Genomic DNA, 53,842 nt, shown 5'->3' on the forward strand with positions numbered 1-53,842 from the left:
GGCCAACAACATCGCGGCATTCCCCCACCCGGCGCATTGTTCGCTGCGCTCTCAATGCGCCACCCTCCCCACAAGGGGGAGGGATAAGAAAACAATCACGCCGCCTGATTGATTTCCGCTGACACCTGCCGGATTGCGCGGGCGAGCTGGTCCGCCGGCTGCGCGCCGGAGACGGCGTACTTGCCGGCAAAGACGAATGTCGGGACGCCGGAGATTCCCTTCTCGGACGCCTCCTGGGCATGACCTGAAATCAGCTCCACGTCCTCGTCGGTCGCAAGGCGCTTGCGCACGCTGTCCGCATCCATGCCGATGTCGGCTGCGGCCTGCACCAGAACGTCCGTGCTGGTGAGATCGCCGCCGTCGCGGAAATACAATTCCATCAGCCGCTGCTTCATCTGCGCGGCCTTACCGTCAGCCTCGGCCCAATGGATCAGGCGATGGCAGTCGATGGTGTTGGGCTGACGCTTCACGCGATCGGAATTGTACTCGAGCCCCTCTTCCGCCGCCGCCTGCACGACACGACCCGCGATGCCCTTGTAGGCTTCGGGCGAGCCGAACTTCGCTGTCAGATACTCGTCGCGCGAAATGCCCTCGCGCGGCACCCACGGATTGAGGAAGAACGGCCGCCAGTTCACATGCACAGGCACATCGCTTGCCAGCGCCAGCGCATCCTCGATGCGTTTCTTGCCGATGTAGCACCACGGGCACACAACGTCGGAGACGATATCGATCTGCAGCGGCTTCAGGGTGCCCATGGTGGGATGTCCTCGCGAGAATGAACCCGAAAGATAAGCCCACGGAGGCACAAGGCAAGCCGCTCAGCCGAGCGATTTCGCCATCCCGTGCAGGAACGCAGTGGTCTTGTCGTCCGCCGGAAAGAACGTCTCCAGCGCCAGTTCCGACAGCGTGACATCGAGCGGCGTGCCGAACACCATGGTGGTCGAAATGAAGCTCAGCACATCGTCGCCCATCCGCATCTGGAACGGGACCGCAAGGCTGCTCTCCGTACTGACGGGATGCGGCGTCTTCCGTGCCGGGATCGGATAGGTTTTCAGTTCCTCGTACAGCGCAATCAGAACAGGATCGGCGGTCGCTTCACACTGGCGATGCAGGCGCTCCAGCAGATGCCCGCACCATTCGGCAAGATTGACGGTGAGCGGCGCGATCCCCTGCGGGTGAAAACTCAGGCGCATCACGTTGAGCGGCGGCGCCAGCAGTGACGGCGCAACGCCCGCGAGGAACGGCGCGATCATCGCGTTGGCCGAGACCAGATTCCAGTGCCGGTCCACGGCCAGCGCCGGATAGGGCTCGTGTGCCTTCAACACGGTCTCAACCGCCTGACGCGCCGCCGCCAGCGCGGGATCGTCGAGCGAGCGATTGGGGAAAGCAGGGGCAAACCCTGCCGCCACCAGCAATACGTTGCGCTCGCGGAGCGGCACGTCGAGCCGCTCCGCAAGGCGCAGCACCATGTCGCGCGACGGCGCGGCCCGGCCGGTTTCAACGAAGCTCAGATGCCGCGCGGAAATCTCGGCGTCGCCCGCAAGATCGAGCTGGCTGAGATGGCGGCGCTGCCGCCATTCGCGCAGGTGTTCGCCGAAGGCATTGGGTCTCGATTTGGCGGCGGATTTCACGGCGCGGCGCGCCGAAGACTGTGCGTTCATCATGGCTCAAAACCTACCACGCGAAAAACACGCGTTCCATTACCTGCCAGGTAATCGATTTGGTTCGCACGACTTAAAATTACTGTTGATTGCGATCTACGTACCAAACGCCATTCGCCCAGCGCAGCGAAGGCTTTGTCGCACGTCGCCCATTCCAGCCCTTTGACATGCAGTTATTCGGACCGGCATCCGTCGTTCCCTTGCCCGCCAGAACAGCATCAAGCCAGCTTTCAAAATCCGCCTCAGCATTGGTCGTAAGGCGCAATTTATTGTCGCGGACAAATGCACCCTCGCCCAGCTTTATGAGCGTAACAACAAGCGCTGTCTTGTTATCATCGTTAAATGAGGAGTTCTCACTTTCACGCAGCATTCGCCCTTTCATCTCGGTCATCACGGCGGGGCTTGCGCTTCCAATTCTGCAAATCGCGAGTGTGGGAAATACCTGCCTGTAGCCACGGGCGGCAAAAAAATCCGCCTCATAAAAGTCAGGCGTCTGCGGACCGGATGCACTCCGTATGCGGGAAGTAAGATCAGAGAATTGCTGATTGGACACCCCATCGACAAAGTAGGCAAACAGCGGCGGCGCAGCCTTCTTAAAGGCATCATCGGGTAGCGCCATGAGCGCCCTCGCAAGCCCCTCATAGCGATAGCTGTATTCCTGCCCGTCATCTCGCCTTGGCAGGATGTTGCTCAACTCGATGAAGCGGCTGGCCATTGCCTCGGCGAGCGGCGCCAATCGCGCGGGATATTTCGCGACAGCGAACCCGATCTGCATCGGTACTTTCGGATAACCGCCCTGAACAAGCTCTTCCAGCAAGGCAAACATCCGATCGTCAACCCGTCTGGGTTCATCCGCAAGCCAGTCAAGAAACCTTTCGTTTTCGGGATAACCGCGAAAATTTTTGAAGTCGTTGACGGTATACTTTGGAAGCCCCAGCATGACGCTCTCGGGGCCATCGAAGCGGTCGCGGTCTATATCGCTGGGTACTGTATCGAGGACCTCATGTGACCGACCAAATCCAGCACCGCATTTCCACGCTGCTGGACTACTTATCAAACCGCATCCTGCAGAAAGAAGAGGGATCGGCCACAGTCGCCAAACGGATGCGGTCTTGAAAGTGCCAACGATTTTTCCGTCAACCATCAAGTGGCTGGTCTGCAAACCAATTCCCAGCTTGCGATTCCAGACTTCCTCGTCACCGATTTTCTCCACAGAGACCACTTTACTTCGTGGCACCTCCGGAACACTCAACACACACGCCTGATCGTGCGAGTGAGATCCGAAATCTACACCCGACAATTGAATTCTATGAAGACTGTCTTTGGCAATATTGCATTGATCACGACGGATTAGCCGGAAGGAGAGATATTGTTCTGGCTGGAAATTTTGATTTTCCTCATAGGCCACTGAAATTTTGTGGGTGCGCACAAGGGCATTCGCTGACGGCGATACAAGCGAGTATTTATCTCCATCGAAATCGATAACTTTGCCGGAATTGGAGCTGCGCAGGGCAGCGGCTACTCTTGCAATATCAATCGCCTGATAAATATAGAGACCGTAGTAAGCACCGCATGCGATCAGCGGGATTGCTAAAAATCCCCGCGGAATGCGCTTCGTAAGAGCCTCGATGGCAACTGCCACCAAAAAGATGTTCAGCAGCAATCCGGTCAGGAACGGAGCGCCGAGCATCATGAAGAAGATGCCCGGATACGGGAAAGCCTGCAGCAGCAACAGGCCGGAAATGATGATGAATAAAATTCCGGAAACAGATTTTACCATCGGCGACTTCGCTGAGAAAATTCTCAGAGTCGTTTAGAAGTCTTGGATTAAATAGCGGCTAACAGCCGACACCGTATTTCCAACAAGCAATCTTGGTACCGTTAACCATCCGCGCCGCCGCATATGGGCTGCACACAGGAGACCGTGCATTCGTCATGCGGGAACTCACTACGCGCGCGGCGTCTCATTACCTGCCAGGTAATCGATTTGGTCCCTGCGCTGGATCATCTTCCCCATCACAGGAGATGACCGATGACCCCGCATGACCGATCTGCTCGCCGCACGGCCGCCGCCCGCCGACGCCTTCAACTGGGCGCTCCGGCTCGCAACACGGATGACGGCGCGCTCACTCAACATGCCCGAGCCGGTGCTGAACGACACCGGCGTGTTCGTGTTCGCGCATGTCGCTGCCGCCGAGCGGCGCGCGGTGAAAACCCTTTGCCCGCACCCTGCTGCGTCAGGCCCTCGCCCGCCGCCGCCAATCCTGACCGTCCAACCGCTCACCAACCAAAGGAGAACCATCATGATCGATCCGTCCCTCTTCCTTCGCCGCGCTCTTCAGATCGACGCCGTCTTCAGCGGGGCTGCCGCGCTGATGCTGGTGTTCGGCGCCGGTTTCTTTGCGTCGCTGCTGAACCTGCCCGAAACCTTCCTGCGCAACGCCGGCCTTGTCCTCGTGGCATTCACGCTGGGTGTCGGTTACCTCGCCTCGCGTGACATGATGTCAAAGGCGGCCGTGTGGGCCGTGATCGTCATCAATGCGATCTGGACCATCGACAGCATCGTGCTGCTCGCCAGCGGCTGGGTCTCGCCCAATCTGCTCGGACAGGCTTTCATCGTGATGCAGGCGATCGCCGTCGGCGTGTTCGCTGAGCTGGAGTTCATCGGGCTGCGCAAGAGCGCGAGCACCGTTACGGCCGGCTAACAGTTAAAATCCCTGAACAAATGCCGGGCTGGAGGTCATCCGCCCGGCATTTTCCAATTCGATAAAGTTTTATCGATCTCCGTTCCGGCCATTTAATTCAAATCGGCTAGCTTCCTGGTGTCGCCATGGGAGCCGAACATGTCGGTAATTGAAGCGGAATTTGGAATGACCAGCGAAGACACGTTCACCGATCATCGTTTGCCGCTTGTTCTGCTGCGTGAGCGGCGACGCGAACTGGTGATGCAGATGGGCCGGGGGGCGCCTTCGATTTCCAAGGCCCTGATTCAGGAAATCGCGGCCGTTCAGCAGACCATCAAGGCTGTCGAAGCCGTTATCGCTGAATAACCACCGATCCGGCGCCGCCTTCATCCACAGCCTCGAGCTGCCCCGCCCTTGCCGGGAGCGCTGCGGGCAGGCTTCAGTCCCCTCACCGCAATCGTGCGGTGCAATCAGTCCGGGGACTTGTCATGAATCTCAGCGCGCCATCCTTTCCGATTTTCCTTGTCTCAATCATCCTCGCGATCCTGGCGGCGCTGACCGTTTACGCGCGCGTCAAAATCCCGTTCATCAGCGGTCACGGATTCGCCACGCTGGGGATCAGCTATCTGCTGCTGCTGGCCGGAAACATGTTCAAGCGTCTCTGAGCGCGGCCAACAGAATACCGAGGCAAAAAATGCTCAACGTCGCCTTGCCCATCGCCCTCGCCTTCGCGGCGGGCATCAGCATCGTCATCCAGCAGGCCCTCAATGCCAACCTGCGGACTGCGCTCGACTCGGCCGCATGGTCCGGTTTCGTGAGCTACGTCGTCGGCGTGCTCTGCATGGCATTGCTGGCAATTGCGTTGCGCGACCCGGCTCCCTCGGCCGCCGTCGCCGGACGCATTCCATGGTGGGCATGGAGCGGCGGCCTGTTCGGCGCGATCTTCATCGGCCTCGCGATCTATCTGGTCCCGCTCCTTGGTGCAGCCACATTCATTTCAGTTCTGATCGCGGGTCAGATGATCACATCGATCACCTTCGACCACTTCGGCTGGCTTGGCCTTGCGCAGCGCTCAATAGACTTGCCGCGCCTTCTCGGCGCCGCGCTGCTGATTGCGGGCGTGGTTCTTATCCGGCGCTGACCGAAAGGCCTGCCGCTATAAACCGGGATGTGGAGTTTATGACGCGCGTTTCGCGCGAGACGCGCCCTTCGGCTGCACGCGCCCGAGCGGCTTGGTCCGTGCCGCCTTGGTCTTGGTCGGCTTGCCCGTACCGCGCGCATGGGCGTTGGCCTTGACGCCGCTGAGCGTGTTCCGCTTTGCGGCCTTCGATGCCGCAACCTTGGAAACCGGCTTCTTTGTTTTGCGAGCGTCCTTGGCCGCCTGCTTCTCCGCCTTCTTGGCGGCCTTCTTCTCGGCCTTCAGCTTCAGCCGCAACTTTTCGGCTCTAGCCTCGGCGCGCTTCTTCGCCCGCTTCTTCTCGCAGTGATCGCACTTGCAGCCGATCGGCTTCAGGAAAATCTTGAAGTAGTCGGTGCCGTAGTCGTAATTGATTTCCTCGCCGGGCTCGATGGTCTTGATGGCGCGGATCACGACCTTGCGCTTGCGCGAACTGACGTCGGACTCGGCGTTCGGGCGGCAAGCATGGTTGATGTAGCGGGCGATATTCTTGCGCACCGAGCCGTCGATGGTCCAGCGATTGTTGATTTCGAACAGGTACTTGTTGTCGATGTCGTCGTGCTTCTTGTTCTTCGAATCAAGCATCGGCCCGAAATAGCGGATGATCTTGTCGCCCTTCTTGATCTTCTTGGTGGCGAAGAGACCGAGCCCGGTCTTGGACCGGCCGATGCGATAGGGCTTGCTGGACGAGATTTCGGGCATGGCTCACTGCAAAACTGACGAGGAACGACTGAACGAGGACACGTAAAGCGCGCTGACAGTGCTTCTAATGCGATTCCGCGCATGATGACATGTTTTTTGTACGCACGGCATGAACGATCCACACGCCTGATGCGACGAAGTAGACCATCCGTGTGACAACAACAGCTAGCAAAACGGGTTCCAGATCATGCCGGGCAGATACCGAAGCATTGCGATCACATCTCTTCTGCTGGCCGGCCTGCACGCAGGCCTCACAGGCACTGTGTCCGGGCAGATCGCTCAAAATATCAGCAGCTACAGCTCAACCGCCGACAAGGATTGCCGGAAACTCAGCGGCGGCAGCGCCGACGACGACGGCGGAACGCGGGTCTGTCCCGGCCCTGCGGGGCTCGTCGTACTGGTGAGCGAAGGCGATCTGCGTGAAACGGTCTCTGCCGGGCGGAACGCGAAGGAAGCTTCCAGCGAGCCGGCAGCAAAGGCCTGGTTCGGGCCGTTCAGTTCAACAACGCCGACCATCGAATGGCGCCGGGTGGCCAGGGACAAGCCGCCCTTCGCGATGATCCAGCGCTGGCACATCGCCGACATCGACGACGAGGGCAAGGACAGCCGCCCGATCGCGAAGCAGTTGCTCGTGGTGACGCGGCTGCAGCCTGGCAGCGCGTGTCACGTCGCGTACATCGACGTGAAGGCCAATGCCAATCCGAACGATCTCGCCCGCGAAGCCGCGGATACCATCGCCCGTGACTTCAAATGCGGAATCGACAAGGTGAAGGTGGTCGGGACCAGCGGACGGGCGGTGGAACTGGCGCTGCCGCGTTAGAACTCGCCTACGTCGGCCGATGGTCAGGCATCAGCATCGCAGCAAGCAACGCTTCCACGCTCGTGCCCGGCGGCAGACCTTCCATGATCGGCGACAGCCGGCCGTCCAGATAGAGCATGGCGAAGCCGTGCACCATCGACCAGATCCGGGCGATATCGGCTGCCTGGCCCAACGTCAGGTGATCGGGTGCGACGTCTTCGTGACGGCGGGCAGCAACGATGCTGGCGAGCTTGTGGAAAGCGGTTTCCGACGCCTCGCGCAGCGCGGGCCGTTCATGATCGAGGCGCTCGCCGCGGAACATCAACTGGAACATGCAGGGATTATCGCGCGCGAACGCGACGTAGGCGCTGGCCTTGCGGGCCGCCACTGCTTCGGGCGCGGTTTCGCTGCACGTCGCCGCGCCAAGCTGCTCGGAGAATTTCTTGAAACCGATCGCCGCCAGTTCGCTGAGCAGGCCGGTGACATCGCCGAAATGATGGGACGGCGCGGCATGGGAGACGCCCGCCTCGCGCGCCACCGCGCGCAGCGTCAGCCCGTTGATTCCCTCACGTTCTGCGACCCGCTTGGCCGCCTTGAGCAGGGCCTCATGCAAATCGCCGTGATGATAGGGCTGGTCGCGTTCAGCCTTGTGTGCGGACTTGGCCGCCGATGGAGAGATTTTTTTCACGGGCACGGGTTTGGACAGCGGCTTTTTGCCAACTGCTGCGGCCTTGGGGGATTTCTCCCGCTTCGCTGCGTTCTGAACACCCATGACCGCAATTTAGGTATGCATTTTGACGCTGTCAAGATTTTCCTTGACGGCACCCCGGCGGGGGCCTAAATGCATCTTTACAACGTCAAGATATTTCCAGGCAGGCAGCCATGGCGCTCTTTTTGATCCTTGCCCCGTTCGCGACCTTCGCCACCCTGATGATGTTGACCACGGTCAAGATCAGCCTCGCGGCCAGCGCGGTTGTCGCCTTCGGCCTGGTTGCCCGAGATATGGTCGCCGGCCGTTCGATCAAGATGCTGACCACCGGCGCTCTCGTTCTTTTCGCATCTCTGGCCGGATACCACCTGATGGCGGCAACCGAGATGAGCCCAACCTCGGTCCGCCTCGCCGTCGATGGCAGCGTGCTGGCCATCGCACTCGGTTCGATCGCGATCCGCCTGCCCTTTACGCTCCAGCATGCGCGCGAAATGGTCGATGCCGAAACCGCCAGGCTGCCGCACTTTCTGCGGACCAACTACATCCTCACCTGGGTCTGGAGCGCAGCCTTCGTTCTGATGCTCCTCGCCGACATGGTGGCGATCTATCTGCCCAGCACGCCGCTGTGGGTTTGCGCCGCCATCGCGTTCGCCGCCCGCAACGTCGCCACCTACTTCACGCAATGGTACCCGAAGCACGTTCGCGCCGGGATCGCGGCCAGCGCCAATACGGCTGCTGCCTGATCCCGACCACAGCGCAACAAGTTACAAACCCAAGGAGCCTTCAATGGCCCGCACTGCTCTCAGGATTCTTCTCGGCTTTCTTTCGACCGCTGTCTTCCTTGCGGCTTTTATCCTCGTCGGTGACGTTCTGCTGGCGGCGATCGCCGCCACCGCCGTCGTCGTCGTGCAATTCGTGTTCGGACGAACCACCAGCGCAAAGCCAAGCGTCGCGATATGGGCGAGCCTCGCGATTGTCCTCACCCTCACCGGTGTTTCGCTGATGGGCGACGATGCAAACGCTTCGCTGATGTCACGGACGGACATCACCGGCTCGGTGTCCAACTGCGCCTGCAAGCCCGCGACCAAGGTGCACGGCCTGCCGGTCCCGTTCCTTTCCACGCCAAAGACTATTGCTCCCGCGCCCGGACCCGTGTGACATTTGCGGCATGGCCGCAGTCTTTCGTCAGCTCTTCGTCGATTTCTTTTCCACGATCGTCTTCCTTGCGGTCTATGCCGCGACGGGAAACATTTTGATCGCGACCGGCGTCGCCATCATAGGCGCGATTGCACAGTTCATCCGCGCTCGGGTCAAGCGCGAAAAGCTCGACATTATGACGTGGGCGAGCCTCGGGCTTGTCATCATTCTGGGCGGTGCGACGCTGCTCACAAAGGACCCGCGTTTCGTCCTGATCAAACCCAGCATCGCGCATTTCGCCATCGGCGCGATCATGCTGCGCAAGGACTGGATGCTGCGCTATTCCCCGCCAATTGTTCGCGACAACATCCCTCACCTTGCCACCCTGGCGGGTTACGCCTGGGCCGTCCTGATGTTCGCGCTTGGAGCGGGCGTCATCGCCGTTGCCATGACGGGCGATATCAAGCTGTGGGCGTTCTACGTCGCGGTGATCGCCGTCGGCGCCAAGGTGCTGGCCTTCGCAGTCCAGTATGTGATCTTCCGCATCGCCATCACGCGAAAGCTGCGCGCTGCAGCCGCGACGACCCAACCAGCAAGCTGAACGTCCACGGAGCGTATGACGAGATCATGACGCGCCGCGCCGTTATCTTTACCGACCCTACCGATACCAAGGTGTCCACCGGCGACATCCCGCGGACTGCCCGCCCCTGCTCTGCCCTCCAACCAGGTGACAAATTGCAGCTGATAAAATTCGCGTCGCCGCGGGGAAATGCGCTATATCGGCCAGCGCGGACCGCTCCAGAACCATTCTGGCTGCGCGGCACGCGGAGAGAGGGAAACACATGGCAGTCGACGGAAACTGGAATATCACCCTGAGCACGCCGCTGGGCGATCGCGATGCGACGTTGACGCTGGCGAGCGCGGGCAACACACTCACCGGCAAGCAGGCGGCGGACGGCAACGAAGCCGACATCGTTGACGGCACCGTCAACGGCAATGACGTTGCCTGGAAGGCCTCGATCACCAATCCGATGCCGCTGACGCTGGCCTTCAGCGGCAAGGTCGACGGCGATGCCATTTCCGGCGATGTCAGCATCGGCCCGATGGGCAGCTTCCCGTTCAAGGGAACGCGGGCGTAAAGGTCTGCGGGTAGCGCACGATCGCGCAACATTCTCGATTGTCATACGCGGGCTTGACCCGCGTATCCATCCTGCTTCGAGAAGATGCATCTTTCAAAAAAGGATGGATGGCCGGGTCAAGCCCGGCCATGACGACTGAGGATGTTGAAGCGCCTCACCTCACTTCCGCAGTGAGGCGCGGAGCAAACTAGACCCCCGGCATCCAGTTGCCGTGAAAGCCTTGCGGCACCCGGGCTGGAAGGCCGATCCGTGCGATGGGCTTGGACTCGATCCGCTGCGCATCAAGGATGACAAGGTCGCTGGCGTTGCGGGTGCGGTCGTAGACAAACCCCATCAGCCAGCCGTCGTCCTCGCCGCTGCTGCCTTCGGGCGTGATGTGCACAAACTCGCTCGGCAGGCCGGTGTTGAAGTCATGCACCGTGCTGTTGCCCGACTTCAGATCGTATTTGCGCAGGCTGGTGTATCGCTGGGACGCCAGATCCGTTCCGGTATCGACCGAATAGACGATGCTGTGATGCGAACCAGCCATGTTCTCATTGACGCGCGGGAATTCAATCGCCCGATCGTCGAGCTGCTGCTCCTGCGCCTTGGTCGCACCGGGTGGAATCCGCCAGCGTTTCAGGACTGCCTTGTCGAAAGTCGTCGCCGACGGCCCGCCGCGCCACAGTTCGTTGTACCAGGCCACATCGATCACGATGGTGCCGTCCGCTTCCTCGAACGCGTTGGCGACGTGGAAGACATAACACGGCTCGACCTCCACCCAGCGCAACGACTCGATGCCCGCGCCGCGCTTGAGAATTCCAAGCCGCGCGCCGTAGCTGTCGTTCCACGCAAACGGCATGGTGCCGCGCTGGGCGGCCGGCATGTCGAACACCACCGGCAGGTCCATGAAGATGACGTGCTCCGACGTCATTGCGAAATCGTGCATCATGGTCGGCGCTTTGGTCGGGATCGGAATGCTGCGCATCAACGTACCGCTCGCATCCACCGCATGATAGGTCTGGAACGGCGGCGCGAAACCATACCCGAAGAAGTGCATCTCTCCGGTGACCGGGCAGATCTTCGGATGTGCCGTGAACGACGTGTCGAGCTTGCCGCCGTAATCATTGAGACCGACCGTATCGAGTTCACGGTTCATCATCACGGGTAGCGCGTTCTCGACCAGCGCCATGATTTTTCCGGCGTGCGCGATAACATTGGTGTTGGCGGTGCCGGAGCGGATGTCGGACATACCGGGTTTCCGTGGCTCGCCGTTGAAGCGCCCCGTACGAACCCAGCGATTGCGATACCATTCCGCGCGGCCGTCCTTCAGCGAGACGCCGTGCAGCATGCCGTCGCCCATGAACCAGTGGCCCGAATGGCCTTCGCGCGGATTGGCGCCGTTGCGCGCATAGAGCCCGTTCAGTTCGGGCGGAATTGCGCCCTCCACCGGCAGATCGAACGCGGTCACTTCTTCATGGACCGGCGCGAGATTGCCCCGCTCCCAGAACGGCGTGTCGGCCTTTGCCGCGACCTGGCTCATTGCTTGTCCTCCCTTGATGCTTCCGTTTCTAAGTAAACAGTGCATACTTTACGGCGCGTCCACCGCAATGTAAACACCGGTTACATGAAGCCCACGAAAAAAGATGCCTATCACCACGGCGACCTGCGCAGCGCGCTGGTGGCCCTCGCCATGGATCATGTCAGGCGGGACGGCGCGGAGAGCTTCAGCCTGCGCGAAGCCGCACGCGATGCCGGCGTCACGTCGGGCGCGGCCTATAAGCACTTCGCCGACAAGGATCAGTTGCTGGCGGCTGTGGCAGCAGAAGCGTTGAAGCTGCTCGCCCATCGCACACAGAAGGCGACAGAGGGACTGAAGGGCAAGGAGCGGCTGCGCGCGGCGGCGATGGCCTATATCGATTTTGCCTCCGCCGAGCCGCGGCTGTTTCGCTTGGCGTTCAGCCGTTTCGGCTCGGACAGCCGCGCCGAACTCGATGGAATTCCCGATACATTCGAGCAACTGCGTATCGCGGTGGCCGGCGTTCAGGCCGATCCCGGCAAGCCCGTCGATACCGACACGCTGTCGCTGGCGTGGTGCGTCGCGCACGGCGCTGCGTCGCTGATCAGCGACGGCATGTGGAAGAAGAACGACCCTCGCGTCGAGGCGGCGCTGCGGCTGTCGTTCAAGGGGATTGCGCCGCAGAAGTAGCGCGCATCACTTCTTGCAAATCGCATCAACCCGCTTGTTGTATTCCGCGATGCCGGTATCGATCGCGCTGACATTCTGCGCGCGGTTGGAGCCGGTGTCGCAGCGTTCGATCACGCCGCGCTGCGCGGTCAGTGCCGCGATGTGACGGCGATAGGCTGCGCACTTTGCCGCATCGGTGCCGTCCGCCAGTTTCTCGATGCCCGCCCGCGTCCGGCGTATGTTCTGGTCCGCCGCATCGTGATCCTCGCGGCAATCCGCCATGGCGGCGCTGACGCCGCCACACACCTGCATCACAAAGATTCCCGCAAACAGGATCGAGCGCTGCATGCTGCCCCCTTCGGAAGCTACCCCAGATTCAACTCCTTGAAGAAGTCGTTGCCCTTGTCATCCATGATGATGAAGGCCGGGAAGTTCTCGACCTCGATGCGCCAGATCGCTTCCATGCCGAGTTCGGGATACTCGATCACCTCGACCTTCTTGATGCAATGCTCGGCGAGGTTCGCCGCCGAGCCACCGATCGAGCCGAGATAGAACCCGCCGTACTTCTTGCACGCATCGCGCACCTGCGCCGAGCGGTTGCCCTTCGCCAGCATCACCATCGAGCCGCCCGCCGCCTGGAACTGATCGACGAACGAATCCATGCGCCCTGCCGTGGTCGGGCCGAACGAACCCGACGCGTAGCCTTCCGGCGTCTTGGCGGGACCGGCGTAGTAGACCGGATGGTTCTTGAAATAATCCGGCAGCGGCTCGCCCTTCTCAAGACGCTCGCGCAATTTCGCATGCGCGGAGTCGCGCGCCACGATCATGGTGCCGGTGAGCGACAGCCGCGTCTTGGTCGGATACTGCGACAGCGTCGCGAGGATGTCCTTCATCGGCTTGTTGAGATCGATCTGCACCACCTCGCCGCCGAGCGTCGCTTCCACCGCAGGCAGATACTGCGCGGGGTTATGCTCCAGCTCTTCCAGATACACGCCGTCCCTGGTGATCTTGCCCAGCACCTGACGGTCCGCGGAACACGACACGCCGAGACCGATGGGAAGAGACGCGCCGTGACGCGGCAGGCGGATCACGCGGACGTCATGGCAGAAATACTTTCCACCGAACTGCGCGCCGACACCGAGCGACTGCGTCATCTTCAGGATTTCCTGCTCCATCTCCAGATCGCGGAATGCGTTGCCGTCTGCCGAGCCCTGCGTCGGCAACTCATCGAGATAGCGCGCGGAGGCGAGCTTCACCGTCTTCATGCACAGTTCAGCGGAGGTGCCGCCGATGACGATGGCGAGGTGATACGGCGGGCATGCAGCGGTGCCGAGCGTCAGCACCTTCTCTTTCAGGAAGGCATGAAGCCTGTCCTTGGTCAGCAGCGACGGCGTGCCCTGAAACAGAAAACTCTTGTTGGCGGAGCCGCCGCCCTTGGCCATGAACATGAACTTGTAGGCATCATCGCCCTCGGCATAGATCTCGCACTGCGCCGGCATGTTGTTGGCGGTGTTCTTCTCCTCGAACATCGAGAGCGGCGCGACCTGCGAATAACGAAGGTTGCGCCGCAGATACGCGTCGCGCGCGCCTTCGCTCAAAGCGGCCTCGTCGTCACCCTCGGTGATAACGCGCGCGCCCTTCTTGCCCATGATGATCGCGGTGCCGGTGTCCTGGCACATCGGCAGAATGCCGCCGGCGGCGATGTTGGCGTTCTTGAGAAAATCGAACGCGACGAACTTGTCGTTGTCGCTGGCCTCGGGATCGTCGAGGATCTTGCGGAGCTGCGCCAGATGCCCCGGCCGCAGGTAGTGGTTGATGTCGCCGAAGGCCGCTTCGGAGAGCGCGCGCAGCGCCTCGCGGGTCACCACCAGCATCTCCTTGCCCATAACGCTCTCGACGCGGACGCCATCGCTGGTAATCTTGCGATACGGCGTCTTGTCCGCCCCCAGCGGAAACAGCGGGGTGTGCTTGTAGGGCGGGACGGCTTTGGGCGTTGGCACAGGGATCGGGGCGTTCATTTAGTCATCTCGCGGGTTGAGGAGCGAAAAACGCCGGAATTTCAATGGTCCGGCCGTCGCATAGTGTCTGGCATAGCGTCTGGTTTGAACCGTTCTAATCGCTTTTCCGACAAAGGGAAGATGGCCAAAAGCCTCGCAGAGCCGCTGTGCGCCAGCGAAGGACAGGCCGAGGATGGAGACCATGAATTCCGTCACGCCGATTGATGAAGGGGCCGCCGCTCCTGCGCCTGCCGCGCGCATGCTCGGCCTGCGCGCCGTTCTCATCGCTCTCGCCCTCATCGAGGCCTGGTTCGGCTTTTCCGACGCCCCGACCCTGTTCGGCGACATGTCGCATATCGGGTCCGGTATCGGCGGCGGCCTGATCAAGGCCCACCTCGCCGCTCATCCGGTGCTGGCCGTCGCAGCGCTGCTGCTCGCCGCGTTCGGTTACGTGCGCCATGCCATTATCGCGCTCGGCACGATCATCATCATGACGTGGCTCAACGACATGCCATCAGTGGTGGCGCAGGGCTTTGAGCTCAAAAGCGTTTTCAGCGCCGTGGAAACCGTCGCCAGAATCATCGCCTTTCCGCTGATCGCCGCCTGCGCCATCGCCTATGCCGCGCACAACGAGCACCTCGGCCGCGCGACGCTTCTCGTCGCCATCCCAACGCTGTTCAGCGTGGTCTTGCTCGTCGGATTTGCGATCAGCGTGATCCGGCACGGGTTTTGATACTTTCGCTGCTTCCGGTGACAGCAGGGGGAAGATGAACGCGCGCCATTCTCTGTGTCGTCCCCGCGAAGGCGGGGACCCATAACCACCGGCGGGTCTGTTCAGGGCGATGTCAAAGTCCGCGTCGCAAAAGGCGGGTTCAGGGAGTATGGATCCCCGCATTCGCGGGGACGACGCGTGGGGATATTTGCGCCCCTTGCGCCGATCCCGCCAGCACGCTTCAATGTCCTTGGGGGAAAACCATGACAAAACGACTCTCATTTTTCGGATGTACGGCCGCGGCGCTGGTTCTGGCGGCCACCATGCTCGGCAGCACCCCTGCCCGCGCCGACCGCTGCGACGATCTTGCCAAGGATCTCGTCAAGCAGATCCCGGATCTCAAGATCGGCAAGACGGTGGCCGGCGTGATCTATCTCGAACACCCCACCGTGACGCAGGCCTCGCTCGGGTGCTCGAGCCGCAACCGCACCAACGAGGTGTTCGCCGCCACCGACAAGAAGAAGCCTGCAGAGGCCTATTACGATTTCCTCGGCACGGCGTCGGCGCTGGTGTTTACGATCCCGAAGCCCGACGCGGTCAAGGGCACCAAGCGCTGCGTCAGCCGCACCAACATCGTGCGCGGCTACAACATCGAGTCACGCTACCGCAAGCTCGATATCCACTGCACCGTCGCCAAGACCGGCGTGCGGATCACGGTGTCGCGCGAAAAGGGTGTGTGAGAATTTATCATGGAAATTAACCCTCGCGTTGGGCCGAGGCGCGAACACTGTTCGCGAAACGTGTAGCCCGGATGGAGCGAAGCGCAATCCGGGACCGCTAGACCGGCTCGCCGAAATCTCCCTCAATCGCAGCGCCGTTGCCTCCCCAATCCGGCGGCAACGTGCCCTCCCGGATGTAGCGGTGAAGAGACGATAGCTTCCAATTCGCGGGAGATGTCGCCCATCCATGCTTGACCGGATTGTAGTGGATGTAATCCATACACCTTCGAAGATCGTCAATGTCTCGAACGGTGTGTTCCCAGAACCGGCGCTGCCATAGGTCGTATTCGCCGCGAGGATCGCGCTCGAGCGTCAACCCCGCTTCACCGACGCTTCGCGTAAATGCGCCTTTGATCTTCCGCCAGCGAGCGGAAAAATCGGCATCCGAGGGCGGCAACGTCCAGATCGTGTGCAGGTGTTCCGGAAGAACGACGATTGCATGAACGTCGAATGGCAGCGCCCCTCTTGTTCTTCGAAAGGCATTGCGCAGCAAATCGACATGGTCCACGAGGACGGACGATCGCCGGTCCCGTAGTGTCACGGTGAAGAAAAATGTCCCGCCCGGGACAAAGTTGCGTCGATACCGAACCATGGCGAAACCTAACCCGGATTTCGCTGCGCTTCATCCGGGCTACGGCTACTAAGACTGAAGCGGAGTCGTACCCGCATGCTTTCATCCAATTCAAAAACGATGTTGCTATCTCGGATGATCCATATTTTGGGATAGTTTGAAAGCATCGGTTCCCAGTTATGCTTGACAATCCTCGCTATGTGACTATATTCCTATTTATCCCGCCCCGTCATGAGGGGCGTTTCGCGATCGTCACGATACGCGGGGCGGGATGCGGTGGCCGCTTGCGGCGCTCGGTTCGTGGCTGTGAAAAGCACCGCGAACGACGACGGCGCAGCAGCGGACGGCTGAAGTCGCGTGGTCCCGGCGTCGCGGTGCTGACGTCGAAAGGAGCGGGAGGGTCCGTCGCCCCTGTGGCGGTGGAAGTCACTCACGATCCAGAACGGTGGCGAAAGAGCCGTCCACCGGGGAGAGCGCGGAATAAGCCGTTCCAACCATTGCGTGCGGAACGCCGGATGTTTCGGCGCAACCGTGGTGACGACACTCGTGTGCTTTCCACCTTTGCACACGGGGCTGCGGATGCGCTCGCGCATCCGGCGTTCCGCGCGCCCTCATTTCGAGGGCGGAGGAAACGAGGACTTCGGGCGCCCCCGCGCCGTCATAACAACAGGGGCGATGGCGCTTGCTTGTCCCTGAGATGTGGCTGTTTGAAATTTGAATCCGGATCGCGCACCGCCCGCGATGTCGTCCCCGCGCAGGCGGGGACCCATACTCCCATGGCACGCGAGAAATGCGCCGCGCGGATGAGCGACCGGACGCCGGCGCGTCTATCCCGCTAATCCTGGCCTCGCCGCCAGGCTGTTTTGAATTTTCCGCAAGACGCGCCCTGACCCACGTCATCTGAAAACTGAATCGAAAGTTGTGCCGGGATCGGCCTGCGCGCGAACGGCGGCACGGTCTCCTTCGCGTTTCACGAAAAGGTGACGGCGCTTCAACATAACAACGCCACTGCGACAGCATTACATTTTCATCACCGCGCATCACCCGGTTGATCGATCAACAACAGGAGTGGCCGCAATGTGTGACTACAGTCTGCACGCCGTCGCAAGCCGCCCGGCCAAGATCGGCGAGACGCTGGTCTCCACGAAATTCCCCATGACCGTAACCCGCGGCTTTACCGGCGAAGGTGAGCCGAATGTTGCCGTCTGCGTTCTTCCGGGCACCGAACTCGCGTTCGAGCGCGCGGTGGAATTCGAGGGGACGTTTTTCAGGAAGAAGGTTCATCACACCGTGGCACGGTTCCGGACCGTCGATCTCGACAATCCGAACCGGCACCATGATGCGCTGGAATTTCCTGACGGACAGCTCGTGCTGCTGACCCAGCTCGATCCCGGTCAGCGGGCCATGGTTCTGCAATTGCCTGTGGTGCCGGCGCGCGAGGCACGACCGGGAACAGAGGAAATCACGGCTACACGCGTTGAAAGTCCGCTGGTCCGCCAGATCTGACGGCCACGGGGCTCAGGCCGCGACGCAGCTCTTGACGTAAACACGGCGGGCCGGGCCGCGCAGCTTCTGGTCGATTGCCTGCTTGAGACATTCGACGCGCGCCTGCGCCACGCAGAGCTGCATGTGGTCGCGGGCCTGATGTCGGCTGAGGTGCTTCGCCGTCACCGCTTGGCGGCAGACTTCGCGTCGGCCGACACGCATCACCGGTGGCGACTTGCTGTCCGTCGGCACGGCATAGGCGAGCTTGGTGCCTTCAGGCGAAGCGGACGCCACTGCATTCGGCAGCGGATTCTGGGAAACGGCGATGTAGATCGCGCCTCCGAGCAGGGCAGCATAAATCGCGGGGGTGATGATGCGCATCGATCCTCCTGCTTCGCGTGTGAATGAAGCCGGAACAGACAGGGCGAATGCGACAGCATTGCGGCGGTGCGCGTGATTCGGGAACCCTCGTCGGTCTGCGCCGCTGGCGTGCGGCCAACACGGAACCCCGCGATGCCATCCAAACTGCTGCATACTTCGACTGGGAGAACAGCGAGCAGGTCGAAGTCGCCTCCCTGCTCGGCGATGTCGCGGAGGCGGACGGCAAACCGGCGATTCATCTCCACATCGTGGTCGGCTGGCGCGGAGGCAGCGTGCTGGCGGGCCACCTCGGCGAGGCGCATGTGCGCCCCACCCTCGAGGTCATTCTCACCGAAAATCCCGCGCACCTGCGCAAGCGGCACGATCCCGAATCCGGGCTGGCGCTGATCCGTATTGACGGTTGAAGGGAGTCAGGCGGCGATCACGGTTTTACCGTGTATTGCGACCTCAACCGCTGGCGGTTGCTGCGGAGCGGGAACGTCAATCATCTCGGCCTTGAGGACTGCAACGGTGACGAACTGATAGTTACACGCCCGGCACGACCATAAAAACGAAACCCGGTTGCGTTCGTGCTCGGACCAGAGCGGCGCCGCAATCGGCTTGCCGCATTGAGCGCAGGGATGTTTGTTGAGAAGAAACCCAGACTGATAAGGCATGATACGCACCTCCGGTCCGCGCAAACTAAAGTCGTATGCATACCGGTCGTCAAGCGCATTCGTCGCCGCATCGCGCAAGGCAATGCGTCAGCGATTCAGACATGTTTCGCGATGAAACTATTCACGCGCAATCACGCATGATCGCATCACGCTACGGTCATTTTCACCGGCTGCTCGGCGTACTGCGCGTCGGTCACATGCTCGAGCCAGGTCGCGAAGCTGCCGTTTTCGGATTCCTGCATCGCGAGGTGAGTCATCAAGCTTGTCGGCGCGGCGCCATGCCAGTGCTTCTCGCCCGGCGGTATCCAGACCACGTCGCCGGGACGAATCTCGCGCACCGGCTCGCCTTCGGTCTGCACGCGGCCGCAGCCCGCCAGCACATAGAGCGTCTGGCCGACCGGATGGGTGTGCCAGGCGGTGCGCGCACCGGGCTCGAAGGTCACGCGTGTCGCGTTGAGCCGCGCCGGCGCGGGCGTTTCGATCACAGGATCCTGCCACACGGTGCCGGTGAAATAGGACGCGGGCGCGCGCTTGGTCGGCACCGAGCCGGATGGCGTGATCTTCATGGAAAACTCCGCAGTGGTGGATTGCCGGTACCGGCGTCGCAACAGACGCTCAGTTTACGTTGCAACCCGGCACGCGGGGAGTTTTATTTCAGCGATGCGATGACGGATCGTCATCCGTCCGTTGCGGGTAGCGTATACCCCGCAGTTGCAGCTCGCGCCGGATGCGGCGCGTCTTGGAAGCGGCCAGCGCCTCGACCATGCGATGCAGGACAAAATCGACGAGATTCACCGCGCGCCGCGTATGGACGCGCAGCCGCTTCCAGTGGATCGTGGCGGAGTGGTGAACGATCGGCGGCGGATTACGGCTGATCAGATACGCGCGGTAATCGTCCTCGGCGTGGAAGTTGCGATTGTCGTCGCCGGAAAACAAGGCGGCCATAGCCATCTCCTGAACGGAGTCGCGCAGCAAGCAGCCGCGTGACAACCGGAAGATGATCGCAAGCCCATAGGAATTCGAGACGGGAGGGCCAGACGAGATATAAAGACGATATAAGCGCGACGGTACGGGCTAACCGTCTAACGCCGGATAGCGGCGGAAGATGCCGTCCTCATTGAACGGAATGCGCCGGTCGCTTGCAAGATAAGCCTTGATATTTGGCCGCGTCGCAACCCGGTTACGCAGATCGGTCAGGCGGGGCACCCTGCGCTCAAAGCGCTTCATGTTGTTCGGAAACGCATAGCGCAAGCCTTCGACAATCTGGAACAGCGAGAGATCCGCGTAGCAAAGCCGCCTGCCGTTGAGGTATGGCCCGCCGCTCTCATCGATCAGCTGTTCGAAATAGCCGAGAAACTTCGGCACCCGCTCGCTCCAGAACTCGCTTGAACGCCGCTTTGCGGCTGGGCGCTGATCTTCGTAATAGAGCGACGTTCCGAGCGGATGATGGGTGTCGTGAACTTCGGCCACAAAATCCGCGATGGTCAGTTGCAATTGATGCACCCACAGGCGCTGCGCTTCAGCCTTCGGTGCGAGGCCGTGACGCGATCCGAGATAAAGCAGGATGTTCGCGGTCTGCCCGATCACGAGCTTGCCGGCTTTCAGAAACGGCGGCGCGAATGGCGGCGTTGCTCCGCGCGCCTTCATCATCGTTATCATTCTGCTTTCGCCGCGTCCGCGCCGCGCAGCATCGACATAATCCGCGCCGGCATCTTCCAGCGCGAGCCGGACATACTCGCCGCGTCCCTGGATCGTCGGCCAGTAGTAGAGTTCATACCGCATGGAGACCTCACAAACAGCTTCGGCGCGGAAATGCTCTGCGCCGAATGGTCAATGTTCTCTAGGCATGATCCCGAAAAGTGGAAACCGGTTTTCGGATAAGATCATGCCAAAATAAGTGCTCAGTTCGACGCGAAGCAGTACAGAAGGCCGTCGCCGCCGGTGCTTTTGAGATCGTTCTGCGAGCAACCACCGTCCGGCCCGCGCGAGCCGTGCGACGAGTTCCAGGATTTCGATGCGTCGTCGTCGCGCAACCCGATGCGGTCGGAGTGACCGACCACGGCCGAGCCCTGCGTGCTGCTCGTCCAGTTCTTGCAGGTCTTGTCGTCACCAGCCGCAAAGGCCGTTCCGTCGGGCTGCGAACCGGTGAGAACGTCATGGCGGTTCGGCGTGTCGCCGCGGCCATTGGTAACTTCAGCCTTCTCGTTCAGGGCGGACTGCTTGGTCAGCGCGTTGGGGCCGTGAAGATCGGCGACATCCTTGGCGACTACCCCGCCCTTGGCGTTGGTCCATGGACCCTTGCCGATCCGGTCGCGTGCGTTGATCGCGGGATTGCCGCCGTCCGCCTGCGTCGAAAGATAAGCGCGCCAGGTCTTCGCACCGGCGCCTGCGGCCTGTGCCAGCGTCTGGCACTGGTTATCTGCGCCGGCGAGACCGCCGAGGTTTCCACCATTGCCGATCGGTGTGCTTGTGATGAAAAAAGTCATGTTCGCCTGCTGCGCCTGCACAGGAGCGGCAGCGAGCAGAAAAAGCGGAGCCGCGATCATGTAAAATTTGACCATTCGTCTCTCTCCCTGAAAGTCCTTTTGAACTATCGCGCGGTGATGCACCCGGTGCGCAAGTTCAACACAAAAGGGGGCGATTTATTCCGAAGCGGAACAACAGCCGACAAACGAAAAGGCGCCGCGCAAGCGCGACGCCTTTCCTGTTCTGTGATCCCAACGGACGGGATCAGGTCATCTGAATGGCCGACAGTTCCCACTGGCTGCCGGGACGACGTACGAACGTCCAGACGTCGGTGACCTCCTGCGGGGCATCGCTGCCTTCGACGATCTTGCCGCTGGCGCGTTCGATGGTCTTGTCGATCAGGCCGTAGCGCAGCGCCACGGTTGCGTAATCGGTGGTGCCTTCACGCCAGGATTCCGCAAGGTCACCCTGCAGCAGCTTGACGTCGGACACCTTGTTGATCACGCCGCGTTCCTTGTTCGCGTTGAGATCCTCGGTGAAGTACGACACCATTTCCGGCGTCGCCAGCGTGTGGAGCTTGCCGATGTCCTCGTTCGACCATGCGGTCTGGACTTCGCCGAGCAGCCGCTCGAACGCATCGTAGTCGTCCGGCTTGATCTCAAGCGGGGCGTCGTTCGAACCGCCGCCCAGACCGAAGCCGAAGCCCGATCGTGCGTTGGCCATCGGTCCCTGATCCTGCGCTGGCGCGGGGCCGGGCGCCGCCGATGCATGGGCGTAGGCCGGCGCGTTGCGGCGCTTCCACCACGACATCGCGAGACGGACCACGAGGTAGATCAGGCCGATCTGAAGTACCAGACCGATGATCGACGACAGGCCGCCGAGACCGCTGAAGAGGCCACCGCCGAACAGCATGCCGAGCAGGCCTGCGCCGAGGAAGCCCGCAGCGAGACCGCCGAGCATGCCCATGCCGGGACGGTTGGCCGCCGGAGCGGCCGCTGGCGCCTTGGCGCCGGGCTGGGTCATCGTGCGGTTAAGCGGCTGCGCCGCATTGGGCGCTGTCGGCGTGGCGGCCGGCGCGTTAAATGTGCGCGAGCCGCGGCTGCCGCCGCTGCTGGGGCGGGCGTCGACCGCCGATGAAATGGCAAGTGCCAGCGGCATGGCGATGGCCATGGCGATAGCGAGCGTTTTGATGACTGAGCGCAAGCGCTGCGACGAAATCATGTCTGTTCCCTCTCGGCCCTCAAGGGGCATTGATCCCCGGCTTAGGGGACAGCCCATACATGGGCAGCAGCGAGAGAAAGGGAAGCGGATAGGTACGATGGGGCCTGCGGCCCTCAGTCGCGGGGAAGCTTAATCCGGTTAAACCCGCCGGGATCAACCCTTTGTTTTGGCGTGATCTATTCCGAAAACCGGTAACCACTTTTCGGGATTACGCCGAATTATGACGGAGCCGTCATGGTTTCCTTCACCGACGCCACAAGCTGGCTCAGCGTGAAGGGCTTCGGCAGGAAGTTGAATTGCTGGCCTTCCGGCAGGCTCTTTTCGAAGGCGTCCTCTGCGTAGCCCGATACGAAAATGATTCGCAGTTCGGGGTTCCGCTTGCGCATCTCGGTCAACATGGTCGGGCCGTCCATTTCCGGCATCACCACGTCGGACACGACGAGATCGACCGCGCCTTCCTCGCGCTCCAGTGCTTCCAGCGCATCCAGGCCGTTCTCCGCCTCGATGACGGTGTAACCGCGCGAGCGCAGACCCCGCGCATTGAGCGAGCGCAGTCCATCCTCGTCCTCGACCAGCAGGATGGTGCCCTGCCCGGTCAGGTCCGGAGCACGCGGCTTGACCGTCGTGTCGGCGGCCACTTCGCTGACAGCAGCGGCGACCTCCTGAACCTTTTCCACTTCCGGGAAATGCCGCGGCAGGAAAATCCTGAACACCGTGCCGCGTCCCTGAACCGAGTCGACGTAGATGAAGCCGCCGGTCTGCTTAACAATGCCATAAACCGTGGAGAGACCGAGGCCGGTTCCCTTGCCGACTTCCTTGGTCGAGAAGAACGGCTCGAAAATCTTGTCGACGATATCGGCAGGGATTCCACTGCCGGTGTCCGTCACCTCGATCAGGACATAGTCCGCCGCCGGCATGCCCTTGAACTCACCGCGCTCGGCGTCCTTCGCGGACATGTTGGCGGTGCGGATCGTCAGCTTGCCACCATCGGGCATCGCGTCGCGCGCATTCACCGCAAGATTGACAATCACCTGCTCGAATTGCGACAGGTCGGCTTTCACCGGCCACAGGTCACGACCGTAGACGAATTCGGGCTTCACCTTCTCGCCCAGCAGGCGCTTGAGCAGGACGTTGATGTCCGACAGCACGTCGCCGATGTCGAGCACCTGTGGACGCAGCGTCTGCTTGCGCGAGAACGCCAGCAGCTGCCGCACCAGCGCCGCGGCGCGGTTGGCATTCTGCTTGATCTGCATGATGTCCTGGAACGACGGATCGGTCGGCTTGTGCGCGTTCAGCAGGAAGTCGTTCGCCATCATGATGGCGGACAGCACGTTGTTGAAATCGTGGGCGATGCCGCCGGCAAGCTGGCCCACCGCCTGCATCTTCTGCGATTGCGCGAAGCTGTTCTCGAGCGTGCGCTTTTCGGTGGTGTCGAGCAGGTAGACGATCGCCGCTTCGGCATCGCGCGCGTCGTGTTCGACGGAGGTGACGAAGAACTGGCCCCAGCGCTCCTTGGTGCTGTCCAGCGTCGCCTCGACCGGCGCAATATCGCCCTGCCCGTCAGCGGCCTTGTTGATCGCCGCGACAAGTTCGCCGCGATCACGCTCGTGAACCACCGCAAAGATCGATTTGCTCGACGTCCCGGCCGGCGAAAGGCTCTGGGTGAGTTTCGCGAAGCGCGCATTGGCGCGCACGATGTTGCCCGCCTTGTCGACGGTCGCAATCGCCATCGGCGTGTGATCGAAGAAGCGCATGAAACGCACTTCCGCAGCACGCTGCGGATCGGAATGATCGTCGCGCGCGCGGTTGATCACGAGTGTCCGCGATGCGCCCGGTGCACCGTTCGCGCCGAACGCCAGCTTGTGATAGAGCCGCACCGGCATGGTCTTGCCGTTGCGCATCCGCAAATCGAGGTCGAATACCTCGGTCTTCACCTCACCAGGCTCCGGCACGATCGAGGTCAGGAGTGACGCGCCATCGCCGGACATGATGTCGGCGACCTTCAGGCCGCCGGAACCGATCTCCGCGAGGTCGTAGTCCAGCCAGTTGGCGAGCGTCGCGTTGACGTAGACGAGTTCGCCGCCTGCATTGACCGAAAAGAAGCCGCACGGCGCATGGTCGAGATACTCGATGGCGTGCTGCAGTTCCTGGAAGACGTCTTCCTGCCGCTCGCGGTCGCGGGTGATGTCGGCAACCGACCAGACCGCGAACTTCGCCTGCCGCTTGTCGGCGCCAAGCGGCCGCACGCGCATGCGCAGCCATCGGCCATGCCCGGCATCGGCACCAGCGACGCGGACCTCTTCCTGCTGGCGCTTGCCTTCGCGGGCCGCCTTGAGCAGGCGGAACACCGCCTCCGAGACATCGGGGTTGCCGATGAAAACCCGTTCGACCGGCCTCACATCGTTGGGACCGGTCGCGCCGGTGAGCGCCAGATAGGCCGTGTTGGCGTAGACGATGTGGCCGCGCGGATCGGTCACCGCCAGCCCGTCCACTGCATGATCGGCGATCGGCCGCGCGATCGGGTCTTCCGCAAGACGGTCGGCGAAACGGACGATACCCGCAGCGAAGGCGAACAGCGTAAACAGCCCGACCATGGCGAGCAGGGCCAGCAACGCCAGAATATAAGGCTGCGCCTGGCTGCGCCCGAGGGTCATGAAGGCGACTGCCGCGGCGATGATCGCGCCCGCCACCAGCAGCACAAGCAGGATACTGCCGCTGCGCCGCGCCGGTTCATGGACGGCGGCGAAGGATGAACGCAGTTCGTTGTCCGTGTCGGTTGTCATCGCACCCTGTTCGCGCATGTTCCACAAGGGATGCGCAGGTCATTTTTGCAATCTACCGGCCCCTGAGTGCCTGAATCGGGCCTCCCCGCGCAAGGCACATTACGACCGTGCCCATGCCCGCGCCAGACCTTGTCAACCGGAGATCACGCCTCAGCCGACGCCCGTGATGCCGCGCCGGAGGCGCATCACGTAACCGATCACCTCGGCGACGGCATGATAGTGCTCGACCGGAATCTCGTCGTCGATCTCGACGCTCGCATGCAGCGCGCGGGCCAGCGGCACGTTTTCAACAATCGGAATGTTGTTGGCCGTCGCGATTTCCCTGATCTTGAGGGCGAGCACGTCGATACCCTTGGCGACGCAGACCGGCGCGGGCATGCCGCGATCGTATTTCAGCGCCACCGCGTAGTGCGTCGGGTTGGTGATGATCACCGAAGCGGTCGGAACCGCAGCCATCATGCGCTTCTTCATGCGCGCATGGCGAATCTGCCGGATGCGCCCCTTGATGTGCGGATCGCCTTCGGACTGCTTGTATTCTTCCTTGATCTCTTCCAGCGACATCTTCTGCCGCTCGAACCACTGCCGGTACTGGAAGAAATAATCGAGCGCGGCCACCACCGCGAGCATCGCCACCACCGTTCCCATCAGTTGAACGGAGATGGTTTTGGTAACTGTCAGGATCGCCATCGGATCGAACCGGACCATGGCGTCGAGGCGGTGCCGCTCCGGCCACAAAATCAGAACCATCACCACGCTGAGCGCAACAACCTTGAACACACCCTTGAGGAAGTTCGCGCCCGCCTGCTTGCCGAACAGGCGTGCGAAGCCGGCCGCCGGCGAAATCTTGCTGAATTTCGGGCTCAACGGCTCCGTCGAGAACACCAGCCGATGCTGGATCAGATTGCTGCCGATGCCCGCTATCAGCAACAGCAGGAACGGGACGCCGAGAACGCCGATCAGCATCAGCTCGATCTGGCTGAGCAGCGACAGCAGGCCCGGACCGTCGACGCGAATCTGATGCATGTTCATCAACAGGTTGCGCATCGGCACCTCGATGCCCTTGCTGATCGATCCCGAGAACGACGTCAGCAGCAGCGTCGACGCCGCGATCACGAACCAGGTGTTGACCTCCTGGCTCTTGGCGACGTCGCCCTTCTCCAACGCATCATCGAGACGTTTTTGCGTCGGGTCCTGTGTCTTGGATTCCTTGTCATCGTCGGCCATGCCCTGCCCTCAGTCAGCGTGGAGCAAGTTCGTGGAGGACGCCGCCGAAGTACTCGAGGTAGGTGCCCATCATGGTGCCGAGGATCGCCGCCAGGATCAGGAAACCCGCCAGAATCGAAAGCGGCACGCCGACGAAATAGACCTGCATCTGCGGCATCAGCCGGGCCAGCACGCCGAGGCCGAGGTTGAACACCAAGCCAAACACAATGAACGGTGCGGACAACTGGATACCGATCTTGAATGCCGTCGCAAAAGCGCGGGTGGCCAGCGCCGCCACGTCGCCGCTCGACATCAGTTCGCCCGGTGCGAACACCTTGTAGCTCTCGCTCAATGCCGCGATCATGAGATGATGCATATCGGTGGCGAACAGCAGCGTCAGTCCGAGCAGGGTCAGGAAATTGGACAGCAGCGCGCCCTGCTGGCCCTGCGTCGGATCGACAGTGGTCACGAAACCGAGGCCGAGTTGCTGGGCGATGACCGAGCCCGCGACCGACAGCGCCGACAGTGTCACGCGCGCGGTGGCGCCGAGCACCACGCCGATGATGATTTCATGGACCATCAGCACCAACAGCGGCGCCATCGACGTCATGCTGACATTATAAGCGTTGCGATGCATCGGCAGGATGATGAGCGTCAGCGCCAGCGCGATCGCAAGGCGGACCCGGACCGGGATGTTGGCTTCGCCGAATCCGGGCAGCAGCATCACCATGGCGCCGATGCGGGCGAACACCAGCATGAAGGCCGCGGCGAGCGCCGGAAGCAGCGAGATATCGATACGCATGGAAGACTTGCCCCGCGAAGACCTGCCCCGCCCCTGAACGCCGTGTCCCTGAACAAGTCCTGAACCATGCGCTACCCGCCGATGATTCGCGACGATATCCGCAGCATCTGGCTGTGCATCGCGTCGGCCATGAATGGCAGCGCCAGTATCAATGTAACGAATATCGCCAGAATCTTGGGCACGAACACCAGCGACTGTTCCTGAATTTGCGTCAGGGCCTGCACCAGCGAAATCACGACGCCGACCACGAGGCCGACGACCAAGAGCGGTGACGACACCTTCACGATGGTCCAGATCGCATCGCGCGAGACGTCGAGAACTTCAGCACCTGTCATTTCAATCCCCTGCCCGCGGGCGTGTCACGTTGCAAACTTCTCATCCTTCGAGGCTCGCGCTGCTCGCACCTCAGGATGACGCTCTTTCTGTTTCCGTCGCCCTGAGGTGTCGTAGCGAAGCGAAGGCCTCGAAGGGCGACGGAAAATCAGATCGGCATCCGCATGATGTCTTCGTAGGACTGGATCACGCGATCGCGCACCGATACTAGCGTCGAGACCGCGACGTCAGTTTCGGCCACCGCCGTCACCACATCCATGACGTTGGCCTTGCCCTGCGCCATCGAGATGGTCTGCGCATCGGACTTGCGGCCGGCGTCCATGACGTTGCCGAGCGTTTCCTTGAGCAGCGCGCCGAACGACACGCCGCCGGCATCCCCGGCCTTGGCGCCGCCCGCGGCTCCGCCTGCAGAATCCATGATTTTGGCAAGGCTTGCATAGGCATTGGCGGCGACTGATGGCGAAGCCATGAGTTAGTTCTCCTTGTCAGGCCTTGAGAATGTCGAGGGTGCGCTGGATCATGCGGCGCGTGGCGGAGATGACGTTGAGGTTGGCTTCGTAGGACCGCTGTGCCTCGCGCATGTCGGTCATTTCGACCAGCGAGTTCACGTTGGGATATTTGACGTTGCCGTTGGCATCGGCCACCGGATTGCCCGGCTCGTGCTTGATGCGGAAGTCGGAAGTGTCGGGCTTGACCTTGCCGAGGGTCACCACCCGCGAATCGAGCGTGCGGTCCAGTTCCGACGAGAACGTCGGCACCTTGCGGCGATACGGATCGCCGCCCGCGGTCTTGGCCGTAGAATCCGCATTGGCGATGTTTTCCGAAATCACCCGCATCCGTCCGGCCTGTGCGCGCAGGCCCGACGTCGCGATGCCCATCGACCGTGAAAAATCGTTGCCTTCGCTCATGCAGTTGCTCCCTTAAGCGCAGTCATGTGTCAGCGCTTCCCGATCGCGGTCTTCAGCAACCCGAGGCTGCGGGAGTAGAGCGCGGTCACCGCCGCGTAGTCTCCCTGGTTGGCAGACACCTTCAGCATCTCGTCCTCGAGATTGACGGCGTTGCCCGCCGGCCGGGTCGCGTAGCCACCGCGGTTGTGCGAGTTGAAACTGTCGCCGGTCCCCGCCCCCTGGATGTGGCCGGCACTCGTGCGCACCATGGAGAGCGAGGGCATATTGCCGGTCACGGGCCCGGTTCCGCTCGCATCGAACTTCGGCTCCACCAGATCGCGCGGCTTGAAGTTCGGCGTGTCGGAGTTCGAGACGTTTTCGGCAAGCACGCGCTGGCGCTCCTGATGCCACTGCATCTTGGTGCGAAGCACGGACAACATAGGAAGATCGGTGATTGCCATCGGCCTGCTCCGCCCTGAGACCCGAAGCGGCGCTTCAGGTAGGCAGAATTTGCCGTGTGTATGGTTAATAAGGGGTTAAGAGCGCCCCTGACCCACTTTCGCCATGAATTGCCTTCAACCGGACAAGTCATTGAAGTTCCGGCACAACGCGTCTTTAAGGCCGGTGAACTTTTTCGGACAACAGGGTCGCGGACGGCAGCATTTGCCTTCGCGTATTAACGGATCAGTCAAACTTCGCGTCCAATTCGTCGCAAGCCGCTTGTTTCGCGGCCAGTGACCTGCGAATCTGGCATAGATGCGAGTAATGTTTGACGGGGACAGGACATGTCGCAAACGCTTTGGTTCTTCATCGCCTTCGTCATCGTACTAGCGCTGATCGGAGTTGCAGCCTGGTTGGTGCGCCGGTTCGGCGGAAGCAGCCTCGGCGGCTCCGGCGCCAGCCGGGGGCGCATGCCGCGGCTTGCCGTCATCGACGCCGCAGCGGTCGATGGCCGCCGCAGGCTGGTGCTGGTCCGGCGCGATAACGTCGAGCACCTTCTGATGATTGGCGGCCCGGCCGATCTTGTGGTCGAACCCAACATCGTCCGCGGCATGCCACAGCAGGCTCCCCAACGGGCGCCGGCCGGAACCGAACTTCCGCCGCGTCTGGCGCCTGACACTGGATGGTCCGACAGCGAAGTCCCTCACGCCGATCCCTTTGAGCATCGCGAGCCGCCGATGCCCGAATTGCCGCCGCGCACCGCCCGTGCTCCTTATTCCGACGATGCCCGCCGCTCCACGCTGCCGGATCGCCACAGCCCCGATACGATTCCAGGCTTCACGCCGGAGCCGATGATCCGGCCGGAGCCGTCGCTGCGCCCCGAGCCTGCCCTGCGCTCCGAACCGCGCGCGATCCCCCGTAGCGAACGCGCCGAGCCGCTGCCGCCCCGGATGCCGCGGTCGAGCGATGCGGGCCCGAAAGCCCCTCCGCCGCCGCCGCGCCCACCGGCGCGTCCAGCCGATTCGCTTTCGTCAGCGGATCAGAATCTTGCGGATATGGCGCAGCGGCTTGAAGCCGCCTTGCGTCGCCCTGGAGGCGAGATGCGTCTCGACGCGCCGATCGGCCCCGTTGAACGACCCGGCGCACCGCCGGTTGCACCCGAGTCGATGGGGAATCGGCCAGTCCCGCGTTCCGAAGGCACTCCGCGTCCGGCAGCGCCGCCACCGCCTCCGCCCCCACCACCGCCGCCCGCTCCAAAGGCCGCGTTCGAGAATCTCGAAGACGAGATGGCCAACCTGCTCGGCCGTCCGAAGCCTCCCGCGTGAGATCGTCGAAACCACCGCGTAGAGTTCTATTTTTTGTCAGTCTCCTCGTCGCCGCCGGATCTCTTATCGATCCGGCGAGCGCGCAGGATATCAGCATCAATCTGGGCCAGGGCAACGGCGGGGTCACCGAGCGCGCGATCCAGCTGATTGCGCTGCTGACGGTGCTGTCGATCGCACCGTCGATCCTGATCATGATGACATCCTTCACGCGGATCGTGGTGGTGCTGTCGCTGCTGCGCACCGCACTCGGCACTGCAACCGCGCCACCGAACTCAGTCATTATCGCACTGGCGCTGTTCCTCACCGGCTTCGTGATGGGTCCGGTGCTGCAGAAGTCCTACGATGACGGCATCAAGCCGCTGGTCGCGAACCAGATCACCGTGGAGCAGGCATTCGAGCGCGGAACTGGCCCGCTGCGCGGGTTCATGCAGAAGAACGTCCGCGAGAAGGACCTCAAGCTGTTCATGGATCTGTCCGGCGAGCCGCCTGCCGCGTCGCCCGAACAGATGTCGCTTCGCATCCTCATTCCCGCCTTCATGATTTCCGAATTGAAGCGGGCGTTCGAGATCGGCTTCCTGCTGTTCCTGCCGTTTCTCGTCATCGACCTCGTTGTGGCGTCGGTCCTGATGTCGATGGGCATGATGATGCTGCCACCGGTTGTGGTGTCGCTGCCGTTCAAACTGATCTTCTTCGTGCTGGTGGACGGCTGGTCGCTGGTGGCAGGCAGCCTCGTGCAAAGCTACGGCGGCGGATGACCGCGCGTATCAGCGCGCGGCTTTGACCTTCTTCACTCCGATGATCTCCGGCAACGAGCCGGTCGGGTTCGGATCGGTCTTGATTTCCGGCGGAAGCTTCGCGCGCGCCATCGCATCGGGAAAACGGATGCGCATCTCACGCAGGAAACCGTCGAGCGTGTCGATAGTCGCCGCCATTTTCGCGATCCGGGCAAAATCGGCGCTGTTTGCCCTCGCCGGCTTGGCGGCGAGATCGAAGGCTGCGCGGTCGTTGCCGCCGTCCATCTTCGGATTGTACTTCTCGCGGAAACGCGCAAGGCCGATGGCGTCTTCCGCCAGCGCGTAACCGATGGCCGCGCGGATGACGTCGCTCTTCTCCGTTGCGCTCAGCGGCTGGAAATCGCGCCAGCGATCGCCGTAAAGCAATTCGATCTGCTCGGCTGACTCGCGCCAGCGCCGCGATGCCCAGTAAATGTCGGAACGCAGCCGGATCGCCTCGCGGCCGCTGACATTCGAGATGATGTCGAGCGCCAGATCATGACGGCCGATATCGGTCTGCGCGCGGGCTTCCAGCAAAAGACGCTGCTGGCGGATTTCGCCGGCCAGATCCGCGATCCGCGTGGTGCGTAGCGCCGCGATAGCGCGCTCCGGCTTGCGGTTCATCAGGTAGACCATTGCCAGTCTTGATGCGACCTGCGCCCGGGCGGAGCCCTCCAGCCGGTGATCGATCTGGTATTGCAGCAGTTGGCTGGCCTGATCGAGCAGATCGACCCCGACGAGACGATCAGCCAGACGCCGGATCATTTCGTCGCCGCGGCGGCCAATCGGCGTCAGATCGCGGAACTCGTAAAACATCGCCAGCGCTTCGACCGGCTGAAGGTCGTCGCCCTTGGTGCCGTTGTAGATCTGTTCAAACAGCACCGACGCCTCGTCCTGCAACTTGCGCGATGCTTCGGAGTTCGGCTCCAGCTGGATCGCACGGAACGCCGCCGCGAAGGTTTCCGGATAACGCGCTTTCGCGGCATAGAGCCGGGTCAACATGCTGAGCGTCTTGACCTCGGTGGAATCGCCGCGCCATGTCGCCGCAAGAACTTCGAGATCACGCTGCGCGTCGTCGTCGGTGATCTCCTCGCGCTTCTGGCGCAGGGCAATCTCGCGAACCTTGGCTTCGGAGGCGGCCGGGCGATCTTCCGATCCGGCGGCGGCCGCGAACGCGGCCAGTGCGTCCTGATCGCGGCCCAGCGCTTCGGCCAGGCGTCCGCGCAGAACAGCTATCGACGCGGCCTGATTGGGACCGGCGCCAAGAACTTCGAGATCGTCGCTGCGCACCGTCGCGCCCGGATAATCCCTCACCTCCAGCGATGCCCGAAATGCCTCAGCGACAACAATGCGCTGCAGATCGACCGGCAGGGCCGTAATCGCGAATTCGACGTTCTTGAATTTCTCGCGCGCGTCCGCCCACTTCTGCAGCCGTGCCAATGCGAGCGCTTTCCAAAGCTGGGAATCGATATTGACGGCAACGGCGGGATTGGCGAGATCGGCGAGCGCAAGCTCGGAGCGGCCAGCCAGGGTGCTGGCGACCGCATGAACCGTCAATGCCGCAGCGTCCTCCTCGCCGGGTTTGACCTCGGCAAGGGCCAGATCGAGAATCCCCTTCGCCTCGACGTTCATGCCGCGCGCCAGATAAAATCGCGCAAGATCGACATGCGCAGGCATGCGCGCAGACCCCGTCGCCATCGAAGCGGCGGTCAGCAGCTTGTTGCGGGTGGGAATGAACTCCGCATTCTGAAAGGTGCGCCATTCGGTGACATCGAACACCGGACGAACGACCGACGTCGCGCGATCCGGCGCAGTCATTGCCGTCGACAGCGTCAGGCCGCCGGGCCGGGATAGGATCAGCGTGTCGGACGAAATGCCCGCGGTCAGATCGTCCGACTTTTGCTGGACGACGACGCCGTGAATGGATTCGAGCAGCGCGAATTCTACAAAATCCTGGCGCTTCATGAAACCGCGCGCCGGTCCACCGGCCGTCATTACCAGCAGAACATCGCCGGCATCGGGATCGCTGAAGCGGTGAACCTGTCCAGGCTTCGCGAGGCTGACGCCGACACTCGCGCGACTGGGATCGGCCATGTTGCGCGTGGCGCTCAACGGTTGCGGCGGCGATTGCGCCTTGTCGGCAAGGATAAGGGTCCAGGCCCGCTCGTCACCGACCACGGTGGCAAGCTGCGGACGGTTCAGCCGGATCTGAAGGGCACGGCCTTTCGGCAGATCGACCGGGATCGCGTCGGCGACGATCCATGAGCCTTCACGCTTGATCGCGCGGGCGTCGATCGGCTGATCGGTGTCGAACACCAGCCAGATCGAATCGGAGCGGCGAAACACTGCCGCGGGCGTCGGGCTGGTGAACGGAAATGTCAGGCGGAAGTCGTCGCTGGTGAGCCGTGCGTCCACGGTCACGCCTGCTGCGGGCGTCATCGCAGGACGATCCGGCTGAGGTGCCTTGGCTGGTACCGACGGCGGCGATGCCGCAGGCATTTTCGCTGGCGCATCCACAGCGGCGGCCACGACCGGCGCGGTCGCGGAAGGCGCGGTGATCTCAGGCTTGGGGGGAGTCGCTTCCGCCTTCACGTCAGCAACAGGCGGCTTGTTATCGGAAGGCTTGTTGTCCGAGAGCTTGGCGTCTGATGTTTTGGCCTCAGGCGGAGCAATCTCGGAAGATTTGGCGTCAGGAGATTTGGCCTCTGGAGATTTCACCTCGGATTGCACCGTGTCGGCCGGCTTCGCCATCTGCTGCGCGATCTGCTGGGACGTCGGCGGTACGATTTCGACGGCCTTGTCGGCAGGCGTCGACAGAGCCTTCGGAAGCGACCTGGCCGCTTTCGATTTCTGCCCCTGCTCGAACGCAACGTCGACGACGTAATTCTTCTCCTCGCGGAACGCGTGGACATCGGCCTCGCCGATCAGCGCAATGTCGACCCGCGATGTCTCGCCGTCGATCTTCTGAGTGATCGACTGGATGTTCGCAGGCATCGCGATCTTGGCATCCGCAAGATCGAACGTTAGTTGCGAGGTGAACGCCAGCGAAAACTTGTCTGCCCCCAGTGACGATGACACGCTGACGCCGTCCGGGATTTCAAAAACGAACCGGACGAAAGTCGGCTGCACGGAGGCCCGCACCCGGACCGGCGGCCGCTTCTTGGCTTCATCCGCCATCTTCTGAATGCGCAGTGCCCGCTCGGCGGCAATCGCGCGATCCGACAATTCCTTGACGACCTCGGCCGGCAGCGCTGGCGGAAGCCCCGTCCACTTCTCCGGCAGCAAATCGATGAACACGCGCTCGCCCGCCGTCATCACATTGACGCGGACCTTCTGCGTCAGGGCCATGCGGATCGCGGTGCCATCGGGATCGCGGCGAACCGATCCGACATAGGCCGGGACCGAATCGGCGAGCAGATCAATCGGAACAGCGACCGGCTTCCTGAACTGGATTACCAGGATGGCTCCGGCGACGGTGACCTCGGTCGGGATATCTTCCTGAAACTGCAGGACCATCCGCGCATATCCGGACTGCGCCGTCAGCGTGGCTTCGCCCCTGACCGGTTCAGCGCGCGCAAATTGAGTCCCGATAAAAAGACAGGATAACGCGACAGCCAGCGCAAGCGCCGGCGGCTGCAGGCCGTGGCAGAGCCTGTCCGCAAAAGACCGGGCCGTCGCCCCGGACTTCCGGGCGGCCTTGAACGTGCGGGCGGCCTTGCAGGACATTCCCAAATCTTTCTCGTCAGAGTCTTTTCTCGCCGGCTCTCTGTTGTTCCGGACCTGTGGTTCAGACGCGCAATTTGAATCTAGAATTCGCCTGTTAAGGAGTTGTTAATCACCCGCCTCAATTGCGGACCTGCACCTGCGGCCTGCCCTCGATCTTCGGCAGATCGCTGGCAGACGATGATCTGTCTCCGGTGGAGCGGCGCGCCATCTCGACCGTCAATCGCTCGGCTGCTTCCGGCTGCATCTGTCCCATGATGTCCGACATCTTGCGGGGCGCGATCTGCGAAGCGATTTCGAACAGCACCGACAATTCAAGCCGATCGAAGACTTTCGCGGCGTCCTTCGGCTTCATGGATTCGTACATCGTCACGAGTCCCTTGAAGCGCGCGGCCTCCTGTTCCTGCTTCTGCTGCCCGGCGACGGACACCCGCGCTTCGGTCGCCTTCATTTCCTCGATCTTGCCCTCGATCCGCTTTTCAGCCGACTTCATCAGGCTTTCACGGATGTCGATTTCGCGCGCGCGGGTTTCGATCTCCTGACGCCGCGCCTGGAGACTTTCGAGCACCGCGCGTTCCGACGCCGTGATCGGACGGTTGGGATCGGGATAAACCACGTTCTCGGGCGGCGGCGGCAAAACTTCTGGAGCCGCCACAACCGGCTTCTCCTCTTTCTTGGCTGCGACCGAGCCGGTGATATCCGCTGGATCGACCTTCTTGCCCGACGGAAAGTTGAACGTCTCCTGCGCCCAGGACTTGGATTTCGGCGCATCGTCGTTGAGAATATATCCGCCTTCGAGAAGAAGGCCCGACACCTTGAGCACGACCAGACAGCAGGTCGCGATCAGGAGTATCGGGATGAGCCGGATATCGCGAAGAATGGCTTTCATGCGGCGAGACCGGTCGCCCTTCGCCGCTCGGAGAAGGCCTGCGCGGCGGCAAGCAGCGCCTTGGCGTTCGACAAGTTCTGCGCCGATATGTTCTGCGCGGGAGCTACCGGCTCCGCTACATCGGCAGTGGCTTGCGCTTCGGCGCCGGCAGGCCGGGCTGCGAGCGCGATCTGGGTCAGGCGATTGAGGATCGCATCACCAGCTGTCACCTGCTTTGCGAGTTTCGCAGACAATGCCGCGCCGGCCGTAAGCTGCGCGCCGAGATTCTCGTCGCATTCCCGCACGGTCACCTTCAGGCCTCCGATAGCGCGTTCGGCGATTTCCGTCGCCGTGATCAATTCGGCGATCATGGCGCGCATCGAATGCTCGTCGGCCTTGAGCCGCTTGAGACGGCGATTCAGCAGCATGCAGTAACCGATCGTGAGCAGAAGCAGAACTGCAACCAGGCTCTCGATCACAAGTCCGAATGAATGACTCATTGTGCCTCCATCAGTTTGGTTTGCTCGTCTTGCTTCTCGAACATCGCGTAAGACGTGTGAGGTTTACGCAGCGGCCGGGTGACGCGAATGGCGACCCGGTCGCCGACCCTCCCCATCCGCCCCTCGCTGAGCGCCACGTCGCCGCATCGCACGGTGACCAGCGCATCGGGCCGCACATTGAGCGGCAAGGTGTCGCCGACCTTCAACGTCATCAATTGCTTGAGCGGAATGTGGGCTTCGTAGAGCACCGCATCGACCGCGATTTCGGCCTGCGCGATCTCGGTCGCGAGATGACCTTCCCAGATCGGATCGCGGCCGAACTTTTCACCCATGAACATCTGCAACAGCACGTCGCGGATCGGCTCGATGGTGGCGTAAGGCAGCAGAAGTTCGATGTTGCCGCCGCGATCTTCCATGTCTATCCGCAGGCGGACGAGAATGGCGGCGTTTGCGGGACGGCTGATAGCAGCAAAGCGCGGATTGGTTTCAAGCCGGTCGATGGTGAAGGTCACCGGCGACAGCGGCCGGAAGGCCTGCTCCGCATCGGCGAGCACAACCTCAACGAGGCGCTTGACGAGATTGGTTTCAATCGTGGTGTAGGGCCGGCCTTCGATACGCAGCGATGGCTGCCCGCGGCGGCCGCCGAGCAGAACGTCGATGATCGAATAGATCAGGCTCGAATCGACGGTAAACAGGCCGAAGTTTTCCCACTCCTCGGCCTTGAACACCGACAGCACGCAGGGCAGCGGAATCGAATTGAGATAGTCGCCGAAGCGCACCGAGGTGATGCGATCCAGCGAGACTTCGACGTTGTCGGAGGTGAAATTGCGCAGGCTCGTCGTCATCAGCCGCACCAGGCGGTCGAAGACGATTTCGAGCATCGGAAGGCGCTCATACGACACCATCGCCGAGTCGATGATGGCGCGGATGCCGGAGTTCTCGTCGATATTGAGCTCGCCGTCGCTGAAGCCGAGCAGATTATCAATTTCTTCCTGCGACAGGACGCGCTCGCCGCCGGCCTTGCCGATTTCGAGACTGCGGCTGCCGTCATCGACCATCGCGGCCCACTGCTCGGCCATGGTCTCGGTCAGCGTATTGGCTTCCGCCTCAGCCGCAGCGGCGGCCGGATCTTCTGAATCGAGCGCGCCTTCCCATTCGGCGGCTAGCGCATCCTGATCGACGTCATTATCACCCGGAGACATTGCTTCAATTTCCGTCTGTCACTGAATGATGATTTCCTTGAACAGCACAGCGTTCACCTGACTGGGTGAAATCGCGGCGTTGACACGGCGCGTCAGCTCTTCCTTCAGACGGAATAGCCCGACCGAGCCGTTGAGATCGGCCGGACGCAGCTCGCGCAGGTAGGTCTGAAACAGATCGGTCACCCGCGGCATCGTCGGCGCGATCTGTGCCATCAGCGGCTGATCCTTGACCTCGAGCACGACCTTGACTTTGAGGTATTGGACCCGCTCGCCCGGCATATTCACAAGGTTGACCAGCACCTCGGGCACATCGAGGAACACCGGCGGCTTCGGCGGCGGCGCGGCGACCTGCACTTCCTTCGCGGGCCCGCGCATGAAGAAGAACCAGCCGCCCCCGGCCAGCAGCAGCACGAGTACTGCGGCGCCACCCATTATAATGAGTTTGCGTTTACCCTTCGGAGCAGCGGCTTCCGCGCCCTCCTCGACCTGATCGTCGTCTGCCATTGCCCCCGCCCGCAATCCTGGGATGGGCTCGATGCTGCCGAACTGGCTTTAACTGACGCGATACAAAGGCCGCCGGCGCGCGAGCGCCCTCTCCGTCCACCGTAAGGACGCAATGGTTAACGAAATCTTTCTTTTGTCCTTCAACTGGGAAATTTTTGCCGGGGCAACATGGTCAACAAGAGGTTATTGCCGACGCCGGGCGCCCCCAGAAAATCAATAAATAATTGAAATTTCTAATTTTTTCAAGTTGGCACGGCTCTCGCATTGTAGATGGCGGACCGCAGCTTGGGAGAGCTTCAACGGTTCGCACGATCCGCGTCAGGCCTTGGGAGAGGCAGGCCGCGGTTCAACAAGGGGAGATTGGCCGATGGAGAATACGCTTCTCGTCGCATTATCGCGGCAGATGTCGCTTGAGCGGCAGATCGACGTCATCGCCAACAACGTGGCGAACGTTAACACCAATGGTTTCAAGGCCAACAAGTCGCTGTTCGAGGAATACCTGAACACCGGCGCCCACGAAGACAATTTCTCGGTTAGCGATCGCCGCGTCAGCTTCGTCCAGGACCGCGCCGCCTATCACGACTTCACGCAGGGTCCAGCGGCGAAGACCGGCAGCCCGCTCGACGTCTCCATCGACGGCAAGGGCTTCATCGCGGTCCAGACTCCGGCCGGCGAACGCTATACCCGCGACGGCTCGTTCCAGATCAACGCCCAGGGCCAGCTCGTGACCACCGGCGGCAATCTCGTGCTCGGCACCAATGGCCCGATCGTGTTTCAGCCGACCGACAAGGAGATTGTGATTTCGAGCGAAGGCACGATCACGGTGCGAGAAGGCATCGTGACCCAGTTCGACTCCATCCGCGGCAAGCTGAAGCTCGTGAAGTTCGACAATCCGCAACAGCTGGTGAAGGAAGGCTCGAATCTCTACTCCGCGCCCGCCGGCAACACCGCCCAGCCTGACCTCGCCTCGCGCTTCAATCAGGGCTTCGTTGAAAAGTCCAACGTCAACGCGATCACCGAGATGACCCGCATGATGGAAGTCATGCGTACCTACCAGTCGGTCGCCTCGCTGATGCAGCAGCAGAACGACCTTCGCAAAAACGCAATCCAGACGCTCGCCGAAGTTCCGGCATAAGGAAACAGTTCCATGCGCGCACTCTACACAGCAGCGACCGGGATGGCGGCCCAGGAACTCAACGTTCAGGTCATCTCGAACAACATCGCGAACCTGCGCACCACCGGCTACAAGAAGCAGCGGGCGCAGTTTCAGGATCTTATTTACGAACACGTCAAGCGCGTCGGCGCGCAGGCGTCCGATCAGGGCACCGTCCTTCCGGTCGGCATCGATATCGGTGGCGGTGTCAAAACCGTCGGCACGCCGCGCCTGATGACGCAGGGCACGCTGCTGCCCACCGGCGGCGACCTCGATATCGCTATCCGCGGCGAAGGTTATTTCAAGATCCAGATGACCGACGGCACTTACACCTACACGCGCGACGGCTCCTTCACGACCGACGGTCAGGGCCGCGTGGTGACGGCGCAGGGCAATCCCGTGCAGCCGACGATCACCATCCCGCAGAACTCATCCGGCCTCACCGTCAACCAGCAGGGCCAGGTCTCGGTCACCACGCCAGGGACAACTACGCCAACCGTCGTCGGGCAGATCAGCCTGACGCGGTTCATCAACAAGGCGGGCCTGCAGTCGATCGGCGACAACCTGTTCACCGATACGCCCGCTTCCGGCCCGCCGCAGGATGGCCTCGCCAATGCGGACGGCTTCGGCGACATGCAGCAGCGCAATCTTGAACAGGCCAACGTCGAGGTCGTTTCCGAAATCTCGGACCTGATCGCCGCGCAGCGCGCCTATGAAATGAATGCCAAGGTTGTCAGCGCTGCCGATCAGATGATGCAGGCCACCACCGGCATGTTCCGCTGAGGGAGAGAATGATGTTGCGCTCTACACTGATCGCCGCCGCCCTGCTCGCCCTGACGTCCGACGTGTCATTGGCACAATCGGAACGGGACTCGCTCGCCGCTCCAGTCTTGCGCGCGAACGTCACCGTCAGCAGCGACGTAGTCCGGATCGGCGACGTGGTGGAAAATGCCGGGACTGCCGCACAGATCGCCATCTTCCGTGCACCCGATCTCGGCTCCACCGGATCGCTGCCAACGCAGCAACTGCTTTCGGTGCTGCGCACCCATGAGGTGATTGGCGTCCAGACCCATGATATCCGCGAAGTCATGGTGACACGGTCCTCACGCACCCTGGTTTCGAAAGAGATCGAGCTTCAGATCGCGCGCGTGCTTGAGCGCCGCAATGGCCTCGGCGACGCCGCCAATATCTCGGTCACCTTTGAGCGCGATCTGCGCGAACTTCAGCTCGATGCCGCGCATACCGGCGACATGCGCGCCACGACCGTGCGGTTCGACCCGCGCAATGGCCGCTTCGACATCACTTTTGAAATTCCCAACGACGTCACCTACACGCCGACCAAACTACGCTTCATCGGCACCGCGGTGGAAACCGTCGAAGCGGCTGTGCTGACCCGCTCCGTCGAACGCAACGACATTATCAAGTCATCCGATGTCGTGATCGAGCGGCGGCCGAAGACAGAAGTCGGAAATGACGTCGCCAGCCGCGACCGTTCGCTCGGCATGCAGGCCCGCAAGCAGATGCGCGCCGGACAGGCGCTGAAAATGACCGACCTTGCAAAGCCTGACATGGTCGCACGCGACCAGGGCGTGACGCTGATCTACGAAACGCCGGGCCTTTATCTCACCGGCCGCGGCAAGGCGCTCGACAGTGGCACCGAGGGTGACGTCGTCAACGTCGTCAACCTGCAGTCGAAACGCACCGTCCAGGGCGTCGTGACCGGCCCCGGGCAAGTCTCGATCATGGTCCCAACGGCCCGTCTCACGACCGCCGCCCTCTCGACCAGCCCATCGCCAGCCGCGTCCGCCCCTGAATCCAGAAAAGCCGAGTAACAGTCATGTCAAAGTCCAATGCGTTCAATCGCCTCATAGTCGCCAGCAGCCTGCTGGCACTCGGTACCCTGGCTAGCGGCTGTTCGTCCCTCGATCGTCTCGCGGCGATCGGTGAAAAGCCAAAACTCTCGGCGATCGACAATCCGACGACGCAGGCGGGCTACAAGCCGGTGTCGATGCCGATGCCCGCGCCGCAACCGGCGTCGTTCAATCCGAACTCGCTGTGGCGAAACGGTTCGCGCGCCTTCTTCAAGGATCAGCGCGCGCATCAGATCGGCGACATCCTCACGGTGCAGGTCAACATCACCGACAAGGCCAACATCGCCAACGAAACCCAGCGCAGCCGCACCAACAGCGAGAACTCCGGCGTCACCAGCTTCTTCGGCATCAACAAGATCCCCGGCACCAACGCTGCGATCCCTCCCGGCCGCATGCTCACGGCGGACTCCACCTCGTCCAGCGACGGCAAGGGATCGGTCAACCGGCAGGAAGCGTTGCAGACCAACGTCGCCGCCGTGGTCACGCAATTGCTGCCGAACGGCAACCTCGTCGTCGAAGGCAAGCAGGAAATTCGCGTCAACTTCGAAGTCCGCGAGCTTGTCGTCGCGGGTATCGTCCGGCCGGAAGACATCCAGAGCGACAACACCATCGACTCCAGCAAGATCGCGCAGGCCCGCATCGCCTACGGCGGCCGCGGCCAGATCACCGACGTGCAGCAGGCCCGCTACGGCCAGCAGGCATTCGATATCCTGCTGCCGTTCTAAACACGACGCTGATGCGTGATCTTGAATCGTTTTCGGAAGGAGATCACGCCCCCGAGTAAACGAGACGGCTCCCACCGTCTTTCTCCCAGCTCCCACACCAGGCGGCGAACCTAGGCGCAGCATGGTGTTCACGACACGGCCTCTGTCAGCTCCCCTGACAGAGGCCGTGATCGTTTGGGCCGTGATCGTTTGAGGTTACGACGGCGTCATTCGCCGTGTTCAGCCACCCGCGGAAGTGATAATTTTCCCCGATGCGCAACTGCGAAGCGTTCAGCGCGCGGACAATCCCGCTGCCCGGCCGCCCCTGAATAGCGTGATGCCACATTGCAGCAATCGCAGCCTCGGGCGGCCGGCCAGTGAAGGAGGATGCTATGTACGCAGCCATTCGTCAGGGAAAGGCAAAAGCCGGCATGGCCGAGGAACTGACGCGCAGGATCAAGGAAGGCGCGATCCCGATCATCAGCGATGTCGAAGGTTTCATAGCCTATTATGTGATCTATGCGCCGGACGACACTGTGACCGCGATCAGCATCTTCAACAATTTCGCGGGCGCGGAAGAGTCGAACAAACGCGGGCTTGCGTGGATCGAGCGGGATCTCGCGCCGCTGCTCACCGGACCGGCCACTGCGGTCGCCGGGCCGGTTATTGTTCATACCCTCGCATAGCGCGAAAGTTCATCGTGCGTTCGTTCCAGCGCGTAAGCAGTTTTCTGCGCCGGGATTCGCTGCTCGTACTCGGTGAACGGCGGTTCATAAAAATGTCTGTGCTGCGCGTGGAACGTTTGGTTGCCCCTCCTGTTCTACTATCGCTTTATCAAAGGAGAGACAGAAATGAAGAAGTTTGGTTTTGTTATTGCGGCTGTTACTGCACTTACCATTGCGGTGCCTTCGATGGCCAGCGCGCAGACCGTCGTCATCAAGTCCGGTGAACGCGGAATGCATCGTGGCAATCATCACAGCGAATATCGCGGCGCTCGCGCCTATATGCCACGCCATCACGGCTGGCAGCGGGGCCACGGCCACAACAAGAAGGCGATCGTCATCAAGCGCGGCCACCATCATCACTGACCGATCGGCATGGAATGGCCCCTGAAGGGGTCATTTCTCCGACCGCGGAATTTGACGGGAGTTACCTCAGGAGGCGGGAATGACAGATCGTCTTGCGGTAAAGGGCCAACAGGATCGCTGTCATATCGCGATGAACGCAGACGATGAGGTCCGCTACTGGACCAAGCACCTCGGTGTCACCAGGGAAGAATTGGAGAAGGCCATCGACAAGGTCGGAAACTCCGCCGCCGCTGTTCGCAAAGAACTCGGCGCATCGAACTCCGGGAAGCCGGGCAATGACAGGACGGGCGCAGTCAAGGCAGGGCCAGACGGGCCGAGCACTCACAAGCCGGCCGACTAAACCGCGCTGCGTGCGCAGATAAGCGCCCTCGGATCACTCAATAACAACGTATAGTCGGCGTCGCGGTCCGTTACACGGACACGGGGCGCGTCAAGCCTTCACGTCGGACGACGCGCGAACCGCATATCGTCGCACGCGATGAGACGCCGGCCCGGATTCCGTAAACGAGCCCAATGAGACACCGTCACAAGGCCAAATCCTGGCCTTGCGATCGCCCACGCGAGAGTTCGGCGACCGCTATCCTTTGACTGAACCGGGTAACCATTTGATCACCCTGAGAAGCGAACGAGACCCGCCATCGTTGGTTAGGTAACAATCATTGACCTATCTAAAGAGATACAGAATTTAGCCCGGGGCCTCGTCCCATGTTCCTTGATCAGCTATCCGTCCTCGTAGCCATCGGCTTTTCGGGGGCATCGCTCGGCATTACGTTCCTCATGATGTGGGCGATCGGACGATCCGAGATCCATCTGTTGATCTGGTCGATCGGGCTTGCACTCATCGTCGCAGGTGTCGTCGTCTTTGGCGCCGTCATTGAGAGATACAATTCAGGACTGCTGCTGACATCCTTCTTGCTCCTGATCGCGGGATTTGGATTGCTTCACGCGGGCTGCGCCAGGTTTTGCACGGGCCGGACCAACTGGACTTCAACAACTGTATCTGTCGCTCTTGCTTCCATCCCGACATCGATAGCCTTTGCGCTGGGTTACTCCGGGATCGGAACGATGATCGGCAATGTCGCGATTGGGGCACTTCTTATACTGATTGCGCGTCACTATTGGCTGGCGCGCACTGAATCCCGGCTTCTGATGACGGCGAACACCATATGCTGTGTCGCCACAGCGGCATCCTTCATCGCATGCGGTTACGCACTCGCCGAGCAGGGCCAGATCGTCCTGACGGCCCGGCCAGCCAACTGGGCGGAGGAGATCAACTCCATCATGGCAATCGCCGGATTGACCGGTATCGGGGGGCTCTCCCTCACCCTCAACCAGATGCGCATCGCCAACAGGCACAAATCGGATGCCATGAGAGACGCCCTGACCGGTCTTCTCAACCGGCGCGCATTGTTCGACACCCGGATGGGGATCGCGTCAGCCGGGACGGCGGTCGTGATGATGGATCTGGATTACTTCAAGACGATCAATGACCGCTTCGGACACGATTCCGGCGACCGGATGCTGATGGCCTTTGCTGACGTTATACACTCCAACATTCGCTCGAATGATCTGGCTGCGCGCATGGGGGGCGAAGAGTTTTGCATCATCATGCCGGACTCCAGTCCGAAAACTTCGGCCGCTGTTGCAGACCGCATCAGGCGGCAAATTGAAGCAACGATCGTTCAAACGGAGAATGGACCCGTTCAGGCAACGGTCAGTGCAGGAATCGCCATCCGTTCGGCGGAGCCGGAGACGCTCCAGTCGCTGCTGAGCAGGGCAGATACCGCACTTTATGAAGCCAAAGCTTCCGGCCGCAACCGCGTCCAAATCTCCGATTTCAGCCTTGCTGCATAATCGGGTGAACTCCGTGGGCTGAACCGCGAAAATTCCGGCTCAGCGACGCGGCCCATAGTTTCGCACACAGGTTGCATTCAAACCCGACGCCGAGGCCATGCACTGCCGGTAGCCGCTATATTTGCAATCGCCGGGACCTGGCGAACTCTTCAGACAATACTTGTAACCTCTTGCATCGGCCTGACCGGCGAATGCGAACGAGGTTGTCGCGAGCACCATAACGATCAAAATTATCTTCACGATGATCCTCCCTTGTGCTTGCGCTAATTCGCGAAGGCCCCTCCTGTTCCGAAACGGAACGAAAAAGCCCGATGGTCTTTCAACCACCGGGCTGGAATCGATGAAGCAGTTGCGACGCAAATTGCTTTATTCGTCGCGGTAAACCTTCTCGCGCTTCTCGTGGCGTTCCTGCGCCTCGACCGACAGCGTCGCGATCGGGCGCGCTTCCAGCCGCTTCAGCGAGATCGGCTCGCCGGTTTCTTCGCAATACCCGTAGGTATTGTCCTCGATCCGCTGCAGGGCGGCATCGATCTTGGAAATGAGCTTGCGTTGACGGTCGCGCGCGCGAAGTTCGATGGCGCGATCGGTCTCTGATGAAGCGCGGTCGGCAAGATCAGGATGATTGACGTTTTCTTCCTGAAGCTGCTGAAGCGTGGTCTTCGATTCCCGGAGGATCTCTTCCTTCCAGTCGAGCAGTTTCCGGCGGAAATACTCCCGCTGACGCTCGTTCATGAAAGGCTCTTTTTCAGAGGGCCTGTAGTTCTTCAACTTTTCCAAGTGCGGTCCATGTCGGCGTACAAGGCGGACGGAATATGCCCGTTCGCGCCGCAGCTTATATAGCGGCGGCCTATGACAGACAATATCGCCGGTGGGCCGGAACCCCCGGGAATCCCCGGTAATAAGCCTTCCACAGGGAACCCAGCCCGATCTGGCCGGGCGCGGCAGCGCGATTACCCGCCGGCGGACTGACCAGCCTTGGCGAGTTCGACTTCCACCCGCAGCTCGATTTCGGACAGGACCTGGTCGAGCCCGGGGTCGCCGGAGGTGACCTTCAGGTCCGCCGCTGCGGTGCGCAGGCGGGCGACGGTGGTTGAATCGAACGCCCCCGCCAGCAGCCCGATCTTGAGGTCGTCGAGCACATCGAGCGCGGTCCGGCCGCGGGCGACCGAGCGGCGGCGGCGTTCCGTAGAGTCTTCGACACCCTGCATCGCCAGCAGCGCATCGATTCCGCTGGTGGCGCGCGGCGCTGCAGCAGACCGGGTCTCCGCTGGCGTGCCGATGTCGCCAAGGGAAAAGGCCGTCGAGCTCGAGCGCCGCGCGCTTGCCGCCGGCGACGCCAGATTGGCTCCATTCGGTCCGTAAATTCGCATCGTGCTATCTCGCAACGGGTTGGGACCGCTGGCGTGACGCCCTGACTGGTCCACGCCTCAAAGTGGCTGTTTATGGTTAATGAGAGGTAAACAACCCGGCAATTTGTGCCGGATACGGCAAGTTCGGCGCTCCGGCGGAACCGCCCCGACGCCAGAACTAAGAAAATATCATAATATATACAGACGCTTATCTGATTTTCCCCCTTGGCACGGCCCTCGCATAGTTAATGGCGGACCAGTCCCGTGGGGAGCACGGAGCAGTCCGCAAAGACCTCAGCGGGGAGCAGAGGATGTTTCGGACTTTTCAGGCAGCCTGCATGGCCATCGCCCTGCTGACCGCCTCTATCAGCGCCTCGGGCGCGCCAGCCCATGCGACGTCGCGGATCAAGGATCTCGCGAACATCGAAGGCGTGCGCCAGAACCAGTTGATCGGGTACGGCCTCGTGGTCGGCCTCAACGGCACCGGCGACACCCTCAACAACATCCCCTTCACCAAGCAATCGTTGCAGGCGATGCTCGAGCGCATGGGCGTCAACATCCGCGGCTCCACCATCCGCACCGGCAACGTCGCCGCCGTCATGGTCACCGGCAACCTTCCCGCTTTCGGCACCCAGGGCACCCGCATGGACGTCACCGTGTCGGCGCTCGGTGACTCCAAGAGCCTCCAGGGCGGCACCCTTCTCGTCACCCCCCTGCTCGGCGCCGACGGCAACGTCTACGCTGTCGCGCAGGGCTCGCTCGCGATCGGCGGCTTCTCAGCCGAGGGCGCGGCCGCCAGCGTCACCAAGGGCGTCCCGACAGTCGGCCGGATCGCCAACGGCGCGATCATCGAGCGCGAAATCGAGTTCGCGCTGAACCGCCTGCCCAACGTCCGCCTTGCCCTGCGCAACGGCGACTTCACCACCGCCAAGCGCATTGCCGCCGCGGTCAACGACTACCTCGGCACCAAGACCGCCGAGCCGGTTGATCCCTCCACCGTGCAGCTCAGCATTCCGGCCGAGTTCAAGGGCAACGTGGTCGCGCTGCTGACCGAGATCGAACAGTTGCAGGTCGAGCCGGATCTCGGCGCCAAAATCATTATCGACGAACGCTCCGGCATCATCGTGATGGGCCGCGACGTGCGGGTCGCGACTGTCGCGGTCGCACAGGGCAATCTCACCGTCTCGATTTCGGAAAGCCCGCAGGTCAGCCAGCCCGCGCCGTTCTCACGCGGACGCACCGTGGTCACACCGAACACCCGCGTCGGCGTTCAGGAGGACGGCAAGAAACTCGCAGTCGTCAAGGACGGCGTCTCGCTGCAACAACTGGTCGATGGCCTCAACGGGCTCGGCATCGGCCCGCGCGACCTGATAGGTATCCTGCAAGCCATCAAGGCCTCGGGCGCGATCCAGGCCGACATCGAGGTGATGTGATGAGCATCACCCCGACCACCACGCGGGCTCCGACGACCTTCACCGGTGGACGCCCCGATCTACTGCTGCAAGACGCGCTGACGAAAGTCTCGCCGCAGGCGCAGGCGAAAGCCATGGGCCAGGCGCAGGATTTCGAGGCGGTGTTTCTCAATTCGATGTTCACGCAGATGATGAGCGGCATCAAGGGCGATGGCCCCTACGGCAACACGCCGGGTACTGGCATCTGGCGCTCGATGATGACCGAGCAGTATTCGAAATCGTTCGCGCAGTCCGGCGGCGTCGGAATCTCCAGCGACGTTTATCGCACTCTCATTCTTCAACAGGCCAATCGCGCAAGCTAAGCGCATCGGAAGAGACACCTCATGAGCCCTCAACAGCAAAGCTCCAGCGCGCCCGCATCTCCAGCCCAGGCATCGACGCCGGTCGAGGCCCGCAAGCTAGCCGAGGGATTGATGCAGATCATGAGTTCGCTGCTTGGGATCGTGGAGCGCGAGACCGAACTTGTCCGCGCCGGCAATGTCCGCGAAGCGATGGCGCTCGAAACCGAAAAGGGCGAGATGTCGCGCCAGTATGTCGACGCAATTTCAAAACTGACGCACAGCCGCGACTACCTCAAGCAATCCACTCCTGAATTGCTCACTGCGCTGCATCGTCATCACGACACGTTCCGTGCGATGTTGCAGGTCAATCTCACAGTGCTTGCGACGGCCCACGCGATCTCCGAGGGGATCGTCCGCGGCGTCAACGGCGAAATGCAGCGGAAAAATCTTCCGAACGGTTATACTGCGGGCGGACAACGCGCGATGCCGGGTCCGCGTCACGTCACACCACTGTCCGTCAGCCGCTCTCTCTGACTTCCTCTCGCGATCGATCCCCGCGCGGCTGATGGCACGACCATGGGCCGCGCCGATCTCGCGTTGCGTATGTGGCAGCGCGAAATGCAGACGTTTTGAATAAAATCACCGCAGAAACATAAGGATCGACTTTAGAGAGTTCCTCCATATTTGGAGCCGGAGGGTTGGGTTTGACTCAAGGGGAAGCCAGAGGCTGCCATGAGTACGGATTTCAACATCAAGCCGGTGGGGGCATCGGTTGTCGCGACATATGCCGAACCTGCGTCTGGCGCAGCGCGGACGGCTGTCCCGACGCAGCTTCCTCCTGACAAGACCGTCACAGCGCCTGACGCTTCCGTTCAGGCGCGCATCAATCCCCAGGCGGAAACCGATCGGCTCTCAAAGCAGGTGATTATCGATCGCGCCGCGGCTGAAATCGTCTATCGAACCGTCGACAGCGCGACCAGCCTGGTGATCCGCCAGTATCCGGACGAAGCGAGGCTGCGCGCACGCGCCTATCTGCGGGCGATGGATATCGCCCGGGAAGACAACATGCGCCGGAATACCGATCTCAGAATCTGAGATTTGGCCGGGGCTCGCGCCACAGCGAACAGCTAAAATCAGTTCTGCTTGGCGTAAGCCGTCTCGAGGGACTGAGTGCCGTTGGTGGTCATGACCGTCTTGATCTGCGCCGTACCTTGCTTCGTCAGCGTGAACTTCGAATCGCCGATCTTGAACGAGTTGTCCCTGATCAGCACGTCCTGATACTTCACCGTCGCGCCACTCTGATACCGCGCCTTGGCGCGGAAGCCGACGACGTTGGAAACCTGGATGCTGAACGAGTCGTTGTTGGCGTATTTGCCGGTCCAGTTACCCTCGTAACTGGCGGCATCAACGGGCACGTAAGGCCCCTTGGAATAGTTGACGTTCGAGCCAACCGCCACGTAGTTCGCCGATATGATACCGAGGAGATCTGCCACGAGGGTGTCCGTGTCGTTATGCCCGGCCCGACAATCCGGCCGCCAGATTGCAGTTGATGTCGATCAGCGACTTCAGCTTTTCGGGCTGCGGATTGAGCTGCAATTCTGCGGTCTGTGTCAGGACGAAGGTACCGATATTGGCAACGCTCTGACGCACCTCGAGGGTCTGCGGGTTGTCGTCGCTGGTTACCGCGCTCAGAAGAATCGACCAGAGCTTGCGGTTGAAGAGCAGCGCCTCAGCGAAGTCCGTGTCGGGATGATCCCAATTCAACATCACATGTTGAAGCTTGTTCGCAGCCTTGAGAAGAGCTTGGGCCTCGATTTCGCGAGGGGACGCTGTCGTACGAGCAGTCTTAGCGTAAGCCTGAGCGGCTGTAGACATTCATCACCTCGATAGCAGATCGTCTTCGCGACTTATTAGTTTCCTGATTTCTCTTAGAGCTTTGTAAAGATAACCGCTTAAAATAAGATTACTTGCGGCTTCTATGTGGCTGCGAAAGCTCGGCACGGCCTCCAGCAGTTCTTTCACGAAGCCGAGATAGAGCTCCTGATACTTCGGAATGTCATCTTCAAGATACATCTGCTGAACACAGAGATAGATTCGCTTGACCGGCGTGTTCGCGGTCTCCGCAGTCAGAATGTCTTTTTCGCGCAAGATCGGCACCTCACCGTCGATCAGAAACGTCGCGCGCGTTTCCGAATTGGTGATGACGCTCTGGCCAATAACGATGCGCTCAAACGGCTTGAGCTCGACTCTGAGGGGCACGTTCTGTCTCCCTTATGCTGCGTAGCTCCTGTCAGACCGCTGCCTGTCAATCCTTGAGAAATAGCGGTAATTTGCGGCACAAAAAAGCGGCGAGGATGCCCCCTCGCCGTCTTCCTGTTCTAAGCCTTAGCCTTCTCTTAAGTCCGGAGAAGCTGAAGCACGCTCTGCTGCGACTGGTTGGCCAGCGCGAGTGCGGACACCGCGATCGACTGGCGGGTCGACAGCGCCTGGCTGTTGGCCGCTTCCTCGTTGGTGTCGGCGATCGTCAGGTTCGTCGAACCTGTCTGCAGCACGTTGATCAAATTCTTCGAGAAGTCCTGGCGGATCTGCACGATCGACAGGTTCGAACCGAGTGTCGATGCCTGCGAGCGCAGGAAGCTGCTCGCATAGTTGAGCGCGTCGAGCACCTTGTTGGTCGCGACGTTGTCGATGAAGTCGCTGCCGGCGGACAGCGCGCCAAGACCCAGGCCGGCCGGATCGAGATTGACGCCGGTGATGTTCAGCGTCGACTTGCCGGTTTCGTTGAACACCAGCTTGAGCTGGTCGCCGTTGAGCAGATTGACGCCGTTGAACGACGCATCCTGCGAGGTCGTTTTAATCTGGTTGATGATGTTGTTGTACTGCGACACCAGGTTCGCGCGGGTCGCCTGCGAATTGGCTTCCGCCACCGGAGCGGAAACGATCACGCCGGCGAACATCTCTCCCGCGGCTGTCGCCGTGCCGCCGATCGTGCCGATCGTCGAGGATGCGGCATCGTTCGATGTGGTCAGGGTGATCGCGCCGGTCGAACTGACACTGGCCTGAAGATTGTTCGGCAGCAGTGCGGCGTTGAGCTGGTTGATGGTCGAGATTTGGCCTACGTCGGGACCGAAGACGATGTTGGTCGTCGGGCCGCCGGTGGTCGAGGTGATGGTCAGCGTCTTGCCCGCGAACGTGGACGTCGGCGGCGTGGTGCCGGTGGCGAGGCCGAGCTTGTTGAGAACGCCGCTGGTGCCGCCGAAGGTAATGCTGTTCGCGAAGTCAGCCGCGGCATTACTGACCGTCAGCCTGCTGGTGGCGCCGCCGCTGAGGCTCGATGTGCCACCGGTGATGCCGTTGATGGCACTAAGGACAGAGGCCACGGTGCCGCCGGTGGCGCTGGACAGACTGACCGAAACATTGCCCGTGACCGGATCGGCTGTGAATGGGGGATCGCCGGCGATACCGGTGGTGAACGAAATCGTCTTGCCGTTGACCGTGAATGAGTCGCCGTTGGCGAAGCCGGCGGCGGCCAGCGTGGTGGCCCCCGTCAGGCCGGCGACGATGCCGCCGGTCACGGTGGCGGCGGTATCGGGCGATCCGAGCAGGTTGGCGCCCGACCCGCCCGCAATCGGGCCGGTCGTTGTGCTCGACTTGGTGTAGCCGACGTTGGTCTGGAGCGCCTGGTTGGCGATCGACTTGGCGCTGTCGATCAGCTTCTGCAGCGAGGTGATGCCGGTATTGGCCGCCTGGAGGACCTGCACACCGTTGCCGATGCCGTCGAGAAGGTTGTTGATGTCGCTGGCGCGGGCGTCGAGCCCGGCGGCCGTGAAGAAATTGGTCGGGTTATCGAGAGCCGAGTTGACCTTCTTGCCGGTAGCAAGGCGGTTCTGCGTGGTGGCCAGCAGGTCCGCCGTCGATTGCAGCGACAGCAGGTTCTGGCGAACTGACGCCGTGAGAACGATGTCGGACATGATGGGTACCTTCCTTAAGTATGCGAAATACCGACCCGAATCGGCAGGTGCAGCATGGAGAACGGCGTCTTTCCCCAATTCTTAAGAGGCACGGTTTAAATTATAGTTAACAGCGGCTTAAATATCGTCCTTTACAAAGCCTTAACGACGTAACCGCCTGCCCTGCCGGCGCCACAACGGGCAACAAAAACGGCGGGGTTTCCCCCGCCGTTCTGTTGGTTTGCAGTGCTTCCGGTATTAGCGGAGCAGCTGGAGAACGCTCTGCTGCGACTGGTTGGCCAGCGACAGCGCGGACACCGCGATCGACTGGCGGGTCGACAGCGCCTGGCTGTTCGCCGCTTCCTCGTTGGTGTCGGCCAGCGTCAGGTTGGACGAGCCGGTCTGCAGCACGTTGATCAGGCTCTTCGAGAAGTCCTGACGGGTCTGCACGATCGACAGGTTCGAACCCAGAGCCGAAGCCTGCGAACGCAGCGTGGTGCTGGCAGTGTTCAGAGATGCCAGAACCTTATTGGTCGCCGCGTTGTCGACGAGGTCCGTGCCAACGGTCAGCGAACCAAGACCGAGGCCAGCCGGGTTGAAGTTGACGCCGGTGATGTTCAGCGTCGACTTGCCGGTTTCGTTGAACACCAGCTTGAGCTGGTCGCCGTTCAGCAGGTTGACGCCGTTGAAGGACGCATCCTGAGCCGTCGTGCGGATCTGGTCGATGACGTTGTTGTACTGGTTCACCAGGCTGGCGCGGGTTGCCTGCGAGTTCGGATCAGCAACCGCCGCAGCGGCTGTCGCACCGGCAAACGCCGCCGCCGTTCCGCCGATGATTCCGATGTTCGCTGACGCGGCATCGTTGGAGGTGGTGATGGAGATCTTGCCAGTTGTATCAATCGATGCCTGCAGGTTGTTCGCCGACAGAGCCGCATTGAGTTCGTTCAGGGTCGAAACCTGACCAGCACCCGTACCGAAGGTGATGTTGGTTGCAGTGCCGCCGCCGGTTGCGCCGATGGTCAGCGTCTTGCCCGTCACCGTTGAGGTCGGTGCCGTGGTGCCAGCGGTGAGGCCGAGCTTGCTCAGCGCGCTGCCGCCAAGGACGATGCTGTCGGTCGTGTTACCGGCAGTGATCGTAGCAACGTTCGCAGCGATGGTGAACGTGCTGCCGGCGCCGACGATGCCTTCGATAGCGGACTTCAGCGTCGCCGTCGTTGTATTGGTCGGACCGGCACCATTGGCCAGGTTGATGGTGACGTTTCCACTTGCATCGGCCGTCGATGCGGCTGCACCAACGCCACCCGTGGCGAACGTAATCGTCTTTCCGTTGACGATAAGCGTATCACCGTTGGCAAAGCCGCCGCCAGCCGCAGCGCTCAAGTCCGAACCGGTCGCGAGGGTCGCAACTACGGTGCCAGACCTTGTCGCAGCCGTGTCGGGGTTGCCGAGCAGGTTGGACGCGGTCGCGCCGGTGGTCGCAAGCGAGGTCACGGACGACTTGGTGTAACCGGTGGGGGTCTGCAGCGCCTGGTTGGCGATCGACTTCGCGGTATCGACCAGTTTCTGCAGCGAGGTGATGCCGGTGTTGGCGGCCTGAATGACCTGCACGCCGTTGCCGATGCCGTCGAGGAGGTTGTTGATGTCGCTGGCGCGGGCATCGAGGCCAGCGGCAGTGAAGAAGTTGGTCGGATTGTCGAGAGCGGTGTTGACCTTCTTGCCGGTGGCAAGGCGGGTCTGGGTGGTCGAAAGCAGATCAGCGGTCGACTGGAGCGAGAGCAGGTTCTGGCGAACCGAAGAGGAGAGAACGATACCGGACATGGAAACAACCTTTCTGGTGTGACGCAAAACGCAACGTGTACAAGCGTGCCGCTGATAGCTTCGATCAGCGAGCCGTCGGACATTGAGACCAACAGTCTAAAAAGATGTGAACCGGATTTGTTCAACTCTCCGCATAAGGCGGCTGCGAGTGCAGCGCCGCAAAATGGCAAATGCGTTGATTTGACAAGGCAATTTCCTCAACGCCATCGCCGCTGACTGCGGCGGCGTTTACCTCGCGTTAACTATAACGCGAAAGGATCGCGCCATCTGCCGGATCACTCGAAGCCGGCTCGCACGGAGAACCGCCACATGGCTTTGAAGGTCGAACTCAAGCCGCACGAGAAGATCATTGTCGGCTCATGCGTCATCACAAATACCGATCAGCGCGCAAAATTCCTGATCGAAGGAGAGAGGCTGCCAGTGTTGCGAGAGAAAGATATTCTGACACCGGACACCGCCGACACGCCGGCCAAGCTGATCTATCTGGCGGTCCAGCTGATGTACATCTCGCACGA

General features: G+C 61.6%; 65 protein-coding genes (1 of these 65 cut by a window edge). 29 read left to right on the top strand and 36 right to left on the bottom strand.

What is annotated here, in order from left to right:
* Positions 1-95 precede the first annotated feature (95 nt).
* The 3 genes from BN32_RS19685 to BN32_RS19695 form a co-directional block, all read right to left on the bottom strand.
* Entirely contained in the window at positions 96-755 is a 660-nt protein-coding gene (locus BN32_RS19685; RefSeq protein WP_019196292.1) for a DsbA family oxidoreductase, read from the bottom strand.
* Between the two features lie 63 nt (positions 756-818).
* Positions 819-1,664, bottom strand: a complete 846-nt coding sequence (locus tag BN32_RS19690; protein ID WP_019196291.1) for a helix-turn-helix domain-containing protein — start codon at positions 1,662-1,664, stop codon at positions 819-821.
* A gap of 76 nt (positions 1,665-1,740) precedes the next feature.
* Positions 1,741-3,441, bottom strand: coding sequence for a hypothetical protein (locus BN32_RS19695; protein WP_019196290.1), 1,701 nt, complete (start codon positions 3,439-3,441; stop codon positions 1,741-1,743).
* 523 nt (positions 3,442-3,964) lie between these two features.
* On the opposite strand from BN32_RS19695, the gene BN32_RS19700 reads away from it, so the two are divergent.
* The 4 genes from BN32_RS19700 (at position 3,965) to BN32_RS19710 (ending at position 5,486) form a co-directional block, all read left to right on the top strand.
* Positions 3,965-4,366 carry a hypothetical protein gene (locus BN32_RS19700; protein ID WP_040427344.1) on the top strand — a complete coding sequence of 134 codons (402 nt, stop codon included), beginning with the start codon at positions 3,965-3,967 and terminating at the stop codon, positions 4,364-4,366.
* Between the two features lie 138 nt (positions 4,367-4,504).
* On the top strand, positions 4,505-4,711 hold the full coding sequence (locus BN32_RS19705) for a hypothetical protein (protein ID WP_019196288.1): 207 nt from the start codon (positions 4,505-4,507) through the stop codon (positions 4,709-4,711).
* Between the two features lie 122 nt (positions 4,712-4,833).
* A complete protein-coding gene (locus tag BN32_RS27280; protein ID WP_019196287.1) occupies positions 4,834-5,010 on the top strand; it encodes a hypothetical protein in 177 nt (58 codons plus the stop codon).
* A 29-nt stretch (positions 5,011-5,039) separates the two neighbouring features.
* A complete protein-coding gene (locus BN32_RS19710) occupies positions 5,040-5,486 on the top strand; it encodes a DMT family transporter (RefSeq protein ID WP_019196286.1) in 447 nt (148 codons plus the stop codon).
* 36 nt (positions 5,487-5,522) lie between these two features.
* On the opposite strand, the gene BN32_RS19715 is transcribed toward BN32_RS19710, so the two are convergent.
* Positions 5,523-6,224, bottom strand: coding sequence for an SET domain-containing protein (locus BN32_RS19715; protein ID WP_019196285.1), 702 nt, complete (start codon positions 6,222-6,224; stop codon positions 5,523-5,525).
* 187 nt (positions 6,225-6,411) lie between these two features.
* Here BN32_RS19715 and BN32_RS19720 point away from each other — a divergent pair, with 187 nt between their 5' ends.
* Positions 6,412-7,044 (top strand): hypothetical protein, encoded by a 633-nt coding sequence (locus tag BN32_RS19720; RefSeq protein ID WP_019196284.1) that lies wholly within the window; start codon positions 6,412-6,414, stop codon positions 7,042-7,044.
* Between the two features lie 7 nt (positions 7,045-7,051).
* On the opposite strand, the gene BN32_RS19725 is transcribed toward BN32_RS19720, so the two are convergent.
* Positions 7,052-7,795, bottom strand: coding sequence for a TetR/AcrR family transcriptional regulator (locus tag BN32_RS19725; protein ID WP_019196283.1), 744 nt, complete (start codon positions 7,793-7,795; stop codon positions 7,052-7,054).
* Positions 7,796-7,905: 110 nt separating this feature from the next.
* On the opposite strand from BN32_RS19725, the gene BN32_RS19730 reads away from it, so the two are divergent.
* The 4 genes from BN32_RS19730 (at position 7,906) to BN32_RS19745 (ending at position 10,008) form a co-directional block, all read left to right on the top strand.
* Positions 7,906-8,475: a hypothetical protein gene (locus BN32_RS19730; protein WP_019196282.1), complete on the top strand. Its 570-nt coding sequence runs from the start codon at positions 7,906-7,908 to the stop codon at positions 8,473-8,475.
* A 43-nt stretch (positions 8,476-8,518) separates the two neighbouring features.
* Complete coding sequence (locus tag BN32_RS19735) at positions 8,519-8,890, top strand: hypothetical protein (RefSeq protein ID WP_019196281.1); 372 nt, start codon at positions 8,519-8,521, stop codon at positions 8,888-8,890.
* 10 nt (positions 8,891-8,900) lie between these two features.
* Entirely contained in the window at positions 8,901-9,470 is a 570-nt protein-coding gene (locus BN32_RS19740) for an inner membrane-spanning protein YciB (protein WP_019196280.1), read from the top strand.
* 241 nt (positions 9,471-9,711) lie between these two features.
* Entirely contained in the window at positions 9,712-10,008 is a 297-nt protein-coding gene (locus tag BN32_RS19745) for a hypothetical protein (RefSeq protein WP_019196279.1), read from the top strand.
* Between the two features lie 187 nt (positions 10,009-10,195).
* Here the strand turns inward: BN32_RS19745 and BN32_RS19750 are convergent, their stop codons facing one another.
* Positions 10,196-11,530: a carotenoid oxygenase family protein gene (locus BN32_RS19750; protein ID WP_019196278.1), complete on the bottom strand. Its 1,335-nt coding sequence runs from the start codon at positions 11,528-11,530 to the stop codon at positions 10,196-10,198.
* A gap of 84 nt (positions 11,531-11,614) precedes the next feature.
* Here BN32_RS19750 and BN32_RS19755 point away from each other — a divergent pair, with 84 nt between their 5' ends.
* Positions 11,615-12,196, top strand: a complete 582-nt coding sequence (locus BN32_RS19755; protein WP_019196277.1) for a TetR/AcrR family transcriptional regulator — start codon at positions 11,615-11,617, stop codon at positions 12,194-12,196.
* Positions 12,197-12,202: 6 nt separating this feature from the next.
* On the opposite strand, the gene BN32_RS19760 is transcribed toward BN32_RS19755, so the two are convergent.
* On the bottom strand, positions 12,203-12,523 hold the full coding sequence (locus BN32_RS19760) for a hypothetical protein (protein WP_019196276.1): 321 nt from the start codon (positions 12,521-12,523) through the stop codon (positions 12,203-12,205).
* A gap of 17 nt (positions 12,524-12,540) precedes the next feature.
* A complete protein-coding gene (locus BN32_RS19765; RefSeq protein ID WP_019196275.1) occupies positions 12,541-14,193 on the bottom strand; it encodes a fumarate hydratase in 1,653 nt (550 codons plus the stop codon).
* Positions 14,194-14,374: 181 nt separating this feature from the next.
* On the opposite strand from BN32_RS19765, the gene BN32_RS19775 reads away from it, so the two are divergent.
* Positions 14,375-14,905 carry a hypothetical protein gene (locus tag BN32_RS19775; RefSeq protein ID WP_019196273.1) on the top strand — a complete coding sequence of 177 codons (531 nt, stop codon included), beginning with the start codon at positions 14,375-14,377 and terminating at the stop codon, positions 14,903-14,905.
* A gap of 242 nt (positions 14,906-15,147) precedes the next feature.
* On the top strand, positions 15,148-15,624 hold the full coding sequence (locus BN32_RS19780; protein WP_019196272.1) for a hypothetical protein: 477 nt from the start codon (positions 15,148-15,150) through the stop codon (positions 15,622-15,624).
* Between the two features lie 97 nt (positions 15,625-15,721).
* Here BN32_RS19780 and BN32_RS19785 read toward each other — a convergent pair whose 3' ends face one another.
* Positions 15,722-16,255, bottom strand: a complete 534-nt coding sequence (locus tag BN32_RS19785; RefSeq protein ID WP_019196271.1) for an REP-associated tyrosine transposase — start codon at positions 16,253-16,255, stop codon at positions 15,722-15,724.
* Between the two features lie 1,056 nt (positions 16,256-17,311).
* Here BN32_RS19785 and BN32_RS19790 point away from each other — a divergent pair.
* Positions 17,312-17,740, top strand: a complete 429-nt coding sequence (locus BN32_RS19790) for a hypothetical protein (protein ID WP_019196270.1) — start codon at positions 17,312-17,314, stop codon at positions 17,738-17,740.
* Positions 17,741-17,752: 12 nt separating this feature from the next.
* Here BN32_RS19790 and BN32_RS19795 read toward each other — a convergent pair whose 3' ends face one another.
* A complete protein-coding gene (locus BN32_RS19795) occupies positions 17,753-18,100 on the bottom strand; it encodes a hypothetical protein (RefSeq protein WP_019196269.1) in 348 nt (115 codons plus the stop codon).
* 47 nt (positions 18,101-18,147) lie between these two features.
* Here BN32_RS19795 and BN32_RS26360 point away from each other — a divergent pair, with 47 nt between their 5' ends.
* A complete protein-coding gene (locus tag BN32_RS26360) occupies positions 18,148-18,504 on the top strand; it encodes a PPC domain-containing DNA-binding protein (protein WP_202962532.1) in 357 nt (118 codons plus the stop codon).
* A gap of 6 nt (positions 18,505-18,510) precedes the next feature.
* Here BN32_RS26360 and BN32_RS19805 read toward each other — a convergent pair whose 3' ends face one another.
* The 13 genes from BN32_RS19805 to flgB form a co-directional block, all read right to left on the bottom strand.
* Entirely contained in the window at positions 18,511-18,834 is a 324-nt protein-coding gene (locus BN32_RS19805) for a hypothetical protein (RefSeq protein WP_019196267.1), read from the bottom strand.
* Between the two features lie 68 nt (positions 18,835-18,902).
* The gene (locus BN32_RS19810) at positions 18,903-19,322 is read right to left on the bottom strand and encodes a (R)-mandelonitrile lyase (protein ID WP_019196266.1); all 420 of its coding nucleotides are present in this window, start codon (positions 19,320-19,322) and stop codon (positions 18,903-18,905) included.
* Between the two features lie 88 nt (positions 19,323-19,410).
* Positions 19,411-19,701 (bottom strand): hypothetical protein, encoded by a 291-nt coding sequence (locus BN32_RS19815; protein ID WP_019196265.1) that lies wholly within the window; start codon positions 19,699-19,701, stop codon positions 19,411-19,413.
* A gap of 129 nt (positions 19,702-19,830) precedes the next feature.
* Positions 19,831-20,538 carry a glutathione S-transferase gene (locus BN32_RS19820; protein WP_019196264.1) on the bottom strand — a complete coding sequence of 236 codons (708 nt, stop codon included), beginning with the start codon at positions 20,536-20,538 and terminating at the stop codon, positions 19,831-19,833.
* Positions 20,539-20,657: 119 nt separating this feature from the next.
* Positions 20,658-21,317: a hypothetical protein gene (locus BN32_RS19825; RefSeq protein WP_019196263.1), complete on the bottom strand. Its 660-nt coding sequence runs from the start codon at positions 21,315-21,317 to the stop codon at positions 20,658-20,660.
* Positions 21,318-21,486: 169 nt separating this feature from the next.
* Positions 21,487-22,443, bottom strand: coding sequence for a Tim44 domain-containing protein (locus tag BN32_RS19830; RefSeq protein WP_019196262.1), 957 nt, complete (start codon positions 22,441-22,443; stop codon positions 21,487-21,489).
* A gap of 218 nt (positions 22,444-22,661) precedes the next feature.
* On the bottom strand, positions 22,662-25,226 hold the full coding sequence (cckA, locus tag BN32_RS19835; RefSeq protein WP_051488569.1) for a cell cycle histidine kinase CckA: 2,565 nt from the start codon (positions 25,224-25,226) through the stop codon (positions 22,662-22,664).
* A 150-nt stretch (positions 25,227-25,376) separates the two neighbouring features.
* Positions 25,377-26,450: a flagellar biosynthesis protein FlhB gene (gene flhB / locus BN32_RS19840; protein WP_019196260.1), complete on the bottom strand. Its 1,074-nt coding sequence runs from the start codon at positions 26,448-26,450 to the stop codon at positions 25,377-25,379.
* A gap of 13 nt (positions 26,451-26,463) precedes the next feature.
* The gene (fliR, locus tag BN32_RS19845; RefSeq protein WP_019196259.1) at positions 26,464-27,231 is read right to left on the bottom strand and encodes a flagellar biosynthetic protein FliR; all 768 of its coding nucleotides are present in this window, start codon (positions 27,229-27,231) and stop codon (positions 26,464-26,466) included.
* 71 nt (positions 27,232-27,302) lie between these two features.
* Complete coding sequence (gene fliQ / locus BN32_RS19850) at positions 27,303-27,566, bottom strand: flagellar biosynthesis protein FliQ (protein ID WP_019196258.1); 264 nt, start codon at positions 27,564-27,566, stop codon at positions 27,303-27,305.
* Positions 27,567-27,712: 146 nt separating this feature from the next.
* Positions 27,713-28,033: a flagellar hook-basal body complex protein FliE gene (gene fliE / locus BN32_RS19855; RefSeq protein WP_019196257.1), complete on the bottom strand. Its 321-nt coding sequence runs from the start codon at positions 28,031-28,033 to the stop codon at positions 27,713-27,715.
* A 16-nt stretch (positions 28,034-28,049) separates the two neighbouring features.
* Positions 28,050-28,472 (bottom strand): flagellar basal body rod protein FlgC, encoded by a 423-nt coding sequence (gene flgC, locus BN32_RS19860; RefSeq protein ID WP_019196256.1) that lies wholly within the window; start codon positions 28,470-28,472, stop codon positions 28,050-28,052.
* A gap of 29 nt (positions 28,473-28,501) precedes the next feature.
* Positions 28,502-28,912, bottom strand: coding sequence for a flagellar basal body rod protein FlgB (gene flgB, locus BN32_RS19865; RefSeq protein ID WP_040427072.1), 411 nt, complete (start codon positions 28,910-28,912; stop codon positions 28,502-28,504).
* 324 nt (positions 28,913-29,236) lie between these two features.
* Here flgB and BN32_RS19870 point away from each other — a divergent pair, with 324 nt between their 5' ends.
* A complete protein-coding gene (locus tag BN32_RS19870) occupies positions 29,237-30,217 on the top strand; it encodes a flagellar biosynthetic protein FliO (protein ID WP_019196254.1) in 981 nt (326 codons plus the stop codon).
* Positions 30,214-30,972, top strand: coding sequence for a flagellar type III secretion system pore protein FliP (fliP, locus tag BN32_RS19875; RefSeq protein WP_019196253.1), 759 nt, complete (start codon positions 30,214-30,216; stop codon positions 30,970-30,972). Before BN32_RS19870 ends, fliP begins: the two co-directional genes overlap by 4 nt.
* A gap of 9 nt (positions 30,973-30,981) precedes the next feature.
* On the opposite strand, the gene BN32_RS19880 is transcribed toward fliP, so the two are convergent.
* The 5 genes from BN32_RS19880 to fliL form a co-directional block, all read right to left on the bottom strand.
* Positions 30,982-34,716, bottom strand: coding sequence for a PspC-like choline-binding domain-containing protein (locus tag BN32_RS19880; RefSeq protein ID WP_019196252.1), 3,735 nt, complete (start codon positions 34,714-34,716; stop codon positions 30,982-30,984).
* Between the two features lie 118 nt (positions 34,717-34,834).
* The gene (locus BN32_RS19885) at positions 34,835-35,602 is read right to left on the bottom strand and encodes a MotE family protein (RefSeq protein WP_019196251.1); all 768 of its coding nucleotides are present in this window, start codon (positions 35,600-35,602) and stop codon (positions 34,835-34,837) included.
* Complete coding sequence (locus tag BN32_RS19890) at positions 35,599-36,081, bottom strand: DUF6468 domain-containing protein (protein WP_019196250.1); 483 nt, start codon at positions 36,079-36,081, stop codon at positions 35,599-35,601. The genes BN32_RS19885 and BN32_RS19890 overlap by 4 nt, the downstream gene beginning before the upstream one ends.
* Complete coding sequence (gene fliM / locus BN32_RS19895) at positions 36,078-37,283, bottom strand: flagellar motor switch protein FliM (RefSeq protein ID WP_019196249.1); 1,206 nt, start codon at positions 37,281-37,283, stop codon at positions 36,078-36,080. Before fliM ends, BN32_RS19890 begins: the two co-directional genes overlap by 4 nt.
* Before the next feature lie 18 nt (positions 37,284-37,301).
* Positions 37,302-37,787 (bottom strand): flagellar basal body-associated protein FliL, encoded by a 486-nt coding sequence (fliL, locus tag BN32_RS19900; RefSeq protein WP_019196248.1) that lies wholly within the window; start codon positions 37,785-37,787, stop codon positions 37,302-37,304.
* A 367-nt stretch (positions 37,788-38,154) separates the two neighbouring features.
* Here fliL and flgF point away from each other — a divergent pair, with 367 nt between their 5' ends.
* The 8 genes from flgF to BN32_RS19945 all read left to right on the top strand — a co-directional run bounded on the left by flgF (position 38,155) and on the right by BN32_RS19945 (position 44,457).
* Positions 38,155-38,922, top strand: coding sequence for a flagellar basal-body rod protein FlgF (gene flgF / locus BN32_RS19905; RefSeq protein ID WP_019196247.1), 768 nt, complete (start codon positions 38,155-38,157; stop codon positions 38,920-38,922).
* Positions 38,923-38,934: 12 nt separating this feature from the next.
* Positions 38,935-39,723: a flagellar basal-body rod protein FlgG gene (gene flgG / locus BN32_RS19910; protein ID WP_019196246.1), complete on the top strand. Its 789-nt coding sequence runs from the start codon at positions 38,935-38,937 to the stop codon at positions 39,721-39,723.
* 11 nt (positions 39,724-39,734) lie between these two features.
* Complete coding sequence (flgA, locus tag BN32_RS19915) at positions 39,735-40,772, top strand: flagellar basal body P-ring formation chaperone FlgA (protein ID WP_019196245.1); 1,038 nt, start codon at positions 39,735-39,737, stop codon at positions 40,770-40,772.
* A gap of 5 nt (positions 40,773-40,777) precedes the next feature.
* Positions 40,778-41,536 (top strand): flagellar basal body L-ring protein FlgH, encoded by a 759-nt coding sequence (flgH, locus tag BN32_RS19920; protein WP_019196244.1) that lies wholly within the window; start codon positions 40,778-40,780, stop codon positions 41,534-41,536.
* Between the two features lie 371 nt (positions 41,537-41,907).
* The gene (locus tag BN32_RS19930) at positions 41,908-42,201 is read left to right on the top strand and encodes a hypothetical protein (protein WP_019196242.1); all 294 of its coding nucleotides are present in this window, start codon (positions 41,908-41,910) and stop codon (positions 42,199-42,201) included.
* Between the two features lie 165 nt (positions 42,202-42,366).
* Positions 42,367-42,603, top strand: a complete 237-nt coding sequence (locus BN32_RS19935; RefSeq protein ID WP_040427077.1) for a hypothetical protein — start codon at positions 42,367-42,369, stop codon at positions 42,601-42,603.
* Between the two features lie 79 nt (positions 42,604-42,682).
* The gene (locus BN32_RS19940; RefSeq protein WP_019196240.1) at positions 42,683-42,943 is read left to right on the top strand and encodes a DUF3606 domain-containing protein; all 261 of its coding nucleotides are present in this window, start codon (positions 42,683-42,685) and stop codon (positions 42,941-42,943) included.
* A gap of 365 nt (positions 42,944-43,308) precedes the next feature.
* Positions 43,309-44,457 carry a GGDEF domain-containing protein gene (locus tag BN32_RS19945; RefSeq protein ID WP_019196239.1) on the top strand — a complete coding sequence of 383 codons (1,149 nt, stop codon included), beginning with the start codon at positions 43,309-43,311 and terminating at the stop codon, positions 44,455-44,457.
* Positions 44,458-44,496: 39 nt separating this feature from the next.
* Here the strand turns inward: BN32_RS19945 and BN32_RS26365 are convergent, their stop codons facing one another.
* The 3 genes from BN32_RS26365 to BN32_RS19955 all read right to left on the bottom strand — a co-directional run bounded on the left by BN32_RS26365 (position 44,497) and on the right by BN32_RS19955 (position 45,827).
* Complete coding sequence (locus tag BN32_RS26365) at positions 44,497-44,676, bottom strand: DUF3551 domain-containing protein (protein ID WP_082773505.1); 180 nt, start codon at positions 44,674-44,676, stop codon at positions 44,497-44,499.
* Positions 44,677-44,823: 147 nt separating this feature from the next.
* Complete coding sequence (gene dksA, locus BN32_RS19950) at positions 44,824-45,189, bottom strand: RNA polymerase-binding protein DksA (protein WP_006021432.1); 366 nt, start codon at positions 45,187-45,189, stop codon at positions 44,824-44,826.
* Between the two features lie 218 nt (positions 45,190-45,407).
* On the bottom strand, positions 45,408-45,827 hold the full coding sequence (locus tag BN32_RS19955) for a flagellar assembly protein FliX (RefSeq protein ID WP_019196238.1): 420 nt from the start codon (positions 45,825-45,827) through the stop codon (positions 45,408-45,410).
* 317 nt (positions 45,828-46,144) lie between these two features.
* Between BN32_RS19955 and BN32_RS19960 the strand changes: the two genes are divergently transcribed.
* From BN32_RS19960 to BN32_RS19975, 4 genes are all read left to right on the top strand, one after another.
* Complete coding sequence (locus tag BN32_RS19960; protein ID WP_019196237.1) at positions 46,145-47,239, top strand: flagellar basal body P-ring protein FlgI; 1,095 nt, start codon at positions 46,145-46,147, stop codon at positions 47,237-47,239.
* Positions 47,239-47,580 (top strand): flagellar assembly peptidoglycan hydrolase FlgJ, encoded by a 342-nt coding sequence (gene flgJ / locus BN32_RS19965; protein ID WP_019196236.1) that lies wholly within the window; start codon positions 47,239-47,241, stop codon positions 47,578-47,580. Before BN32_RS19960 ends, flgJ begins: the two co-directional genes overlap by 1 nt.
* A 21-nt stretch (positions 47,581-47,601) precedes the next feature.
* Positions 47,602-48,093, top strand: a complete 492-nt coding sequence (locus BN32_RS19970) for a hypothetical protein (protein WP_040427084.1) — start codon at positions 47,602-47,604, stop codon at positions 48,091-48,093.
* Between the two features lie 198 nt (positions 48,094-48,291).
* Positions 48,292-48,654 (top strand): hypothetical protein, encoded by a 363-nt coding sequence (locus BN32_RS19975; RefSeq protein ID WP_019196234.1) that lies wholly within the window; start codon positions 48,292-48,294, stop codon positions 48,652-48,654.
* Between the two features lie 38 nt (positions 48,655-48,692).
* Here the strand turns inward: BN32_RS19975 and BN32_RS19980 are convergent, their stop codons facing one another.
* From BN32_RS19980 to BN32_RS20000, 5 genes are all read right to left on the bottom strand, one after another.
* Positions 48,693-49,052 carry a hypothetical protein gene (locus BN32_RS19980; protein ID WP_019196233.1) on the bottom strand — a complete coding sequence of 120 codons (360 nt, stop codon included), beginning with the start codon at positions 49,050-49,052 and terminating at the stop codon, positions 48,693-48,695.
* A gap of 16 nt (positions 49,053-49,068) precedes the next feature.
* Positions 49,069-49,434 (bottom strand): flagellar biosynthesis regulator FlaF, encoded by a 366-nt coding sequence (gene flaF, locus BN32_RS19985; RefSeq protein ID WP_040427087.1) that lies wholly within the window; start codon positions 49,432-49,434, stop codon positions 49,069-49,071.
* A gap of 3 nt (positions 49,435-49,437) precedes the next feature.
* Positions 49,438-49,818, bottom strand: a complete 381-nt coding sequence (gene flbT / locus BN32_RS19990) for a flagellar biosynthesis repressor FlbT (RefSeq protein WP_019196231.1) — start codon at positions 49,816-49,818, stop codon at positions 49,438-49,440.
* Positions 49,819-49,955: 137 nt separating this feature from the next.
* Positions 49,956-51,530 carry a flagellin N-terminal helical domain-containing protein gene (locus tag BN32_RS19995; RefSeq protein ID WP_019196230.1) on the bottom strand — a complete coding sequence of 525 codons (1,575 nt, stop codon included), beginning with the start codon at positions 51,528-51,530 and terminating at the stop codon, positions 49,956-49,958.
* Positions 51,531-51,767: 237 nt separating this feature from the next.
* The gene (locus BN32_RS20000) at positions 51,768-53,327 is read right to left on the bottom strand and encodes a flagellin N-terminal helical domain-containing protein (RefSeq protein ID WP_019196229.1); all 1,560 of its coding nucleotides are present in this window, start codon (positions 53,325-53,327) and stop codon (positions 51,768-51,770) included.
* A gap of 309 nt (positions 53,328-53,636) precedes the next feature.
* On the opposite strand from BN32_RS20000, the gene flbT (BN32_RS20005) reads away from it, so the two are divergent.
* Positions 53,637-53,842 carry the 5' portion of a flagellar biosynthesis repressor FlbT gene (flbT, locus tag BN32_RS20005; RefSeq protein ID WP_019196228.1) on the top strand. Its footprint extends 229 nt past the window's final position, so only the first 206 of its 435 coding nucleotides appear in the window; the start codon lies at positions 53,637-53,639; its stop codon lies off the right edge, out of view.

Origin of the sequence: Afipia birgiae 34632, from assembly GCF_000308295.2 — a bacterium.
In the GTDB taxonomy this organism is placed as follows: Bacteria; Pseudomonadota; Alphaproteobacteria; order Rhizobiales; family Xanthobacteraceae; genus Afipia; species Afipia birgiae.

Coding starts and splice junctions, on each gene's coding strand:
- BN32_RS19940 (WP_019196240.1), top strand. CDS start 42,683: ATGACAGATCGTCTTGCGGTAAAGGGCCAACAGGATCGCTGTCATATC.
- BN32_RS19945 (WP_019196239.1), top strand. CDS start 43,309: ATGTTCCTTGATCAGCTATCCGTCCTCGTAGCCATCGGCTTTTCGGGG.
- BN32_RS19890 (WP_019196250.1), bottom strand. CDS start 36,081: ATGAGTCATTCATTCGGACTTGTGATCGAGAGCCTGGTTGCAGTTCTG.
- BN32_RS19690 (WP_019196291.1), bottom strand. CDS start 1,664: ATGATGAACGCACAGTCTTCGGCGCGCCGCGCCGTGAAATCCGCCGCC.
- BN32_RS19960 (WP_019196237.1), top strand. CDS start 46,145: ATGGCCATCGCCCTGCTGACCGCCTCTATCAGCGCCTCGGGCGCGCCA.
- BN32_RS19935 (WP_040427077.1), top strand. CDS start 42,367: ATGAAGAAGTTTGGTTTTGTTATTGCGGCTGTTACTGCACTTACCATT.
- BN32_RS19975 (WP_019196234.1), top strand. CDS start 48,292: ATGAGTACGGATTTCAACATCAAGCCGGTGGGGGCATCGGTTGTCGCG.
- flgF (WP_019196247.1), top strand. CDS start 38,155: ATGGAGAATACGCTTCTCGTCGCATTATCGCGGCAGATGTCGCTTGAG.
- flgB (WP_040427072.1), bottom strand. CDS start 28,912: ATGGCAATCACCGATCTTCCTATGTTGTCCGTGCTTCGCACCAAGATG.
- BN32_RS19775 (WP_019196273.1), top strand. CDS start 14,375: ATGAATTCCGTCACGCCGATTGATGAAGGGGCCGCCGCTCCTGCGCCT.
- BN32_RS19695 (WP_019196290.1), bottom strand. CDS start 3,441: ATGGTAAAATCTGTTTCCGGAATTTTATTCATCATCATTTCCGGCCTG.
- fliE (WP_019196257.1), bottom strand. CDS start 28,033: ATGGCTTCGCCATCAGTCGCCGCCAATGCCTATGCAAGCCTTGCCAAA.
- flgC (WP_019196256.1), bottom strand. CDS start 28,472: ATGAGCGAAGGCAACGATTTTTCACGGTCGATGGGCATCGCGACGTCG.
- BN32_RS19700 (WP_040427344.1), top strand. CDS start 3,965: ATGATCGATCCGTCCCTCTTCCTTCGCCGCGCTCTTCAGATCGACGCC.
- BN32_RS19760 (WP_019196276.1), bottom strand. CDS start 12,523: ATGCAGCGCTCGATCCTGTTTGCGGGAATCTTTGTGATGCAGGTGTGT.
- fliL (WP_019196248.1), bottom strand. CDS start 37,787: ATGGCAGACGACGATCAGGTCGAGGAGGGCGCGGAAGCCGCTGCTCCG.
- BN32_RS19765 (WP_019196275.1), bottom strand. CDS start 14,193: ATGAACGCCCCGATCCCTGTGCCAACGCCCAAAGCCGTCCCGCCCTAC.
- BN32_RS19790 (WP_019196270.1), top strand. CDS start 17,312: ATGTGTGACTACAGTCTGCACGCCGTCGCAAGCCGCCCGGCCAAGATC.
- BN32_RS19730 (WP_019196282.1), top strand. CDS start 7,906: ATGGCGCTCTTTTTGATCCTTGCCCCGTTCGCGACCTTCGCCACCCTG.
- BN32_RS19750 (WP_019196278.1), bottom strand. CDS start 11,530: ATGAGCCAGGTCGCGGCAAAGGCCGACACGCCGTTCTGGGAGCGGGGC.
- BN32_RS19830 (WP_019196262.1), bottom strand. CDS start 22,443: ATGATTTCGTCGCAGCGCTTGCGCTCAGTCATCAAAACGCTCGCTATC.
- flgA (WP_019196245.1), top strand. CDS start 39,735: ATGTTGCGCTCTACACTGATCGCCGCCGCCCTGCTCGCCCTGACGTCC.
- flhB (WP_019196260.1), bottom strand. CDS start 26,450: ATGGCCGACGATGACAAGGAATCCAAGACACAGGACCCGACGCAAAAA.
- BN32_RS20000 (WP_019196229.1), bottom strand. CDS start 53,327: ATGTCCGGTATCGTTCTCTCCTCTTCGGTTCGCCAGAACCTGCTCTCG.
- BN32_RS19735 (WP_019196281.1), top strand. CDS start 8,519: ATGGCCCGCACTGCTCTCAGGATTCTTCTCGGCTTTCTTTCGACCGCT.
- BN32_RS19820 (WP_019196264.1), bottom strand. CDS start 20,538: ATGCGGTATGAACTCTACTACTGGCCGACGATCCAGGGACGCGGCGAG.
- BN32_RS19780 (WP_019196272.1), top strand. CDS start 15,148: ATGACAAAACGACTCTCATTTTTCGGATGTACGGCCGCGGCGCTGGTT.
- BN32_RS26360 (WP_202962532.1), top strand. CDS start 18,148: ATGCGACAGCATTGCGGCGGTGCGCGTGATTCGGGAACCCTCGTCGGT.
- cckA (WP_051488569.1), bottom strand. CDS start 25,226: ATGACAACCGACACGGACAACGAACTGCGTTCATCCTTCGCCGCCGTC.
- BN32_RS19740 (WP_019196280.1), top strand. CDS start 8,901: ATGGCCGCAGTCTTTCGTCAGCTCTTCGTCGATTTCTTTTCCACGATC.
- BN32_RS19715 (WP_019196285.1), bottom strand. CDS start 6,224: ATGCCCGAAATCTCGTCCAGCAAGCCCTATCGCATCGGCCGGTCCAAG.
- BN32_RS19955 (WP_019196238.1), bottom strand. CDS start 45,827: ATGCGAATTTACGGACCGAATGGAGCCAATCTGGCGTCGCCGGCGGCA.
- BN32_RS19755 (WP_019196277.1), top strand. CDS start 11,615: ATGAAGCCCACGAAAAAAGATGCCTATCACCACGGCGACCTGCGCAGC.
- BN32_RS19930 (WP_019196242.1), top strand. CDS start 41,908: ATGTACGCAGCCATTCGTCAGGGAAAGGCAAAAGCCGGCATGGCCGAG.
- BN32_RS19995 (WP_019196230.1), bottom strand. CDS start 51,530: ATGTCCGACATCGTTCTCACGGCGTCAGTTCGCCAGAACCTGCTGTCG.
- BN32_RS19725 (WP_019196283.1), bottom strand. CDS start 7,795: ATGGGTGTTCAGAACGCAGCGAAGCGGGAGAAATCCCCCAAGGCCGCA.
- BN32_RS19705 (WP_019196288.1), top strand. CDS start 4,505: ATGTCGGTAATTGAAGCGGAATTTGGAATGACCAGCGAAGACACGTTC.
- BN32_RS19810 (WP_019196266.1), bottom strand. CDS start 19,322: ATGAAGATCACGCCATCCGGCTCGGTGCCGACCAAGCGCGCGCCCGCG.
- BN32_RS19870 (WP_019196254.1), top strand. CDS start 29,237: ATGTCGCAAACGCTTTGGTTCTTCATCGCCTTCGTCATCGTACTAGCG.
- BN32_RS19795 (WP_019196269.1), bottom strand. CDS start 18,100: ATGCGCATCATCACCCCCGCGATTTATGCTGCCCTGCTCGGAGGCGCG.
- BN32_RS27280 (WP_019196287.1), top strand. CDS start 4,834: ATGAATCTCAGCGCGCCATCCTTTCCGATTTTCCTTGTCTCAATCATC.
- BN32_RS19785 (WP_019196271.1), bottom strand. CDS start 16,255: ATGGTTCGGTATCGACGCAACTTTGTCCCGGGCGGGACATTTTTCTTC.
- BN32_RS19710 (WP_019196286.1), top strand. CDS start 5,040: ATGCTCAACGTCGCCTTGCCCATCGCCCTCGCCTTCGCGGCGGGCATC.
- BN32_RS19685 (WP_019196292.1), bottom strand. CDS start 755: ATGGGCACCCTGAAGCCGCTGCAGATCGATATCGTCTCCGACGTTGTG.
- flgG (WP_019196246.1), top strand. CDS start 38,935: ATGCGCGCACTCTACACAGCAGCGACCGGGATGGCGGCCCAGGAACTC.
- BN32_RS19880 (WP_019196252.1), bottom strand. CDS start 34,716: ATGTCCTGCAAGGCCGCCCGCACGTTCAAGGCCGCCCGGAAGTCCGGG.
- fliM (WP_019196249.1), bottom strand. CDS start 37,283: ATGTCTCCGGGTGATAATGACGTCGATCAGGATGCGCTAGCCGCCGAA.
- BN32_RS19815 (WP_019196265.1), bottom strand. CDS start 19,701: ATGGCCGCCTTGTTTTCCGGCGACGACAATCGCAACTTCCACGCCGAG.
- dksA (WP_006021432.1), bottom strand. CDS start 45,189: ATGAACGAGCGTCAGCGGGAGTATTTCCGCCGGAAACTGCTCGACTGG.
- BN32_RS19885 (WP_019196251.1), bottom strand. CDS start 35,602: ATGAAAGCCATTCTTCGCGATATCCGGCTCATCCCGATACTCCTGATC.
- BN32_RS19825 (WP_019196263.1), bottom strand. CDS start 21,317: ATGGTCAAATTTTACATGATCGCGGCTCCGCTTTTTCTGCTCGCTGCC.
- flgH (WP_019196244.1), top strand. CDS start 40,778: ATGTCAAAGTCCAATGCGTTCAATCGCCTCATAGTCGCCAGCAGCCTG.
- fliR (WP_019196259.1), bottom strand. CDS start 27,231: ATGCGTATCGATATCTCGCTGCTTCCGGCGCTCGCCGCGGCCTTCATG.
- BN32_RS19745 (WP_019196279.1), top strand. CDS start 9,712: ATGGCAGTCGACGGAAACTGGAATATCACCCTGAGCACGCCGCTGGGC.
- BN32_RS19720 (WP_019196284.1), top strand. CDS start 6,412: ATGCCGGGCAGATACCGAAGCATTGCGATCACATCTCTTCTGCTGGCC.
- BN32_RS19970 (WP_040427084.1), top strand. CDS start 47,602: ATGAGCCCTCAACAGCAAAGCTCCAGCGCGCCCGCATCTCCAGCCCAG.
- flaF (WP_040427087.1), bottom strand. CDS start 49,434: ATGTCTACAGCCGCTCAGGCTTACGCTAAGACTGCTCGTACGACAGCG.
- fliQ (WP_019196258.1), bottom strand. CDS start 27,566: ATGACAGGTGCTGAAGTTCTCGACGTCTCGCGCGATGCGATCTGGACC.
- BN32_RS26365 (WP_082773505.1), bottom strand. CDS start 44,676: ATGGTGCTCGCGACAACCTCGTTCGCATTCGCCGGTCAGGCCGATGCA.
- flgJ (WP_019196236.1), top strand. CDS start 47,239: ATGAGCATCACCCCGACCACCACGCGGGCTCCGACGACCTTCACCGGT.